At 46.1% G+C, this 53318-nt stretch carries 51 protein-coding genes, 6 tRNA genes, 2 pseudogenes and 1 other annotated feature; of the genes and pseudogenes, 30 read left to right on the plus strand and 29 right to left on the minus strand.

The genetic code is table 11. The annotated features are described in order from the left end of the window. Positions 1 to 254 precede the first annotated feature (254 nt). Positions 255 to 380: a sequence feature (His leader region), on the plus strand. Between the two features lie 28 nt (positions 381 to 408). The 10 genes from hisG to hisIE all read left to right on the plus strand — a co-directional run bounded on the left by hisG (position 409) and on the right by hisIE (position 9382). Then, the gene (gene hisG, locus FHQ30_RS01895) at positions 409 to 1308 is read left to right on the plus strand and encodes an ATP phosphoribosyltransferase (RefSeq protein WP_139608818.1); all 900 of its coding nucleotides are present in this window, start codon (positions 409 to 411) and stop codon (positions 1306 to 1308) included. A gap of 71 nt (positions 1309 to 1379) precedes the next feature. Further along, the gene (gene hisD / locus FHQ30_RS01900; protein ID WP_139611052.1) at positions 1380 to 2660 is read left to right on the plus strand and encodes a histidinol dehydrogenase; all 1281 of its coding nucleotides are present in this window, start codon (positions 1380 to 1382) and stop codon (positions 2658 to 2660) included. A gap of 13 nt (positions 2661 to 2673) precedes the next feature. Beyond that, complete coding sequence (gene hisC / locus FHQ30_RS01905) at positions 2674 to 3735, plus strand: histidinol-phosphate transaminase (RefSeq protein ID WP_139611094.1); 1062 nt, start codon at positions 2674 to 2676, stop codon at positions 3733 to 3735. 13 nt (positions 3736 to 3748) lie between these two features. Beyond that, positions 3749 to 4852 carry a bifunctional histidinol-phosphatase/imidazoleglycerol-phosphate dehydratase HisB gene (gene hisB, locus FHQ30_RS01910; RefSeq protein ID WP_139611053.1) on the plus strand — a complete coding sequence of 368 codons (1104 nt, stop codon included), beginning with the start codon at positions 3749 to 3751 and terminating at the stop codon, positions 4850 to 4852. Between the two features lie 72 nt (positions 4853 to 4924). Then, positions 4925 to 5461 carry a hypothetical protein gene (locus FHQ30_RS01915; RefSeq protein ID WP_132967964.1) on the plus strand — a complete coding sequence of 179 codons (537 nt, stop codon included), beginning with the start codon at positions 4925 to 4927 and terminating at the stop codon, positions 5459 to 5461. A gap of 208 nt (positions 5462 to 5669) precedes the next feature. Then, positions 5670 to 6260 (plus strand): imidazole glycerol phosphate synthase subunit HisH, encoded by a 591-nt coding sequence (gene hisH / locus FHQ30_RS01920; protein WP_139611054.1) that lies wholly within the window; start codon positions 5670 to 5672, stop codon positions 6258 to 6260. 115 nt (positions 6261 to 6375) lie between these two features. Continuing rightward, positions 6376 to 7221, plus strand: a complete 846-nt coding sequence (locus FHQ30_RS01925; RefSeq protein WP_139611055.1) for a BRO-N domain-containing protein — start codon at positions 6376 to 6378, stop codon at positions 7219 to 7221. 14 nt (positions 7222 to 7235) lie between these two features. Further along, a complete protein-coding gene (hisA, locus tag FHQ30_RS01930; protein ID WP_139611056.1) occupies positions 7236 to 7985 on the plus strand; it encodes a 1-(5-phosphoribosyl)-5-[(5-phosphoribosylamino)methylideneamino]imidazole-4-carboxamide isomerase in 750 nt (249 codons plus the stop codon). Continuing rightward, complete coding sequence (gene hisF / locus FHQ30_RS01935) at positions 7967 to 8740, plus strand: imidazole glycerol phosphate synthase subunit HisF (protein WP_139611057.1); 774 nt, start codon at positions 7967 to 7969, stop codon at positions 8738 to 8740. The genes hisA and hisF overlap by 19 nt, the downstream gene beginning before the upstream one ends. Before the next feature lie 24 nt (positions 8741 to 8764). Continuing rightward, the gene (gene hisIE, locus FHQ30_RS01940; RefSeq protein WP_176552623.1) at positions 8765 to 9382 is read left to right on the plus strand and encodes a bifunctional phosphoribosyl-AMP cyclohydrolase/phosphoribosyl-ATP diphosphatase HisIE; all 618 of its coding nucleotides are present in this window, start codon (positions 8765 to 8767) and stop codon (positions 9380 to 9382) included. A gap of 44 nt (positions 9383 to 9426) precedes the next feature. Here the strand turns inward: hisIE and FHQ30_RS01945 are convergent, their stop codons facing one another. The 5 genes from FHQ30_RS01945 to FHQ30_RS01965 form a co-directional block, all read right to left on the minus strand. Then, positions 9427 to 10218 (minus strand): glycosyltransferase family 32 protein, encoded by a 792-nt coding sequence (locus FHQ30_RS01945; protein ID WP_139611058.1) that lies wholly within the window; start codon positions 10216 to 10218, stop codon positions 9427 to 9429. Between the two features lie 91 nt (positions 10219 to 10309). After that, positions 10310 to 10385 (minus strand) — tRNA-Val (locus tag FHQ30_RS01950). A 64-nt stretch (positions 10386 to 10449) separates the two neighbouring features. Continuing rightward, a tRNA-Val gene (locus tag FHQ30_RS01955) sits at positions 10450 to 10525 on the minus strand. Between the two features lie 45 nt (positions 10526 to 10570). After that, positions 10571 to 10646 (minus strand) — tRNA-Val (locus tag FHQ30_RS01960). A gap of 43 nt (positions 10647 to 10689) precedes the next feature. Beyond that, positions 10690 to 10765 (minus strand) — tRNA-Val (locus FHQ30_RS01965). A 177-nt stretch (positions 10766 to 10942) separates the two neighbouring features. Here FHQ30_RS01965 and gltX point away from each other — a divergent pair. Then, positions 10943 to 12388, plus strand: a complete 1446-nt coding sequence (gene gltX / locus FHQ30_RS01970) for a glutamate--tRNA ligase (protein WP_139611059.1) — start codon at positions 10943 to 10945, stop codon at positions 12386 to 12388. Between the two features lie 127 nt (positions 12389 to 12515). Next, a tRNA-Ala gene (locus FHQ30_RS01975) sits at positions 12516 to 12591 on the plus strand. 65 nt (positions 12592 to 12656) lie between these two features. Here FHQ30_RS01975 and yczE read toward each other — a convergent pair. Further along, positions 12657 to 13316 carry a membrane protein YczE gene (gene yczE / locus FHQ30_RS01980; RefSeq protein WP_139611060.1) on the minus strand — a complete coding sequence of 220 codons (660 nt, stop codon included), beginning with the start codon at positions 13314 to 13316 and terminating at the stop codon, positions 12657 to 12659. Between the two features lie 194 nt (positions 13317 to 13510). On the opposite strand from yczE, the gene FHQ30_RS01985 reads away from it, so the two are divergent. From FHQ30_RS01985 to tadA, 17 genes are all read left to right on the plus strand, one after another. Next, positions 13511 to 15058 carry a YjjI family glycine radical enzyme gene (locus tag FHQ30_RS01985; protein WP_139611061.1) on the plus strand — a complete coding sequence of 516 codons (1548 nt, stop codon included), beginning with the start codon at positions 13511 to 13513 and terminating at the stop codon, positions 15056 to 15058. A 37-nt stretch (positions 15059 to 15095) separates the two neighbouring features. Then, entirely contained in the window at positions 15096 to 15881 is a 786-nt protein-coding gene (locus FHQ30_RS01990) for a 4Fe-4S cluster-binding domain-containing protein (RefSeq protein ID WP_139611096.1), read from the plus strand. Positions 15882 to 16099: 218 nt separating this feature from the next. Next, positions 16100 to 17371 (plus strand): NupC/NupG family nucleoside CNT transporter, encoded by a 1272-nt coding sequence (locus FHQ30_RS01995; protein WP_139611062.1) that lies wholly within the window; start codon positions 16100 to 16102, stop codon positions 17369 to 17371. A gap of 84 nt (positions 17372 to 17455) precedes the next feature. Continuing rightward, entirely contained in the window at positions 17456 to 18247 is a 792-nt protein-coding gene (deoC, locus tag FHQ30_RS02000; RefSeq protein WP_139611063.1) for a deoxyribose-phosphate aldolase, read from the plus strand. A 45-nt stretch (positions 18248 to 18292) separates the two neighbouring features. Further along, entirely contained in the window at positions 18293 to 19525 is a 1233-nt protein-coding gene (deoB, locus tag FHQ30_RS02005; protein ID WP_139611064.1) for a phosphopentomutase, read from the plus strand. A 40-nt stretch (positions 19526 to 19565) separates the two neighbouring features. Further along, positions 19566 to 20285 (plus strand): purine-nucleoside phosphorylase, encoded by a 720-nt coding sequence (deoD, locus tag FHQ30_RS02010; RefSeq protein ID WP_132967952.1) that lies wholly within the window; start codon positions 19566 to 19568, stop codon positions 20283 to 20285. 224 nt (positions 20286 to 20509) lie between these two features. Then, positions 20510 to 20788, plus strand: coding sequence for a type II toxin-antitoxin system RelE/ParE family toxin (locus tag FHQ30_RS02015; RefSeq protein ID WP_139611065.1), 279 nt, complete (start codon positions 20510 to 20512; stop codon positions 20786 to 20788). Positions 20789 to 20835: 47 nt separating this feature from the next. Next, positions 20836 to 21141 (plus strand): HigA family addiction module antitoxin, encoded by a 306-nt coding sequence (locus FHQ30_RS02020; protein WP_139611066.1) that lies wholly within the window; start codon positions 20836 to 20838, stop codon positions 21139 to 21141. An 80-nt stretch (positions 21142 to 21221) separates the two neighbouring features. Then, the gene (gene djlA, locus FHQ30_RS02025; RefSeq protein ID WP_139608802.1) at positions 21222 to 22079 is read left to right on the plus strand and encodes a co-chaperone DjlA; all 858 of its coding nucleotides are present in this window, start codon (positions 21222 to 21224) and stop codon (positions 22077 to 22079) included. A 73-nt stretch (positions 22080 to 22152) separates the two neighbouring features. Continuing rightward, positions 22153 to 23103 carry a tRNA dihydrouridine(16) synthase DusC gene (gene dusC / locus FHQ30_RS02030; RefSeq protein WP_139611097.1) on the plus strand — a complete coding sequence of 317 codons (951 nt, stop codon included), beginning with the start codon at positions 22153 to 22155 and terminating at the stop codon, positions 23101 to 23103. Between the two features lie 9 nt (positions 23104 to 23112). Then, a complete protein-coding gene (gene yjjG, locus FHQ30_RS02035) occupies positions 23113 to 23793 on the plus strand; it encodes a pyrimidine 5'-nucleotidase (protein WP_139611067.1) in 681 nt (226 codons plus the stop codon). Beyond that, the gene (locus tag FHQ30_RS02040; protein WP_139611068.1) at positions 23790 to 24188 is read left to right on the plus strand and encodes a pyrimidine dimer DNA glycosylase/endonuclease V; all 399 of its coding nucleotides are present in this window, start codon (positions 23790 to 23792) and stop codon (positions 24186 to 24188) included. The genes yjjG and FHQ30_RS02040 overlap by 4 nt, the downstream gene beginning before the upstream one ends. A 1-nt stretch (position 24189) precedes the next feature. Continuing rightward, the gene (gene yjjX / locus FHQ30_RS02045) at positions 24190 to 24720 is read left to right on the plus strand and encodes an inosine/xanthosine triphosphatase (RefSeq protein ID WP_139611069.1); all 531 of its coding nucleotides are present in this window, start codon (positions 24190 to 24192) and stop codon (positions 24718 to 24720) included. Positions 24721 to 25004: 284 nt separating this feature from the next. Then, complete coding sequence (gene pnp / locus FHQ30_RS02050) at positions 25005 to 27134, plus strand: polyribonucleotide nucleotidyltransferase (protein WP_139611070.1); 2130 nt, start codon at positions 25005 to 25007, stop codon at positions 27132 to 27134. Positions 27135 to 27207: 73 nt separating this feature from the next. After that, on the plus strand, positions 27208 to 28116 hold the full coding sequence (nlpI, locus tag FHQ30_RS02055) for a lipoprotein NlpI (RefSeq protein ID WP_267963805.1): 909 nt from the start codon (positions 27208 to 27210) through the stop codon (positions 28114 to 28116). A gap of 254 nt (positions 28117 to 28370) precedes the next feature. After that, positions 28371 to 30239, plus strand: coding sequence for a DEAD/DEAH box helicase (locus FHQ30_RS02060; protein ID WP_132968153.1), 1869 nt, complete (start codon positions 28371 to 28373; stop codon positions 30237 to 30239). 121 nt (positions 30240 to 30360) lie between these two features. Further along, positions 30361 to 30861, plus strand: coding sequence for a tRNA adenosine(34) deaminase TadA (tadA, locus tag FHQ30_RS02065; protein ID WP_139611071.1), 501 nt, complete (start codon positions 30361 to 30363; stop codon positions 30859 to 30861). A 20-nt stretch (positions 30862 to 30881) separates the two neighbouring features. Here the strand turns inward: tadA and FHQ30_RS02070 are convergent, their stop codons facing one another. The 23 genes and pseudogenes from FHQ30_RS02070 to orn all read right to left on the minus strand — a co-directional run bounded on the left by FHQ30_RS02070 (position 30882) and on the right by orn (position 51990). After that, the gene (locus FHQ30_RS02070; RefSeq protein ID WP_139611072.1) at positions 30882 to 31265 is read right to left on the minus strand and encodes a PTS sugar transporter subunit IIA; all 384 of its coding nucleotides are present in this window, start codon (positions 31263 to 31265) and stop codon (positions 30882 to 30884) included. A 17-nt stretch (positions 31266 to 31282) separates the two neighbouring features. Further along, a complete protein-coding gene (locus FHQ30_RS02075) occupies positions 31283 to 33073 on the minus strand; it encodes a glycoside hydrolase family 35 protein (RefSeq protein WP_139611073.1) in 1791 nt (596 codons plus the stop codon). A 158-nt stretch (positions 33074 to 33231) separates the two neighbouring features. Next, positions 33232 to 34074: a PTS system mannose/fructose/sorbose family transporter subunit IID gene (locus tag FHQ30_RS02080; RefSeq protein WP_139611074.1), complete on the minus strand. Its 843-nt coding sequence runs from the start codon at positions 34072 to 34074 to the stop codon at positions 33232 to 33234. Further along, complete coding sequence (locus FHQ30_RS02085; RefSeq protein ID WP_139611075.1) at positions 34061 to 34954, minus strand: PTS mannose/fructose/sorbose/N-acetylgalactosamine transporter subunit IIC; 894 nt, start codon at positions 34952 to 34954, stop codon at positions 34061 to 34063. The genes FHQ30_RS02080 and FHQ30_RS02085 overlap by 14 nt, the downstream gene beginning before the upstream one ends. Before the next feature lie 12 nt (positions 34955 to 34966). Further along, on the minus strand, positions 34967 to 35440 hold the full coding sequence (locus FHQ30_RS02090; protein ID WP_139611076.1) for a PTS sugar transporter subunit IIB: 474 nt from the start codon (positions 35438 to 35440) through the stop codon (positions 34967 to 34969). Between the two features lie 18 nt (positions 35441 to 35458). Further along, positions 35459 to 36406 (minus strand): tagatose 1,6-diphosphate aldolase, encoded by a 948-nt coding sequence (locus tag FHQ30_RS02095; RefSeq protein WP_139611077.1) that lies wholly within the window; start codon positions 36404 to 36406, stop codon positions 35459 to 35461. A gap of 13 nt (positions 36407 to 36419) precedes the next feature. After that, positions 36420 to 36857, minus strand: a complete 438-nt coding sequence (gene agaF / locus FHQ30_RS02100) for a PTS galactosamine/N-acetylgalactosamine transporter subunit IIA (RefSeq protein WP_139611078.1) — start codon at positions 36855 to 36857, stop codon at positions 36420 to 36422. 58 nt (positions 36858 to 36915) lie between these two features. Beyond that, positions 36916 to 37764, minus strand: coding sequence for a PTS N-acetylgalactosamine transporter subunit IID (gene agaE / locus FHQ30_RS02105; protein ID WP_139611079.1), 849 nt, complete (start codon positions 37762 to 37764; stop codon positions 36916 to 36918). Further along, on the minus strand, positions 37754 to 38527 hold the full coding sequence (agaW, locus tag FHQ30_RS02110; RefSeq protein ID WP_132968144.1) for a PTS N-acetylgalactosamine transporter subunit IIC: 774 nt from the start codon (positions 38525 to 38527) through the stop codon (positions 37754 to 37756). The genes agaE and agaW overlap by 11 nt, the downstream gene beginning before the upstream one ends. 11 nt (positions 38528 to 38538) lie before the next feature. Next, positions 38539 to 39015 carry a PTS N-acetylgalactosamine transporter subunit IIB gene (gene agaV, locus FHQ30_RS02115; RefSeq protein WP_139611080.1) on the minus strand — a complete coding sequence of 159 codons (477 nt, stop codon included), beginning with the start codon at positions 39013 to 39015 and terminating at the stop codon, positions 38539 to 38541. A 26-nt stretch (positions 39016 to 39041) separates the two neighbouring features. Beyond that, on the minus strand, positions 39042 to 40202 hold the full coding sequence (locus tag FHQ30_RS02120) for an SIS domain-containing protein (protein WP_139611081.1): 1161 nt from the start codon (positions 40200 to 40202) through the stop codon (positions 39042 to 39044). Positions 40203 to 40291: 89 nt separating this feature from the next. Further along, the gene (gene agaR, locus FHQ30_RS02125; protein ID WP_139611082.1) at positions 40292 to 41065 is read right to left on the minus strand and encodes a transcriptional repressor AgaR; all 774 of its coding nucleotides are present in this window, start codon (positions 41063 to 41065) and stop codon (positions 40292 to 40294) included. A gap of 218 nt (positions 41066 to 41283) precedes the next feature. Continuing rightward, positions 41284 to 42597, minus strand: coding sequence for a ribosome rescue GTPase HflX (gene hflX, locus FHQ30_RS02130; protein ID WP_139611099.1), 1314 nt, complete (start codon positions 42595 to 42597; stop codon positions 41284 to 41286). Positions 42598 to 42667: 70 nt separating this feature from the next. Continuing rightward, positions 42668 to 42943 (minus strand): RNA chaperone Hfq, encoded by a 276-nt coding sequence (gene hfq / locus FHQ30_RS02135; protein ID WP_139611083.1) that lies wholly within the window; start codon positions 42941 to 42943, stop codon positions 42668 to 42670. 148 nt (positions 42944 to 43091) lie between these two features. Next, a complete protein-coding gene (miaA, locus tag FHQ30_RS02140) occupies positions 43092 to 44003 on the minus strand; it encodes a tRNA (adenosine(37)-N6)-dimethylallyltransferase MiaA (protein ID WP_139611100.1) in 912 nt (303 codons plus the stop codon). A gap of 49 nt (positions 44004 to 44052) precedes the next feature. After that, the gene (mutL, locus tag FHQ30_RS02145) at positions 44053 to 45933 is read right to left on the minus strand and encodes a DNA mismatch repair endonuclease MutL (RefSeq protein WP_139611084.1); all 1881 of its coding nucleotides are present in this window, start codon (positions 45931 to 45933) and stop codon (positions 44053 to 44055) included. Positions 45934 to 46179: 246 nt separating this feature from the next. After that, a pseudogene (locus FHQ30_RS13405) lies at positions 46180 to 46848 on the minus strand (N-acetylmuramoyl-L-alanine amidase); the annotation flags it as partial. A gap of 156 nt (positions 46849 to 47004) precedes the next feature. After that, positions 47005 to 47364: pseudogene (locus tag FHQ30_RS13410) on the minus strand (AMIN domain-containing protein); the annotation flags it as partial. A 54-nt stretch (positions 47365 to 47418) separates the two neighbouring features. Continuing rightward, entirely contained in the window at positions 47419 to 47916 is a 498-nt protein-coding gene (gene tsaE / locus FHQ30_RS02155) for a tRNA (adenosine(37)-N6)-threonylcarbamoyltransferase complex ATPase subunit type 1 TsaE (protein WP_139611086.1), read from the minus strand. Positions 47917 to 48059: 143 nt separating this feature from the next. Further along, positions 48060 to 48135: transfer RNA gene (locus FHQ30_RS02160), tRNA-Gly, on the minus strand. A gap of 231 nt (positions 48136 to 48366) precedes the next feature. Further along, complete coding sequence (locus tag FHQ30_RS02165; protein WP_139611087.1) at positions 48367 to 49581, minus strand: aromatic amino acid transporter; 1215 nt, start codon at positions 49579 to 49581, stop codon at positions 48367 to 48369. 98 nt (positions 49582 to 49679) lie between these two features. Next, positions 49680 to 51098 (minus strand): tryptophanase, encoded by a 1419-nt coding sequence (gene tnaA, locus FHQ30_RS02170; protein WP_139611088.1) that lies wholly within the window; start codon positions 51096 to 51098, stop codon positions 49680 to 49682. A gap of 343 nt (positions 51099 to 51441) precedes the next feature. Next, the gene (orn, locus tag FHQ30_RS02175) at positions 51442 to 51990 is read right to left on the minus strand and encodes an oligoribonuclease (protein WP_139611089.1); all 549 of its coding nucleotides are present in this window, start codon (positions 51988 to 51990) and stop codon (positions 51442 to 51444) included. Positions 51991 to 52062: 72 nt separating this feature from the next. Here orn and rsgA point away from each other — a divergent pair, with 72 nt between their 5' ends. Beyond that, on the plus strand, positions 52063 to 53121 hold the full coding sequence (rsgA, locus tag FHQ30_RS02180; RefSeq protein ID WP_139611090.1) for a small ribosomal subunit biogenesis GTPase RsgA: 1059 nt from the start codon (positions 52063 to 52065) through the stop codon (positions 53119 to 53121). Positions 53122 to 53318: the final 197 nt, after the last annotated feature.

Here is a 53318-nt window from a genome sequence, read left to right on the forward strand (position 1 = left end):
ATAAAGTATCGGATTGAAGAAATAATTTATTTTGTGATACGCATTCCTAAAATAATTTTTTCTTTTTAATTTTTAACCTGAACCTCATAATAAATGGAGTTCTTTTTTCAGTTGTGTAAGTTTGCAGTACGCCAGATACAACGCAAATCTAACGTATTTTTGAAAATAATACTTGCATAATAAAAAAGGATTCAGTATGTTAAACGCAACTGATTGTTAAGGAACTCCACAATGAATTTTAGTCGTACTGCAACTCACCATCATCACACCTGATATTTCTTTCAGGCTCGTGGTGTTGCTTGGAAGATAAGCCTCTTCCGAGTCATGTACGATAAAGCAATGACAACCCCTCGGAAGGATACTTTCGAGGGGTTTTGTTTTTTAGGTTTGAATTTTAAGGAAATTATTATGTTAGATAAAAAAAGACTGCGGATTGCGATGCAAAAATCCGGACGTTTAAGCAAAGAATCACAAGAATTGCTGAAACAGTGCGGAGTGAAAATCAACTGGAACGAGCAACGCCTGATCGCCTATTCAGAAAATATGCCGATTGATATTTTGCGGGTGCGGGATGACGACATTCCGGGGTTAGTCTTCGACGGTGTAGTCGATCTGGGCATTATCGGCGAAAACGTGTTGGAAGAGGAAGAGTTAGGGCGTCTGTCCGCCGGGGATAAGGTGCAATATAAAATGCTGAAACGCCTAGAGTTTGGTGGCTGTCGCTTATCTTTAGCTGTGCCGCGTGATGTTGCTTATACTAGCGTGCAGGATCTCACCGATGCCCGTATCGCTACTTCATACCCGAACTTGCTGAAACGTTATATGCAAGAAGAGGGGGTGCCGTTCAAAAACTGTTTATTGACCGGTTCGGTGGAAGTCGCCCCAACCGCCGGTTTAGCCACGGCAATTTGCGATCTGGTCTCTTCCGGCGCCACGTTGGAAGCCAACGGTTTGCGTGAAGTGGAGATTATTTATCAGTCCAAAGCTTGCTTAATCCAACGTGCTGCCGAATTGAGCGAAGAAAAACAAGCGTTGGTGGATAAGCTACTGACCCGTATCCAGGGGGTGCAGCAAGCTAGCGAAAGCAAATATATTATGCTGCATGCGCCGAAAGATAAACTGGATGCCATTACCGCACTTTTACCCGGCGTGGAACACCCGACGATTCTACCGTTGGCGCACGATGACAGCAAAGTAGCCATGCACGTGGTCAGCCAAGAAAACCTGTTCTGGGAGACCATGGAAGAGTTGAAAGCCGTTGGTGCCAGCTCAATTTTGGTGATGCCGATTGAGAAGATGATGGGTTAAGTTCTATTGTATCAATAACTTGCTACCGATTGCGACGTGAGTCGCTGTCGGAAATAACGGAGAAAAAGAATATGCAAACCATCATTTGGAACAACTTAACAACAGCTGAACAAACCACCGCACTTGAACGCCCTGCAATCACTAATTCGCAGTCTATCGAACAAACGGTGTCAGAAATTCAAAAAAATGTAAAAAACAACGGCGACAGTGCCTTACTTGAGCTGACCGAAAAATTTGACAAAGTGCGGTTGGACAGCTTGACGGTTTCAAACGAACACATTTTGCAAGCGACAAGACGTGTGCCGGAAGCGTTAAAACAGGCAATTCAAAATGCGTACCGCAATATTGAAGCCTTTCACCAAGCACAAAAACCCAATGTGATTGAAGTGGAAACCCAAGCCGGGGTGAAATGCGAAGTGTTGACCCGCCCGATTAATAAAGTCGGTTTATATATCCCCGGCGGTTCTGCACCACTGTTTTCGACCGTATTAATGTTGGCCATTCCGGCAAAAATTGCCGGTTGTCAAAAAGTGGTGCTGTGCACTCCACCGCCGATTGCCGATGAAATTCTGTATACTGCCAATCTGTGCGGGGTGGAAACCATCTATGCGGTGGGCGGGGCGCAAGCGGTGTTTGCCATGGCGTTCGGCACCGAAACCGTTGTAAAAGTGGATAAAATTTTTGGACCGGGCAATGCTTTTGTCACCGAAGCCAAACGCCAAGTCACCCAACTGGGGACGGCAATTGATATGCAGGCAGGTCCTTCCGAAGTGTTGGTGATTGCCGATGAATTGGCCGATGCGGATTTTGTGGCAAGTGATCTATTATCACAAGCGGAACACGGTGCAGACAGCCAAGTGATTTTGCTCACCCCTAGCAAAACGTTGGCGGAGCAGACCGCACTTGCGATTGAACAGCAGCTTGCCAGCCTGCCGCGTGCCGAAACCGCCCGCAAAGCCCTGAGCCACAGCCGCACCATTATTGCTGAGGATTTACAGCAGTGCGTTGAAATCAGCAACGCCTACGCCCCGGAGCATTTAATCGTACAAGTGGAAAACGCCCGTGCTTTATTGCCACAGCTCGACAACGCAGGCTCGATTTTCTTGGGGGCATATTCTCCTGAAAGCATGGGCGACTACGCCAGCGGCACCAACCATGTGTTGCCGACCTACGGCTACTCGCGCACCAGCTCAAGCCTTGGTTTGGCGGATTTCAGCAAGCGCATGACGGTGCAAGAACTCACCCCGCAAGGTTTTAAAGAACTGGCACGCACAGTCGAATTGATGGCAGCCGCAGAACAGCTAGATGCGCATAAACAGGCGGTCAGTATCCGCTTGGCGAAGATGGGATAAAGAGGAAAATATGATGACCATTTCACAACTTTCACGCAAAAATATTCAAGCCTTAACGCCGTATCAATCGGCGCGCCGCTTGGGGGGCAAGGGTGATGTGTGGCTGAATGCCAATGAATATGCAACTTCGCCGGATCTCAACCTGCAAAAGCGCACGTTTAACCGTTATCCCGAAGCGCAACCGCAACAATTGCTGGAGCGTTATGCCGCTTATGCCGGATTAAAAGCGGAGAATGTGCTGGTCAGCCGTGGCGGTGATGAAAGCATTGAGCTGATTATCCGTGCCTTTTGCGAAGCGGACGACAAAGTGCTGTATTGTCCGCCGACCTACGGCATGTATGCGGTCAGCGCCGAAACCTGTGGCATTCAAACCAAAACCGTAGCGCTGACGGCGGATTTTCAATTGAATTTAGCTGAAATTGAACAAAATCTTGAGCAAGTCAAAGTGATTTTCGTCTGTAGCCCGAATAATCCGACCGGTAATGTAGTCAAGCGTGAGGACTTGTTAACACTATTGGAGATGACCCGTGATCGTGCGATTGTGGTGGTCGATGAAGCCTATATCGAATTTTGTCCGCAGGCGACGATGGCAAACGAATTGGCGAATTACCCGCACTTGGCGCTTATCCGCACCCTGTCGAAAGCCTTTGCCCTCGCCGGATTGCGTTGCGGTTTCACCTTGGCAAATCCGGAATTGATCAACATACTGCAAAAAGTGATTGCACCGTACCCGATCCCGGTACCGGTCTCCGATTTGGCCTGCCAGGCGCTCGATCAAAACGGTTTGGTAGAGATGCAGCAACGGGTTGCCGAAGTGATTGAATACCGCACTTGGCTGATTAACCAACTGCAACCGCTGCCTATCGTGGCGCAAATTTTCGCTAGTGAAGCAAACTATATTCTGGTCAAATTCCAAAACGGAACAAACGTGTTTAAAACCTTATGGGATCAGGGTATTATTTTACGTGATCAAAACAAGGCTCTCGGCTTAAGCAACTGCATCCGGATTACCATTGGCGCAGGACAAGAAAACCGCCGCGTGGTTGACGCGATTCGGGCGATTTCCGCAAAATAATAAGGACAACATCATGACACAAACCACGCCACAAAAAATCCTGTTTATCGACCGTGACGGCACGTTGATCGATGAACCGAAAACCGATTTTCAGATTGATACGCTGGAAAAATTGAAATTTGAACCGAACGTGATTCCGGCACTGTTGAAATTGCGTGATAGAGGTTTCCGTTTTGTGATGGTCAGTAATCAAGACGGTCTTGGCACCGAGTCACTGCCGCAGAAAAATTTTGATCTGCCGCATAATGCGATGATGGAACTGTTTCGTTCGCAAGGTATTGAATTTGATGATGTCTTGATCTGTCCACATCGCCCGGAAGACAACTGCACCTGCCGTAAGCCGAAACTGGGATTGTTGAAAAAATATATCAATAAAGGGCTGTTCGACCCGAAACACAGCTATGTGATCGGCGATCGTTCAACCGATATCCAACTGGCGGATAATTTGGGCATTACCGGCTTGCAATACCACCCTGAAAATTTGAATTGGGATTTGATTGTTGAAAAAATTCTGGCAAAACGGATTCGCAAACCGGGCTTTAAACCACGCCACGCCGCCGTAACCCGCACCACCAAAGAAACCGATATTCGGGTGGAAGTGTGGCTGGACGAGCAAGGCATGAACGAGATCAAAACCGGGCTAGGCTTTTTTGATCATATGCTCGATCAAATCGCCACTCACGGCGGTTTTCGCATGAACGTGACGGTGGACGGCGATCTGCATATCGACGATCACCACACTATCGAAGATACCGCACTTGCCCTTGGCGAAGCGTTGAAACAAGCCTTAGGCAATAAACGTGGCATTGCCCGCTTCGGCTTTGTGCTGCCGATGGATGAATGTAAAGCCGAATGTGCGCTGGATCTCTCCGGTCGCCCGTATCTGAAATTCAAAGCCAAATTCAGCCGTGACAAAGTGGGCGATTTCAGCACCGAAATGGCGGAACACTTCTTTATGTCGCTCTCTTATGCTTTGGCGTGCACTTTGCATTTAAATGTCAAAGGCAAAAACGCCCACCATCAGGTTGAAGCGCTGTTCAAATGTTTCGGCAGAACCTTACGCCAAGCGATTCGAATTGAAAGCGACCAGCTGCCGAGTTCGAAAGGGGTGTTGTAGTGGTGAAATGTGCATTGAGGCCCACTGATAATATTTTCAAATAAACTAATAGTGATAATAATGGAGAGAAATATGAAAAAAATCGGATTAACTTTTTTAATATTGCTTTTAACTGGTTGTGTAAACACGGAATTATCGACTAAAGATAAAGTCTATAATCCTGAAAATGAGGCTCGCATTCGTTTATATGGGCAAAATGGTAGGCCGACTATTATGGCAATATCCATTGACGGCAAAAAAGAAACTGTCAATGTGGGTGGTAGTTTAGGACAAGCCTTTTCATCTTTCATTGGAACAAAAGGTAATGAAAGTATCGGTATGCCAGAAAGTGAGCTGAGTAAAGATCCAAGCAAATTATCAGGCATTATTTCAGGAGCATTCTTTAAAGAATTTGTTATTCCGGCCGGTAGCGAGGTAACGGTAAATAATTCGATTATGGGGAATCAGCATAAGCACCATGATCCTATTTTTAATCATACCGTGATTGTTACTTTTAAAGGCTGCACAGGAAAAAAAGTGATTTTTACTCCAGAGGCTGGTAAAGATTATGAAGTTGCTCCGATTGGCTTAACTACGGGGTGTAGTGTAACGGTGTATGAAATCAAGTAATTGATTAAAATCGTAATTAAAGCTTATATTCAAATTGTACTTTGAGAAATTAAGATGAAGCGGTCTGCGCTTTTATATTTGCACTATTTAGCTTTTGCTGACTTAATCTAGGCACAATACACCGGAAAATCATACTGTTATTGGTGTGAATCAGCGAAGTGAAATATATTTGGAATTAAAATAAGGGCACAAAAGATAAGGGAAAACTATGGATATTGTGATTATCGACACCGGCTGTGCCAATCTGTCCTCGGTAAAATTCGCCTTTGATCGTTTGGGCTATCAGGTGAAAATCAGCCGAGATTTAGCAGAAATCAAAGCAGCCGATAAACTGCTGTTGCCCGGTGTCGGCACCGCACTGGCGGCGATGAAAAATCTACAAGAGCGTCAGCTGATCGATACCATTCGCGGCGCTACCCAGCCGATGTTGGGAATCTGCTTGGGTATGCAGTTGATGACCGAATTTTCCAGCGAAGGCAATTTAGCCACGTTAGGATTAATGCACGGACGTACGGAATTGATTCCGAATCTGGGGTTGCCACTGCCGCATATGGGCTGGAATCAAGTGCAGTATCAAGTGGATCACCCACTGTTTGCCGAGATCGAACAAAACAGCCATTTTTATTTTGTCCACAGCTATGCCGTACTGCCGAACGAAAACACCATTGCCACTTGCGACTACGGCGTAGCGTTTTCAGCGGCGCTAGGTCACAACAATTTCTACGGTGTGCAATTCCACCCGGAACGCTCCGGCAAGGCGGGGGCACAGTTGTTACGCAATTTTGTGGAAAATATCTAAAGTGCGGTTAGATCCTCGCATTTTGCGATCACTGTTCCAAAAACACTCATTGGCAGTTTTTCACTCACAAAACACTGTATATAATTACAGTTAAATTAAGTGGAGGGAAAACCTGATGAGTGAGATTAAATTGTTTGAAAATAGCCAGATTCGTTCGGTTTGGGACGAAGAAAAACAAGAATGGTTTTTTAGTGTGGTGGATATTGTTCTGGCATTAACAGAAAGTAATAATCCCCGTCGATACTGGAGTGATTTAAAACGAAAATTACAGGTTGAAGAAGGGGCAAATGAGTTGTACGAAAAAATCGTACAACTGAAATTTCAATCTACTGATGGAAAAATGTATAAGAGTGATGCTACTGATACACAAGGTATTTTCCGTATTATCCAGTCTATTCCATCACCAAAAGCCGAGCCGTTTAAAATGTGGTTGGCGGAAGTGGCAAAGGAGCGGATTGATGAAATTATTGATCCTGAACTGACGATTGATCGTGCGTTGGAAACTTATGCGAAGAAGGGCTACTCCCGTGAATGGATTAACCAACGTTTGCAGGCGATTCAGGTGCGCAAAGAATTGACCGACGCTTGGCAGGATCACGGGGTGGAACAAGGGCGTGAATTTGCAATTTTAACCAATGAAATTACTCAAGCTTGGAGCGGAATGACCACGCGCGAATATAAATCGTTCAAAGGGTTAAAAAAAGAGAGTTTACGCGACAATATGTCCACCACCGAACTGGTTTTAAATATGCTGGCGGAAGCCGCAACGAAAGATATTACTCAAATTAGTCACCCGCGGGGCTTTGATGAAAATCGAGAAGTGGCAAAACGTGGCGGTAATGTCGCCAAGGTGGCGCGCGAAAGTTTAGAACAAGAGACTGGGAAATCCGTGGTCACTCAACAAAAAGCGATTGATTTTTCAGAGCTTATTAGCAATGTTGCCAAAATTAACAAAAAATAGGAAAGATAGCCACAATGAAAAAATCCATTATTATCCCGGCACTTGATCTGATTGACGGTCAAGTGGTGCGCTTACATCAGGGAGATTACGGCAAGCAGACTAACTATTCGTCTAATCCGACCGCACTTTTTGCCGATTATGTGGCGCAAGGGGCGGAGCAGTTGCATTTGGTGGATTTGACCGGGGCGAAAGATCCGGCGAAACGTCAAACAAAATTAATCGGAGAAATCATTCAAGCGACAAATTGCCCGGTACAAGTGGGCGGCGGCATTCGCACTGAACAAGATGTGGCGGATTTATTGGCGGTGGGTGCAAATCGAATTGTGATTGGCTCAACTGCGGTGAAAGAACGTGCGATGGTCAAAGGCTGGTTTGAAAAGTACGGTGCGCAGAAGTTCGTGCTGGCGTTAGACGTGAACATTGCTGCCAACGGCGAAAAAATTATTGCCATCAGCGGTTGGCTGGAAGCCAGCGGCGTGTCGCTGGAGGAATTGATCGAAGATTATCAATCCGTTGGTTTACAACATGTGTTATGCACCGATATTTCGCGTGACGGCACCTTGGCAGGTTCGAACGTGGATCTATACTGTGAAATCTGTGCCAAATACCCGACAATTCAATTCCAATCCTCCGGCGGTATCGGCTCGCTTGCGGATGTGGCGGCGTTGAAAGGCACAGGCGTGGCAGGGGTGATTATCGGGCGTGCATTATTAGAAGGCAAATTTAATGTAGCGGAGGCGATTGAATGCTGGCAAAACGGATAATCCCTTGTTTAGACGTGCGTGACGGGCAGGTGGTGAAAGGCGTGCAATTCCGCAACCACGAAATTATCGGCGACATCGTGCCGTTGGCGAAACGCTATGCCGATGAAAGTGCCGATGAGCTGGTATTTTACGATATTACCGCTTCAAGTGATGGTCGCACGGTAGATAAAAGCTGGGTTGAACGGGTGGCGCAAGTGATCGACATTCCGTTTTGTGTTGCCGGTGGGATTAAAACTATCGACGATGCGGAAAAACTGTTTGCCTTCGGCGCGGATAAAATTTCGATCAATTCACCGGCGTTGGCAGAGCCGGAGTTGATTTCCCGCTTGGCGGATCGTTTCGGGGTGCAGGCGATTGTGGTCGGGATTGACAGTTGGTTCGAACAAAGTAGTGGCAAATATTGGGTCAATCAATATACCGGTGACGAAACCCGCACCCGTCAAACCCACTGGCAATTGTTGGATTGGGTGCAAGAGGTGCAACAGCGTGGCGCCGGTGAAATCGTGCTGAATATGATGAACCAAGACGGCGTGCGCCAAGGCTATGATTTAACCCAGCTCAGGGCGGTGCGTGCAGTGTGCAGCGTGCCGTTGATTGCTTCCGGCGGTGCGGGCGAAATGGTGCATTTTCGTGATGCGTTTGTGCAAGCCAATGTGGACGGTGCACTGGCGGCAAGCGTGTTCCATAAACAAATTATCAATATCGGCGAACTGAAAACCTACCTTGCGGGGCAAGGGGTGGAAGTGCGGTGCTAAGATTTTTCTAAAATAGGATAAAAAATGTTAGATATTCAAACAATTAATTGGCAAAAAGTGGATAATCTATTACCCGTTATCGTACAAAACGCCACCACTTGCGAAGTGCTGATGCTGGGTTATATGAATCAAGCAGCATTGGAAAAAACCTTGGCTGAAGGTAAAGTCACTTTTTTCTCGCGTACCAAGCAACGCTTGTGGACCAAAGGCGAAACCTCAGGCAATTTCCTCAACGTGGTGGATATGAGCTTGGATTGTGATAATGATACCTTATTGATTTTAGCCGATCCGATTGGTGAAACTTGCCACACCGGGGCGGAAAGCTGTTTCCACCAGTTTGTCAATAAAGAGCAGCCGGATTGGATTTTCTTCAGCAAGTTGGAGCGGTTGATCGCCGAGCGCAAAGGCGCTGATCCGGACAGTTCTTACACCGCACACCTGTATTCGCGCGGCACTAAACGTATTGCACAAAAAGTCGGTGAGGAAGGAGTTGAAACCGCACTTGCTGCTACAGTGAAAGATCGTGATGAAACCATTTGCGAAGCGGCGGACTTGGCTTATCACTTGACCGTCTTATTACAAGATGCCGATCTGTCTTGGGCAGATGTGATTGGCAAGTTGAAACAGCGGCATTCAAAATAAGAGCACATAACGAAAAAAGTCTGATTCGATGTCAGACTTTTTTATTATTTCAACAAATCTTCTTTTTTGGCGTACGTCCATTTACCGCGTTTTTTATCAATATACTGAAAATATTCGTTGGTAAAACTACCTTGAATAGCGGTCAATTTTTCCGGACGGACACTCATTTTTTTATCACCGATAGCCGTATTAAACGGCACAGGCCCGGTCAGATGATAAACGCCGTGGTCAACCCGACGTTGTTCAATATTATCTACGATCAGATCTAAGGTATCTTTCAGAATCAGATTGCCCTTGGCACAAGCAATAAAGTAGTTATTATAACGTCCCTTATTATATACCAACACTTCATTGTCTTCTGCACTGATCATTTTGGATAGGGGCCACACTAGTTGTCCATCAATATCCATATAAATGCCGCCTTCTTTATACAAAACCAACAAACGCCAAAAATCGGCTTGTGCTGCACCGTCCGTTAGTTTGCTGTAAGCGGCAAACATCCGCTCATCGGCATTTGCACGGATAAATTCAATCCGTTCTTCGGTGCTGACATAACGGTAATCATAACTGAGTGACATCAAGCGGTTAAACAAGTAATTCAGATAAACCGGAAGGCTAACCTTGTTGGTGTAATTTGTCTGCCAAATTGTTTTATTGATTTTGGTTATTTGTTGAGATTTTCGTTTTGCCGGGCTAAATTCGGGAATTGTAAAACGCTTTTTAGGAAAGATGAAATGAAACGGATAACACAGGGTTTTGCATATATTGCCCAATAAGCGGCTACAACGGTTTGCGAGTAAAATGGCGGTTGGATAGTTAATTTTATTATATTCCATTGTTTCACCTGATAATCTTTGCTGAATGTGTAAATACAGACGCAATATAGCACAATCGGAATGAATTAAATAGAAACTTGAAAGAGAAAAGTGGTGGGCGATACCGGTCTCGAACCAGTGACCCCCTCCTTGTAAGGGAGGTGCTCTCCCAACTGAGCTAATCGCCCGACAATAATCATTAGTGAGGAATTACCAAATGATTAAGTGCGGTTTTGATTTTAAATAATTAAGTGGTGGGCGATACCGGTCTCGAACCAGTGACCCCCTCCTTGTAAGGGAGGTGCTCTCCCAACTGAGCTAATCGCCCACTTAAGATTGCTTTAAAATCAAAGGGATAAGTTTGTGCGGAAAGTGGTGGGCGATACCGGTCTCGAACCAGTGACCCCCTCCTTGTAAGGGAGGTGCTCTCCCAACTGAGCTAATCGCCCGCTAGGTCAAACTTATAACAACAAACAGACACTTACAAAAAAGTGGTGGGCGATACCGGTCTCGAACCAGTGACCCCCTCCTTGTAAGGGAGGTGCTCTCCCAACTGAGCTAATCGCCCATTTGTTGTGAGCGAGCATTATAATGGGTGCAGCTTTGCAGTCAACGGTTTTTTATTTTTTTCGGGCTAATTGGCGCAAAAATAAACATCTAAGATTAATTTTATCTATCAATAGCCGTCAGTCATAGTACAATATCCAGTATTTTATTTTTATTCTCGAATTTACAAGGTCAAGCAATGGATATTCAACCCCTGTTCAATTTTAATCCTGGCGTGAAAGTCAGAACCCGTTTTGCCCCTAGTCCGACCGGTTTTTTGCATGTTGGTGGTGCACGTACCGCACTTTACTCTTGGCTGTATGCCCGCCACAATCAAGGCGAATTTGTATTGCGGATTGAAGACACCGATTTGGAACGCTCCACCCAAGCCGCAACCGATGCGATTTTGGAAGCTATGGAATGGCTGGATATGCACTGGGAACACGGTCCTTATTATCAAACCAAACGCTTTGATCGTTACAATCAAGTGATCGACCAAATGCTGGAACAAGGCTTGGCATACCGTTGCTATTGCAGCAAAGCGCGGTTAGAGACTTTGCGTGAACAGCAAGAGCAAAATAAAGAGAAGCCGCGTTATGACCGCCACTGCCTGCATGATCATACGCATCAGGCAAGCGAACCGCACGTGGTACGTTTTAAAAATCCGACTGAAGGCTCGGTGATTTTTGAGGATGCAATCCGTGGCAGAATCGAAATCAGCAACCAAGAGCTGGACGATTTGATTATCCGCCGCACTGATGGCTCGCCAACCTATAATTTTTGTGTGGTGGTGGACGATTGGGATATGGGGATTACTCACGTTGTGCGCGGTGAAGATCACATCAACAATACGCCACGTCAAATCAATATCTTAAAAGCGCTGGGTGCCCCGGTGCCGGTGTATGCGCACGTTTCAATGATTTTAGGCGAAGACGGGCAAAAACTGTCCAAACGCCACGGTGCAGTCAGTGTGATGGAATATCGTGATGACGGCTATCTGCCGGAAGCGCTAAACAATTACCTAGTGCGTTTGGGCTGGGGGCACGGTGATCAGGAAGTGTTTAGTCGTGAGGAGATGGTCGAGTTATTTAACTTGACCTCGGTCAGCCGTTCCGCCAGCTCGTTTAACCACGATAAATTATTATGGTTGAACCACCACTATATCCGCGAATTACCGGCGGAAAAAGTCGCAGGCTATCTGGCATGGCATATGCAAGATCAGCAGATCGACACCAGCAATGGTCCGAGTTTGGCAAGCGTGGTGCAAATGCTGGGCGAACGTTGTAAAACCTTAAAAGAGATGGCCGCCGCAAGCCGTTATTTCTTTGAGGATTTTTCGCAATTTGAAGAAAGTGCGGTCAAAAAACATTTTAAAGCCGCTGCAATCGAACCGCTTAGCGTGGTGTTGCAAAAGCTGACCGCACTTGATGATTGGAATGCACAGGATATTCATCAAGCGATCGAGCAAACCGCAGCAGAATTAAACATCGGCATGGGCAAAGTGGGTATGCCGCTGCGGGTTGCCGTGACCGGCAGCGGGCAATCGCCATCGCTGGACGTGACATTGGTCGGCATCGGTAGAGAACGCAGCTTGGTGCGAATTGAAAAAGCACTGGAGTTTATCCAAAACAAGTTATCAGCATAAACAACTGATTTAATTTTCGCCATTCGATGCCAAAATCGCAAAGAATTGCAGAAATCAGATTGACAGATCAAAGTGCGGTTATTAATATAGCCGCACTTTAATGACTCATCATTAAAACCATTCTTATGGGGATATAGCTCAGTTGGGAGAGCGCTTGCATGGCATGCAAGAGGTCGTCGGTTCGATCCCGTCTATCTCCACCAAACCAATTTTTCCACAATCCATCACTCTACTATAAGCTCAAAATATAAACAAAGATCAACAGACCCTATTTGCTGTCATAAGCCGTGAAGCAGTATAAGGTTAATTGAATAACCCAGCCGATAGAAAATGCGAACAGTAGCGTGGCGAAGCCCAGTGTGCCGCCAAGTAAAAAGCCGATCAGGGCGACGCTGCTTTCCATGAGGGTGCGTACCAAACCGACTTTGAGTTTAAAGCGTTGGCATAGTCCGACCATTAAGCCGTCGCGTGGGCCGGCACCCATATGGCAGGTGAGGTAAAACGCCGAGCCGATGCCCATCAATAAAATGCCGATCAAAGCATAGCCGATCTGTCCAAGTGCGGTTGCAGGCGAGGCGACCATTTTAGCGGTGACGCCAAGCGCAATTGCGATCAGGATAATATTCAACACCGTGCCTAAACCGATTTTTAAATGCAGCGGAAACCAGCATAACATCACCAGACAACTGACGATAAAAGAAGCAACGCCGACACTCACCTCGGTTTGCAGGGCGATGCCCTGTGATAAAATTGTCCAAGGAGCCGAGCCGAGATTTGAAACCAATAAAAATCCTTCCCCGATGCCGACCAAGATCAGCGAAATGCACAGCGGCACGAAGCTCCGGCTTTTGAACTCCCATAACCGACTGGCGCTCCATTTGGTTTTTGGGAGAACGGCGAACTGTTTTTTAAAGGTATTAACGGTCATAGATTTCCGAGAGTGAGCAATATCCACGCCATTTTAATCGTGTTCTGCTCAATTGCTAAATCATTTTTTAGTATCAGTGAGCTAAATTGAGAAATATCCCGGTTAGTTGATGGTGATCACAGTTTTAATCTTGCGGGCGAAAGGTGAATTCTATACCATTTGTTTTTTAGAGTAGAGGATATTGAGGAGCAGTTATGTTAGCAACATTACAGGATATTCTGGACACGGTTAAAGCCGAAAATTTGACCTATCAACAAAAATTAATGACATTAGGCAATATTGCCGAGCGTCTGTTTGATCCGAGAGAACTGTTGGGTTATAGCGATGAAGAGTGGCAATATCTTCAAAATCAAATGATTTGTGATTTGAATGAAGGCTATGCGGTTTATCGTCCGCGTTACATTTTGCCGGATTATTCGGTCTATGTTAAAAAAGGTTGTCGCTTTCTTGATCTGCCGGTACCGAAAACCCTTGATGAAGTGTTGGACGGATTGCTGATTATTTACTCCCATGTTCCGTCGATTACCACGTTTCCGGTTTATATCGGACGGTTAGACAGCCTGCTGGAGCCGTTTATTTGTGACGAAGCGCAAGACTATATCAAAATTAAACGCTTTTTAAATCATATTGATAAAACCGTGCCGGACTCGTTTTGTCACGCCAATATCGGTCCTTATGAAACCAGTGCCGGACGATTGATCCTACAGGCGGTGATCGAGCTGGAAAACACGACGCCGAATATGACGATTCGTTATGATAAAACTAAAACCTCGCGCGAATTTGCTGAGTTGGCGGCAAAAGCCTGTTTATTGGTTTCCAAGCCGTCGTTTGCCAATGATGCTTATTATTGCGCCGATTTGGGCGAGGAATATGGCGTTGCCAGTTGTTATAATGCCTTGCCGGAATGCGGTGGGGCTTATACGTTGACTCGTTTGCGTTTGGGCACGATAGCCAGAGCTTGCAGTTCGGTCACGGAAATGGTGGAACAACTGTTGCCGAAAGTGGCGAAATTGGCACTTTCTACCATGGATAAGCGGCATCAATTTATTGTCGAACAGAGCAATTTTTTCAAGACCAGCTTTTTGGAGCAAGAAGGCTTTATTAAGCGCACCAATTTTACCGGCATGTTTGCGATTGTCGGTTTGGCTGATGCCACTAACCATCTGTTGCGGCAAGAGGGTTTGAACGAAACCTTTGGGCAGAGTGCGCGAGGTGAGGAAATTGCCACTGCAATCATGCAAAAATTAAAAAGCGTGAATGACAGCCATATCGGGGTTTACGCCGAAAGAACCGACAACCACTATTTGTTGCATGCCCAAGTTGGCGCCAGTATTGATGCGGAAGATAAATTGAATACGCCAGCACATCGGGTCAAAGTCGGACAAGAGCCGACCTTATTAGCACACTTAAAACAATCCGCGCCGTATCATCAATATTTTCCATCCGGTACTGGCGACTTGTTTGCCTTTGATCAAACCTATGTTGATCACCTTGATGCCGTGGTGGATATCATCGACGGCGCCTTTGCTCTGAATTATCGCTATATCACCACCTATCTGAAAAATACCGATTTGATTCGAGTTACCGGCTATCTGGTGAAGAAAAGCGAAGTGGAGCGTTTCCGTCAAGGCGAGGCAGTATTGCGCGATACGACTTGGTTTGGTGCGGGAACCGATGACTGCGCACAGGTGTTTGACCGCCAACTGCGTGATCAGGGCAATGTCAATGGCAATGCCGCATAACGGTTTGTTGTCAGATAATGATTCAAAGTGCGGTTTGCTGACCGCACTTTCCACTATTACGCTACCACTGCACCGCATTATTCCCTTTTCCAACGTTGAAGGTGCCGGCAATCGCATCAGTATTTTTCTGCAAGGCTGCAAATTGAACTGTTTGTATTGCCACAATCCAGAAACCATACCAAGATACAGCGCTGACAGTAAACGGGTTAGTCTGCGTTATCTCTATGATCAAGTTCAAGATTCAATGCCGTTTATTCGTGGCGTGACGATTTCGGGCGGCGAGCCGACCATTCACCATCGTAAATTAGTGCCGCTGTTTCAGGCGTTGCGCCAACTGGGTTTAAGCTGTTATTTGGATTCGAGTGGTTTTTTTGAGTTTGAACCGATGCAAGAGTTGATTGCGCTGACCGACAAATTTTTATTTGATCTGAAAGGCAGTGGCTTGGGCTTGCAAGCACTTTGTTTCGAGCGTAAAAATCAGAGCGGAAAAGTACCGGACAATTTGATCACGACACAGCGAATGAAGTCGGCAAATTTGACCCGCAATCTTGACAATTTGCGCCGCCTGTTAGCGCTGGGAAAAATTGAAGAAGTCCGCTTGGTGGTGATGCTCGATTTTGTTGACAGTTATGAGCTGATCGAACAGACAGCAACGTTGCTCAAAGGGCATCCAGAAGTGATTTTTAAGCTGATTCGCGTGCACGCCAAAGGCACGCGCGATCCGGATGGTATTGCGACTTATATCCCGGACATCGGCTATATGAATCAGCTGGAACAATATGCCAGAAAGTGCGGTATCAATAGGGTGATAACGGTTTGTTAAATCAACATTTTGCTGTGTTTTTAATCAAGAAATTAGAATATTTTTCAGATTAGTTGATTTTGATCTCATTATGGAAATTATTTTCAGATTTTTTTAGAAAAAGGCGTATAGTTGCACCAATCAATAGGCTATCAAATCGACTATCTTTAATAGAAATTGATATATTTTAAGCGGTATTTTTTATAACAAAAATTTTAAAGACTATTTTAGAGGTAATTATGGACTCATTAATGAGCATATTAGGCATCATTGTGCTGTTGGGCATTGCATTCCTATTATCAAACAATCGCAAAGCGATTAACCTTCGTACGGTGTTGGGAGCATTAGCGATTCAAGTGGGAATTGGCGCTCTTATCCTTTATGTACCGGCAGGGCGCGATGCACTTTTAGCTGCTGCGGAAGGTGTGCAAAAAGTGATCAATTATGGCAATGATGGAATTGGCTTTTTGTTCGGTGGTTTGGTCAGCGACAAAATGTTCGAAGTCTTTGGCGGCGGTGGTTTCGTGTTTGCGTTGCGGGTATTGCCAGCCATCATTTTCTTCGCATCGTTGATTTCAGTGTTGTATTACATCGGTGTAATGCAGTGGGTGATCAAAATTATCGGTGGTTTCCTGCAACTAGTGTTGAAAACCTCCAAAACCGAATCGATGTCGGCAGCTGCCAATATTTTCGTTGGGCAAACTGAAGCGCCGTTGATTGTGAAACCGTATATCGCCAAAATGACCGAATCAGAGCTGTTTGCGATTATGTGTGGTGGTTTGGCGTCGGTTGCCGGGGCGGTCATGATCGGTTATGCCCAAATGGGCGTACCGTTGCCGTATTTAATCGCAGCTTCGTTTATGGCGGCACCGGGCGGCTTGTTGTTTGCTAAAATTTTGATTCCACAAACTGAACATCCGCATGATGATTTGGATCACGATGCGGTGGAAGAAAAACCGTCTAATGTGTTAGATGCCGCTGCTGCGGGGGCGTCTTCCGGTATGCAGTTGGCACTGAATGTAGGCGCAATGTTGTTGGCATTTATCGCCTTGATCGCCTTGTTGAACGGGATTATTGGTGGCATCGGCAGTTGGTTTAACTATCCGGAGCTGTCACTGCAAATTATTTTAGGCTGGGTGTTCCAACCGTTGGCGTATGTTATCGGGGTGCCATGGAGTGAAGCACAAGTCGCCGGTTCAATGATTGGGCAAAAACTGGTCATCAATGAATTTGTGGCTTACATGGATTTTGTCAAATACCTGGGAGCAGAAGCGCCGATGGTGCTGACTGAAAAAACTAAAGCTATCATTACTTTTGCTTTGTGTGGTTTTGCCAACTTCAGCTCTATTGCAATCTTGATTGGTGGTTTGGGTACTATGGCGCCAAACCGTCGTTCCGATGTTGCTCGGTTAGGGATTAAAGCGGTTATTGCCGGTTCTTTATCGAACCTGATGAGTGCTGCAATTGCCGGCTTGTTTATCGGTTTGACCGGCGCAGTATTAGTCGGATAATTCGTCAAAAAACTACGAAGATTTAAACACCACGCCAGGCGTGGTGTTTGTCATTGGTATTTGATGTAACAAGGTAGTGTGAAAATGAATACATTAGAAAATAGAGAGGCTTCAGCCAAACTGGCATTAAGTTTGATGGATTTGACCAGCTTAAATGATAATGACAGCGATGCAGTCATTATCGAATTGTGCCAGCAGGCAAAAACAGATTTTGGTTCGCCAGCGGCGATTTGTGTGTACCCACGCTTTATTCCGATTGCGCGCAAAACCTTGCGCCAACTTGGCTTGAACCAGGTGAAAATTGCCACCGTAACAAACTTTCCACATGGCAATGACGACATCGAAATTGCGGTCAGTGAAACCAAAGCAGCCATTGCTTACGGTGCAGATGAAGTCGATGTGGTGTTTCCCTACCGCACTTTGATCAGCGGTGATCAAAAGTGCGGTTTTGATTTGGTCAGTCGTTGTAAACAAGCTTGTGCCGAGCATGGTGTGTTGTTGAAAGTGATCATCGAAAGCGGCGAATTACAGCAAGCGGAGTTGATCCGTTTGGCATCGGAAATTTCGATTCGTGCCGGTGCTGATTTTATCAAAACCTCGACCGGTAAAGTAAAAGTCAATGCGACCTTGGAATCCGCAGCGGTTATGTTACAAACCATTGTGGATTTGCAAGTGCAAGATCGGGTCGGTTTTAAAGCGGCCGGTGGCGTACGCACCGCACAAGATGCGCAGCAGTATCTGCAATTAGCCGCAGATATTCTCAGTGCTGACTGGATCAACCCGACACACTTCCGCTTTGGCGCCTCTGGGTTGCTGAACGATTTGTTGGGAACTTTAACTGGTAAAAGCCAGTCTAAAACAACGAGTGGATATTAGTGATATCAATAGTTATAACAATAGTCATAACAATAGGAAAATAAAATGAAAAGAGTCTTTATTTTAATGATGGATTCCTTTGGAATCGGGGCTGCCGCCGATGCAGATAAATTTGGAGATGTTGGGTCTGATACCTTAGGGCATATTGCTGAGCAATGTGCAGCAGGCAAAGCGGATAACGCCGAGCGCAGTGGTGCGTTAAAACTGCCTAACTTGACTAAATTGGGTTTGGCATTGGCAGCAAAAGAATCAACCGGGCGTGTGCCGGCAGGAATGGATGGCGATGCAGACGTGATCGGCGGCTATGCTTTTGCCAAAGAGATCTCATCCGGCAAAGATACGCCATCAGGTCACTGGGAAATCGCCGGGGTGCCGGTGTTGTTTGATTGGGGCTATTTTAAAGATCATCAAAACAGCTTCCCACAAGAACTGTTAGACCGAATCGTAGCAAAGAGCGGTATTCCGGGCTATTTGGGTAACTGCCACTCCTCCGGTACCGTTGTGCTGGATGATTTAGGCGAAGAGCACATGAAAACCGGCAAACCGATTTTCTATACTTCTGCCGATTCCGTATTCCAAATTGCCTGCCATGAAGAGACTTACGGTTTGGAGAAATTGTATGAGTTGTGCCATATCGTGCGTGAAGAGTTGGAAGGCTACAATATTGGTCGTGTCATTGCCCGTCCGTTTGTGGGTGACAAAGCCGGTAATTTCAAACGTACCGGTAACCGCCATGATTATTCGGTGCAACCACCATCAGCTACGGTATTGCAAAAACTGGTCGACGAAAAACAAGGCGAAGTGGTTTCGATCGGCAAAATCGCTGATATTTATGCCCACACCGGCATTACGAGCAAAGTGAAAGCAACCGGACTGGAAGAGATTTACGACAAAACGATTGTTGAGATCAAAGCCGCCGGAGACAACACCATTGTATTCCCGAACTTTGTCAATTTTGATTCGGACTATGGTCATCGCCGTGATGTAGCAGGCTATGCCCAAGCGTTGGAATATTTTGATTCGCGTCTGCCGGAAGTATTGAAACTGGTGGAAGAGGGCGATTTGCTGATTATTACCGCCGATCATGGCTGTGATCCGACTTGGACAGGCACTGACCACACCCGTGAGCATGTGCCGGTGTTGCTGTACGGCAGCGAGGTTCCGAAAGGCTTCTTGGGCAAACGTGAAACTTTTGCCGACATCGGACAAACCATTGCTAATTATTTTGACCTGTCGCCAATGGATTACGGCACATCAATGATTAACTTTAACAAATAATTGAATTAAAAATAACTGATTAAAAAAGAGGACTAAAATTATGCCAACTCCACATATTAATGCTGTTGACGGCGCTTTTGCCGATGTTGTTTTAATGCCGGGCGACCCGCTGCGCGCCAAATATATTGCCGAAACCTTTTTAGATGACGCCAAAGAAGTGACCAATGTGCGTAATATGCTGGGTTACACCGGCACTTATAAAGGGCGCAAAATTTCGGTTATGGGACACGGCATGGGAATTCCGTCTTGCTCGATCTATGCCAAAGAGCTGATCACCGAATACGGTGTCAACAAAATCATCCGTGTCGGCTCTTGCGGCGCGGTGCGGATGGATGTCAAATTGCGTGATGTGGTGATCGGCGCCGGTGCTTGTACCGACTCAAAAGTCAACCGTATTCGCTTTAAAGATCATGATTTTGCGGCAATTGCCGACTTTGATATGACACAGGCAGCGGTGCAAGCGGCGAAACAAAAAGGGGTGAACGTGCGGGTCGGTAACATCTTCTCAGCCGATCTGTTTTACACGCCGGATGTGGCGATGTTCGATGTGATGGAAAAATACGGCATTTTGGGCGTAGAAATGGAAGCCGCCGGTATTTACGGTGTCGCCGCTGAATTCGGCGCCAAAGCACTGTGTATCTGCACCGTCTCCGACCATATCCGCACCCACGAACAAACCAGCGCTGAAGAACGTCAATTGACCTTCAACGACATGATCGAAATCGCCTTGGAATCCGTGCTGATCGGCGATCAAGCGTAAATTTAGCAAAAGTGCGGTTTTCTCGATCAACTGATGATCAACTCACTGAAGCAGCCGGAAGGCTGCTTTTTTTGTCACTTATTTTTGCAACGTGCGATCTAAATTCCATATTTTTCTACCAATGCAGGACTCAGTTTCTGGCTAAGCATAATGTGAGTCATTGTACCTTCATTTTCTTGATAATAACGCAATGCGTTATTATAATATTAACGAACTAGGCTACGATGATTACACATTTTGCTTGTAAAAAAACAAAAGCATTTTTTCACGGTAAGCGTTTTGCAAAATTTATTCCTTTTGAAAGAATTGCCATCAGAAAGCTACAGCAGCTGCATTCTGCAACCGATCTGGCGTTTCTTAGGCTTCCTCCCGGTAATAAATTAGAAGCCTTAAGGGGAGATCGAGAAGGGCAATACAGTATTCGGATTAATGATCAATGGCGAATCTGTTTTATTTGGCAGCATGGACATGCTCACCATGTGGAAATAGTTGATTATCATTAATAACTTGTTTTATAAACAAAAATAATTGATTGTAAGGAGACAGCATAATGCCACAACGCGAAGTCCCGCTAGCGCACCCCGGGGAAATTTTAATGCAAGAGTGGTTGACTCCAATGGGAATCAGCCAATATGCGTTAGCCAAAGCAATTGGAGTACCGCCACGGCGGATTAATGAAATTGTACAAGGCAAACGCGCAATAACACCCGACACAGCCTTACGTTTGGCGGCTTATTTCGGTTGTGAAGCACAAAGTTGGCTGAATTTACAAAATCACTATGATACCGAATTGGCACGGCAACGAATTGAACCGACGTTAAGCAATATTCAGCCATATCACCTATTTTCACGATAAAAGCCCTGAGCAATAATCATTTCTAAGCGTTGCCGATTCAGGTAAAATAACCGCACTTTGTTTGACGACTGGAAAGAAAGATGAATTTTATCGGAAAAATTATCGGTTTTATTCTCGGTTACCGTTACGGCGGTTTCTGGGGGGCGATTTTTGGTGCGGTGTTGGGGCATTTCGTGGATAAAAAAATCTATGAAATGGGCAGTGTCAGTTCCTCATTTTTTAGTAAAACCTTGACCCGGCAGCAGCTTTTTTTGCAAACCACCTTTGCGGTGATGGGGCATCTGAGTAAAGCCAAAGGGCGGGTGACACAAGAGGATATCCAGCTGGCGCAAGCGTTTATGAGCCGTTTGAATCTGGATTCTGCGGCACAGCGCATGGCGCAAGACGCTTTTAGTCGTGGTAAAGACGCTGATTTTCCGATCCGCCAAGTGATTCGTGAATTTCGAGTCGCTTGCGGCCGTCGCCCGGATTTGCTGCGGATGTTTTTGGATATTCAAATCCAAACCGCACTTGCGGATAACCATTTGGATCAAAACGAAAAATCGCTGTTGTCGGTGATTGCCCAAGAGTTGGGGTTGTCGCAAATGCAGTTTGAACAAATGATGGCGATGATTTACGCCTCGCAACAATTCGCTTCCGGCGCACAATATCAGCAACAAGGCGGACAGTATCAGCAGCAGGGCGGTTATCAAGGCGGACAGTCTTACCGCACTTCCGCTGCGGATAATCTGCAAGCGGCATATCAGGTGCTGGGTGTGGCTGCAACCGATGATCAGCTGAGCGTAAAACGGGCTTATCGCAAACTGATGAACGAGTATCATCCGGATAAACTGGTTGCCAAAGGCTTGCCGCCGGAGATGATGGAGATGGCAAAAGAGAAAGCACAAAAAATTCAAGCTGCCTACGATCTGATCTGTAAAAGCAAAGGTTGGAAGTGATGAGGCAAAAGCGAGGGGTTTTGTTTTATTTAGCAGCGATTTATGTGGTAAGTACCGATAAAAGAGCGCTATGATGCGGGTTATTTTAGCGCCAATGCAAGGCGTGCTGGATCCGTTCTTGCGCCACCTATTAACTCAAGTCAACGATTATGATCTGTGCCTGTCGGAATTTGTGCGGGTGGTTGATCAATTGTTGCCGAAAAAAGCGTTTTACCGTCTTTGCCCGGAATTACAGCATGGCGGTTATACGCAAGCCGGTACACCGGTGCGGGTGCAGTTGTTGGGGCAGTTCCCTGATTGGCTGGCGGAAAATGCACAAAGAGCGGTCGAGCTCGGATCGCACGGGGTTGATTTGAACTGCGGCTGTCCGTCGAAAACCGTAAATAACAGCCAAGGCGGCGCTTCGTTGCTGAAACAGCCTGAGCTGATTTATCAAGCCACAAAAGCGATTCGCAGTGCATTGGACAAACAGCATCAGGTTAGCGTCAAAGTGCGGTTGGGTTGGGACAGCGACACGGCGGCGTTTGAAATTGCCGATGCGGTGCAGCAGGGGGGCGCGGATGAAATCACGATTCACGGACGGACCAAAACGGACGGCTACCGTGCTGAACGCATCAACTGGCGCAAAATCGGCGAAATTCGTCAACGTTTAACGATTCCGGTGATTGCCAACGGTGAAATCCGGAACTGGCAGGACGGACAAAATTGTCTGACACTGACCGGCTGTGAGGCGCTGATGATCGGACGCGGCGCACTGAATATCCCCAATCTCAGCCGTGTGGTGAAATTTAATCAATCGAAACTGGCTTGGCAGCAGGTGCTGTTGCTGTTGCAGCAATACGTTAATTTGGAAAACCCTGATGACCGAGGCTTTTATCACGTTGCCCGCATCAAGCAGTGGCTGCGTTATCTGGAAAAAGCGTATCCACAAGCCGAGCAGCTGTTTCACATCATTAAAACCGAATGCGGTTATCAAGGTTTAAAGGCAGAAGTGGAGCGCCAGACCGCACTTTCTCTTGTATAGGAAATAAAGTTGAAATATCAATGGATCTTTTTTGATGCCGACGAAACGCTGTTCTCATTTGATTCGTTTCGTGGCTTACAACAAATGTTTGCGCAATATGATGTTGAATTTACTCAACAGCATTTTGCCGACTATCAAACGGTGAATCAACCGCTATGGCAGGCCTATCATCAAGGCAAAATCAGCGCCGATGAATTACAAACCACGCGTTTTAACCAATGGGCGCAACATCTCAGCCGCCAGCCGAGCGAACTCAATCAGGCTTATTTGATTGCGATGGCCGATATTTGCCAACCGTTGGATGGCGTCGAAGCAATGTTGCAAACCCTGTCTGAAAAAGTGCGGTTCGGCATTATTACCAATGGTTTTAATGCGATGCAGGATCTACGGTTGCAAAAAACCGGGTTGAAACCGCACTTTGAGTTTGTGGTGGTGTCGGAAAATATCGGTTTACCGAAGCCGCATCACGGCATTTTTCAACACGCCTTAAACCTAGCGAAAGTCGATGATAAAAGTGCGGTCTTGATGGTGGGCGATACGCTGGAAACCGATATTCTCGGCGGACAAAACAGTGGTTTGGATACTTGCTGGCTCAGCCACGGCAAAGTGAATGATACCAATATTCAACCGACCTACCAAATTGCCAATATGGAGCAACTAGTCCAAATTGCACAAGGAGGACAAGGATGACTCGAATCAATGTCGTCCCGGTCAGCGAGTTGTGCGATCAACATCTGCTGGCAGAACACCGTGAACTAACACGAATTCCCAATGCGGTCGCTAAAGGCAAATATAATTTGGATGGACAGCCCGATGATTATAAGTTGGGCACCGGGCACGTTAAATTTTTTATGAATAAACTGACCTTCCTACACAAGCGTTATCAAGCGCTACATCAGGAGTGTCTGGCGCGTGGTTTTAATGTCACCAACCGCTGGGCGCAAGATCTGCCTTCAACGCCGGAGCTATGGTTAGATTATGTGCCGACCGACAATGCTTTATGGCTTAACCGGGCTAGAATTGCAGAACGTATGCCGGTAAAAGCCCGTTTTACACCACATAAAATGCCAGAAAGAGTAGCGTAATATGCAGATTGTGATTGCCTCGACCAATCCGGTGAAAGTCAATGCGGTCAAAACCGCCTTCTGCCAACTGTTTCCAGACCGCACTTTGCGTTTTGAGGCGATGCCGTCCCAGTCCGGCGTGGCGGAACAGCCGATGAGTATGGCGGAAACCAAGCAAGGCGCTGTTAATCGGGTGCAATTCTGTCAGCAACAGTTACCCAATGCAGATTTTTATCTGGCGATTGAAGCCGGAATCGAACGTTTTGATTATGGTGCGGCGACCTGCGCTTATGTTGTGATCAGCGATAAAGTGCGGTTTGCCGTCGGGCGCAGTGCCGAACTGCCGATTCCTAATGTGATTTTTCAACAATTAAATTCGGACACCGAGCTAGGCAGCATTATGGATCGCGTGTTTCAAACCGAAAATATCAAACAAAAAGGCGGTGCAATGAGCCTGCTGACTAACGGCAATGCCAGTCGTGAAAGCGTGTATGTGCAGGCGGTGATTTTGGCGATGGCGCCGTTTTTACATCAAAAATTGTTTTGTGCTTAACGGGATAGTTTCGTGGTTTGCGCTTGGCTGAATAAAGAGAATCTTTGCCGATTCGGATAAAGTATTAGCATTCTTATAAAAAATATCTGTATAATAAGCAGGCTTATACTCTTTGTCAGCGTGCGGCTATCAAAAATGATCTCTTTTACGTTATTAAAACGGTTGTGTGAAAACCATTTTTTATCCCCATTCTTTTCTACTCTAAACCCGATTGCAGATTATTTTTGCTAGTCGCAATAAAGAGATGAGCATCATTTAATGAATTATTTTAAAAGGAAAATCTCGTGACTCCAATTGTTAAACAATTTAAATACGGTCAGCATACCGTAACTCTGGAAACCGGTGCGATGGCGCGTCAGGCAACAGCTGCCGTGATGGCGAGCATGGACGATACTTCGGTTTTTGTGACTGTGGTAGCGAAAAAAGAAGTGAAAGCCGGACAGGATTTCTTCCCGTTAACGGTTAACTATCAAGAACGTACCTATGCCGCAGGGCGTATTCCGGGGGGCTTTTTCCGCCGTGAAGGTCGTCCTTCTGAAGGCGAAACCTTAATCGCACGTTTAATCGACCGTCCGATTCGCCCGCTGTTTCCGGAAGGGTTCTATAATGAAATTCAAATCGTCGCCACCGTGGTTTCGGTCAATCCGCAAATTTGCCCGGATATCGTGGCGATGATCGGTGCTTCAGCAGCGTTGGCATTGTCCGGCGTACCGTTCAACGGTCCAATCGGTGCTGCGCGTGTCGGATTTATCAATGATCAATTCGTGCTGAACCCAACCATGGCGGAACAAAAGCACAGCCGTTTGGATTTAGTGGTTGCCGGAACGGATAAAGCGGTTCTGATGGTGGAATCCGAAGCGGATATTTTAAGCGAAGAGCAAATGTTGGCGGCGGTGGTGTTTGGTCACGAACAACAACAAGTTGTAGTCGACAATATCAAACAATTGGTGAAAGAAGCCGGCAAACCACGTTGGGAGTGGCAAGCGCCAGCGGTCAATACCGCACTGGTGAACCAAGTGAAAGCGTTGGCGGAAAGCCGTTTGGGCGAAGCCTATCGTATCACGGAAAAACAAGCTCGCTATGCGCAAGTTGATGCGATTAAAGCCGAAGTCACAGTGGCATTGTTGGCAAGCAACGAAGATGAAAGCGTCAATGAGAATGTGATTGCCGATATTTTAGGCGCATTGGAAAGTGATGTGGTACGCAGCCGCATTCTAGCCGGCGAACCACGGATTGACGGACGTAGCGTCGATACGGTGCGTGCCTTGGATATTTGCACCGGCGTGTTGCCGCGTACTCATGGTTCAGCAATCTTCACCCGTGGTGAAACCCAAGCGTTGGCGGTTGCTACTTTGGGAACTGAGCGTGATGCGCAAATTATTGATGATATTACCGGTGAGCGCACCGATCATTTCTTGTTCCACTACAACTTCCCTCCGTATTCCGTGGGCGAAACCGGCATGATCGGTTCACCAAAACGGCGTGAAATCGGTCATGGTCGTTTGGCAAAACGTGGCGTATTGGCTGTGATGCCTAGCATTGAAGAGTTCCCGTATGTGGTGCGTGTGGTTTCTGAAATCACTGAATCGAACGGTTCTTCTTCGATGGCATCGGTTTGTGGTGCATCTTTGGCGTTGATGGACGCCGGCGTGCCGATTAAATCAGCCGTTGCCGGGATCGCGATGGGCTTGGTGAAATCCGACGATAAATTCGTAGTCTTGTCCGATATTTTGGGTGATGAAGATCACTTGGGCGATATGGATTTCAAAGTTGCCGGTACCAAACAAGGCGTGACCGCACTTCAGATGGATATCAAAATCGAAGGGATCACCGCTGAAATCATGCAGATTGCATTGAACCAAGCTAAAGGTGCCAGAATGCATATTTTGGGTGTGATGGAGCAGGCGATTGAAGCGCCGCGTGGCGATATTTCTGATTTTGCACCGCGGATTCACACCATGAAAATTGATCCGAAGAAAATCAAAGACGTGATCGGTAAAGGCGGTGCAGTGATTCGCTCATTGACCGAAGAAACCGGCACCTCAATTGATATTGCCGATGACGGTACCGTCAAAATTGCTGCGACCGATAACTCTGCCGCCAAAGCTGTGATGCTACGCATCGAAGACATCGTTGCTGATGTGGAAGTGAACCGTGTTTACACCGGTAAAGTCACGCGTATCGCTGATTTTGGTGCATTCGTCGCTATTGTGGGTAACAAAGAAGGTCTGGTGCATATTTCCCAAATCGCTGCGGAACGTGTGGAAAAAGTGACGGATTATCTGCAAGTCGGGCAAGAAGTTGCGGTGAAAGTGGTTGAAATCGATCGCCAAGGTCGTATTCGTTTGACCATGCGTGACATCAACCAGGGACAAGCCGACGAAGCAGTGATTGCCGAGCCGGACGCCGAGTAATAAAATATTCAAGCTGCTAAATTTACGATAAGATAAGCAAAGCAGCTTGAATTTTTATCCAAGGGTTATGAACATGAAAATCGCCAATAATATGATGAATTACACAAAATCACTTTGTGTGCTGGCATTTTTATTGCTGGCGGCGGCATGTTCAATGCGTCCGACTATTCCGCTGATTTCCGACAAAAATGTGACCTTGGCTGAACAAAATCCATTGCTGCATTTCGATCAAGAAGTGATGATTGCACGGATCAGCCAGGTATTACTGGTCGGAAATTTGGCAAAAAATGAGCGAGCGTCGTTACATTTTGAGCGTGGAGTACTATATGACAGCTTGGGATTATGGGGATTAGCCCGTTATGACTTTACCCAAGCCTTGATGCTGCAACCTAAGTTAGCGGCGGTTTATAATTATTTAGGGCTTTACCTCTTGTTGGACGGTGACTATGACGGCTCTTTAGATGCGTTTAATGCGGTGCTGCATCTGGATCCGAATTATGAATATGCTTATTTAAATCGCGCACTAAACTTCTATTACGTCGGTCGTCACGGGCTAGCGCAACGCGACTTTTTAACCTTTTATGAGGCGGATCCGAGTGATCCTTACCGCACTTTGTGGTTATATTTGAATGAATTGAAATATAAGCCTTATGAAGCAAAACAAAATTTGGCACAACGGGCGAAAGGATTGTCCAATGAATTTTGGGGCACCAATATCGTTCATTACTATTTAGGTGAATTGTCTTACGCAGAATTACAGAAGAAAATTGATAATTTTGCCGTGCCGTATTCGCCGCAATATGCCGAAATTTTAACTGAAACCTATTTTTATCTTGCAAAACAACAACTCAATCTGGGGAAGGTTGACGAAGCGACAGCTTTGTTTAAGTTGGCTATGGCCAATCAAGTATTTAACTTTGTTGAGTATCGTTTTGCCCTGTTCGAACTTTCACATTTACGCTTGAATAATGTGCAAGAGTGAGATCGAACATTAGCGGTTGTATTTGATACGAACTAAGTTAATAAACCGTCTTGATTGGGATTGTTTTATCACCGATTTCGTTGCCGCCGGATTGCATCAATTATTCGGCAAAATGGTATTAAGGTGAATCATTTCTCAGCGGTGCGAATCTGCCCCAGTGCAGGATGTCGTACCGGACGCATTCTATCACGCAACAATTTATCACTATCTGCGGTCTTAACATGATAAGCCGCTTTTCTACTATTGAGTAAAAAATGACAGAACAAACTACTTTAACCTTTAACGATTTGGGCTTGCCTGAGTCATTGATTTCCGCTGTAACGGCTATGGGATTTGTAAATCCGTCACCGATTCAGCAAATTTGTATACCGCACTTGCTAAACGGCCGTGATGTGCTGGGCATGGCGCAAACCGGTAGCGGCAAAACCGCTGCGTTTTCATTACCGCTGTTGGCTCAGATCAATGCCGATATTCGTACGCCGCAAATGTTGGTGATGGCGCCAACTCGCGAATTGGCGATTCAGGTAGCCGATGCCTGCGAACAATTTAGTAAAAACATCAAAGGCTTGAATATCGTCACCCTGTACGGCGGACAACGTTATGATATTCAGCTGCGTGCCTTGCGCCAAGGTTCACAAGTGGTGGTGGGTACGCCGGGACGGATTTTGGATCACATTCGTCGTGGCACCCTGAACTTGTCCGAATTGCGCTTTATGGTGCTGGATGAAGCGGATGAAATGCTGCGTATGGGCTTTATCGACGATGTCGAAGAGGTGATGAGCAAACTACCGGAACAGCACCAAACCGCACTTTTCTCTGCCACGATGCCGGAACCGATTCGCCGCATTACCCGTCGTTTTATGCGTGACCCGCAAGAAGTGAAAATTCAGGCATCGCAACAAACGCTGCCGGATATCACCCAAAGCTGTTGGTATGTCAACGGGGTGCGTAAAAACGAAGCGTTGTTGCGCTTCTTGGAAGTGGAAGATTTTGATGCAGCGATTATTTTCGTGCGCACCAAAACCGCAACTTTGGATATTGCCGAACTGTTGGAAAAACACGGTCATAGCGCAGCAGCATTGAACGGCGACATGACCCAACAACTGCGCGAGCAAACCCTAGATCGTCTGCGTAACGGACGGCTGAATATTTTGATTGCGACCGATGTGGCGGCGCGCGGTTTGGATGTTGAGCGCATCAGTCTGGTGGTCAACTACGATATTCCGTTGGATGCAGAGTCTTACGTACACCGCATTGGGCGTACCGGTCGTGCCGGACGTGCCGGACGTGCGTTGTTATTTGTTGAACCGCGTGAAAGACGTCTGCTGCGTAATGTTGAACACTTGATGAAAAAGCAGATCGATGAAGTCGAATTGCCGAATCACAAAACGTTGGAAGCTTGCCGTCGTGAGAAATTTAAGCAACAAATTTCTACCCAGCTGGAGCACCATGACCTAGAAAAATACCGCAGTTTGCTGGAAGATATGTTTACCGCCGATCAAGATCATGAAGATTTGGCTGCTGCGATGATGATGTTGCTGCAAGGTAAACAAAAACTGATTCTGCCACCGGATCCGGTGATTAAAGCCCGTCGTGAGCGTCAAGAAAATCCACGTTCGAGTGACAGACGTGGACGTGGTGATGCGCGCGGTGATGATCGTGGCCGTCCGGCACGCGAACAAACCCCGATGGATTTATACCGTATCGAGGTCGGGCGTGCCGATGGGGTAGAAGTGAAACATATTGTCGGCGCAATCGCTAACGAGGGCGACATTGACAGCCGTTATATCGGACACATCAAACTGCACGATGACTACTCGACAATCGAATTGCCGAAAGATATGCCGAAAGAGTTGTTACAACATTTTGGTAAAACTCGAGTGCTGAATAAACCAATGCAGATGCGCTTTGTCGAAGAGGTGAAAGGCGATGGCGGTTTCGGTGGTCGTGGTGAACGCAAAGGTGGTTTTGCTCGTGGCAAAAGAGAAGGTGGTTTCCGTGACGGCGGACGCAGTGATTTCCGTGGTGGACGTGGCAATGATCGTTTCCAAGAGCGCAACGATCGCAGCGGCAAGCCAAGTTTCGACCGCAAACCACGTCGTACCGGGCGTAGAGAAGGGTAATTCCTCTTATTTTTAACCGAGATTTTTGATAAGTAGAGTAGGGGCGGATAGTTAATCCGCCTCTACTTTTACTATAGAAATCTCATATTTGTCTTTTGTTAGTAGTCCAATTGAGATCTCCATGACCGCACTTGAACAAGATCAATATTTTATGCAGCGTGCGCTAGCGCTTGCCGATTATGCCGAATCGCTGGGCGAAATTCCGGTGGGTGCGGTGTTGGTTGATGAGCTCGGGCAAATTATCGGCGAAGGCTGGAATGCTTCCATTTCAAAACACGATCCCACTGCGCATGCTGAAATCGAAGCGATTCGACAAGCGGCAAGTGCGCTGCAAAATTATCGTCTGCTCAATACTACGCTGTATGTGACGCTAGAACCTTGCACGATGTGTGCCGGGGCGATTTTGCACAGTCGAATCAAACGCTTGGTATTTGGCGCCAGTGATCACAAAACCGGCGCAGTCGGTTCACGCTTTCATTTTTTTAATGATTATAAAATGAACCATTTTCTTGAAGTGACCAGCGGTGTATTACAACAGCAATGCAGCGAAAAACTGAGTAATTTTTTTCAGCGCCGTCGAGCCGAAAAGAAAGCACAAAAGTGTGCTGTTGTGCAGGAATAGGCGACACCGCTGGATAGGTGTTACTCATCATCTTCTTGTTGTAGCTGCCGTAATTGCACGGCTACATCATAAATTTGTTGACGGGCAGTTTCGATCAGCTCGTCACAATTGTTCTCACTCACGAGGCTGATTACCATCGGTAAATTCATACCGCTATACAGTGAAGTGCGGTCGAGGTAGTGCATCGCAACATTACAGGGCGTACCGCCCATGATGTCGCACAACACCACCGTTTTACCGCTAGTGTGGCTTAAAGCCAGTTCGAATTTTTGTTTGAAGTCGTCGCTACCTTCATGTGGATAAAGACAGACGCTCTGGGCGTTTTCGATTTTGCCGAGAATCATTTCAGCGGTTTCCAGTAAGATTTTAGCGAATTCACCGTGGCTGATTAAAATAATATTCATGTTTTCTCCCATAGTTATTATAAATTTTGGCTGGTTAAGGTTTTATAAATCGGTTTATCGCTGAATCGAAGTGCGGTCGGGCGTACGCCTTCAGTTTCAAATACGATAATACTGTTGTCGCCTTGCTGTAAATATGGCGCCGGTAGATAGAGATAGCAGGTTGGTCCCTCTGACCAATAACGTCCCAGATTTTTTCCATTGACGATGATTACACCTTTGCCAAGTGTGCTGGTGTCAATAAAGCTATCTTGCGGTGGTTGTTCAAGGGTTAAAGTAAATCGATAGAAAGACGGATTGGCGGCGTTGACGGAGCCGCTAAAATCAATCTGGTGTAGTTTTGTAAAATCTAATGCGTATTGTTGCCAACCGCTGTGAAAATGTAGATCCAGTACCACACCACCGCTGATGCCTTTGTGCTGGGTTGGTGCAAGAAGTTTGCCGCCATAATTGACCCGCCCCATATTCTCCACCAGTAAATCCAATTGCAACTGTGGTTGTGGGGTATGCAATATAATATCATTACCGATTTCGTGCTGATATTGGGTAGCGATTTTTTGTTGTTCGTTAAACACTTGAATGCGATCGCGTCCTTGATAAATCCGCAGTTTCAGATCTTGGCTGTAACTGTCGGCATAAGTGCGGTAGAGTATGTAGCCATAGTAGTGTCCCAGCTGTTCCATATTTTGGGTGTGATTGCTGTCGTAACGGTGGCTGATGTGATGCAAGGTGCTGAACAGACAGACCTCCTGTTGCAGCTCAAGTTCCGGATAGGCGGTGAAGGTCGGTAAAATCGGATCACAAATAGGGCTGGCATCAGGGTATTGTTGCAACACTTGTTGTAACAGATAAAATTTTTCTGATGGTTCACCCCATTCACGGATTGGGGCGTCATAATCATAGGAGGTTACTTGCGGTAAGTCGGTGTCGCCGCGTGCGGAGCAACCGTTCCAAAAACCGAAATTTGTGCCGCCTTGCAACATATAAAAATTGATACTCGCGCGGTCGAGCAGGGCTTTGCTACAAGCAGCAAGATCTTGGGCGTCGCGCGTAATCATCGGCTCTTTCCAACGATTAAACCACCCATCCCAAAACTCCATGCACATCAATGGAAAAGTGCGGTTGTGATGGCTGAAATAGCGCTGTAACTGGTCTAAATTTTCATCGCTGCGTGAACCGAAATTACCGGTCGGCAAAATATTATCTTCAATCAATGCGCCAGCTTCCAACGCATTTTGCCATGCGCCGTCTGAAGTGAATAGTGGCACATCGACCCCGTTGTCTAGCATGATTTGTTTGATCGCACGCAAGTAGTCTTTGTCGTTGCCGAATGAACCATATTCGTTTTCGATTTGCATCATAATGATGTTACCGCCGTGTGTGATCTGGTAGGGCGTAACTAATGGCAATAGGTGATGGAGATAGGCGTTGACTGGGGCTAAGAATTCAGGGGTGTTGCTGCGTGGGCGTAAATTTGGAATGTTCAGCAGCCATGCAGGTAAACCGCCAAATTCCCATTCGGCGCAAATATACGGCGAGGGGCGCAAAATCACATAGAGATCAAGCTGTTGTGTCGTTTGGATAAAACGGACTAAATCGGCGTTGTCGTCAAAATAGAATTGATCGGGCTGTGGTTGATGTAGGTTCCATGGCATATAGGTTTCAACGCTGTTACACCCCATCGCTTTCAAATTATACAAAGTACGGTACCAATAATCGGGAACGATACGGAAATAGTGCACTGCGCCGGAGATAATTTTAAACGGCTTGCCGTGCAGTAGAAAATCGTGTTCGCCAATTTGAAAGGGCATACTTTACTCCTTAAAATTCAGAATCGATGATCACACCGTCCATATCAAAAATAATCGCTTCTAACATATTACCCTCGTGGTTTTAACTTCAATTAACAAAGGTTGTGGTAAAGACAAAGCACACATTGCTGCGTGCTTTGTCTTCAAAGTGCGGTTGATTAGCCTTTTGCCAGTATGCCGAGCCAAGAGAATAGAATACACAAGGCAATGATGATCATAATGGCTTTATTGGACGACATTTTCGGTCGTCCCAACAGCCAGTAGATAAAGCCGACTACTAATGCGGGTACTAATCTTGGTAAAATAAGATCTAAGTTAGCTTGTGCAGACACGACTTTTTCACCGATGGTCGCCACATACGGAACGGAAACATTTACCATGGTGGCACACATCACCCCGACGACGAACACCCCCAATACCGTAGCGGCGTTAGTTAAAGCATTCAGTTTATGTCCTAAGGTGGTGACAAGATTAACTCCTTCGCGGTAGGCGATTTTCAGTTGTACCCAGCGGAATACCATGGTAGCGATGGCGACCATTACCCATAACCCCACCCCAAGCGGATTACCGCCGATTGCCATCGTAGCGGCAATTGCCCCCATAATGGCAGGCACTAGCGAACCGAAGATCGCATCACCAATGGCGGCGAATGGTCCCATTAAACCGGATTTGATTCCGGCAACCGCCTCAATCGATTTCTCGCCTTCTTTTTCTTCCAATGCCAAGTCGATTCCTTTCACAATTGTGTTGAAGAATGGGCTGGTATTGAAAAATTGGTTGTGCATCACCATCATTTTTTTCAATTCCGGCGAATTATCGCCATACATTTTACGCAGTTGCGGCAACATAATCCAAAGATAGCCGGAACCCTGCATCCGCTCGTAGTTCCAACCAAGTTGGTTGAAAAATAGGCTGCGAGTGTTGATTTGACGAAAATCAGCATCAGTCAATTTATAATTTTTCGGATTGCCGACAGTGTTATTGGAATTAGAGTTCGTCATCTTCGATTTCTCCTGTAGCGGATGTGGATTTTTTGGCTGAAGTGCTGCTGTCGTTGTCATTAACACTGCGTTGGTAAACCATTACGGCGAAAGCAAAGCCGATAGCTGCCATTGCCAGCATTGGCAGGCTGTTGTAAGAGCGACCAAGTGAGCTTGGCAGCAAGCCGTCTAAGGCGTTGCCGATTGCAGCCACATTGCCGAACAGTGTAATGAGGATCGCGGTTAATGCAAAACTGAGAATCAGGTAAGCAATATGGCGTTTTGTCGGCAGATAGCGTAATAAAATCGCAAAACCCAGTGCCGGTAGCACGCCACCGGCGAGTGTTAAACCGTCAGCGATAATTTTTAAAATACCAGACTGCATCGCAGAAACTAATGCTTCAACCAATGGACCGCCAAATACTAATGCCAAGAAAATCGGCAGGGCGCGTGACAATCCCCATGCGATGGCACCGCATAGATAATTGATATTGATAGCGCTATAGGCATGGTCATTAATATTCTTATCGATTCTGTGCGCGAAGAACACATTTGACATTCGTGCCAGAATATCGGTGTAGACCATTAATGCAGCAATCGGTACGGCAAGGGAGGTGAGTGCCAGTTGTGGATCCATGCCGACGGCAATCGAAAATGCGGTGGCGATAACCGTACCGGAGTTGGCATCGATCCGTGAGGCGCCACCAAACGTGCCGACACCCAGCACAGTCAGTTGCATTGAGCCGCCGATTAACAGACCGGTTGTCATGTCGCCCATAATTAGCCCGGTTACCAAGCCGGCAAATACCGGCGATCCGGCACTGGAGACAATGGTCAGTTCATCTAAGATTTGATAAAAGGCATAGACGGTAATTAATAGAATTTGCCACCATTCAATCATGATTAGTACCCCTTATAAAAGTTTCATTAAGTCAATTTTTTCTTCATTGGGCACCATTTGTGCGGTCAGAAAAATACCTTTTGCAGAAAGTTGTTGGAATACGTGAATATCGTTATCGGTGATATTGACGGATTTTTTTATGGAACGGGTATGCTCGGTCTGCGACATGTTGCCGACATTGATTTCTGTTAGGGTTACCCCATGTTCGACAAGTCCGAGTAATGTTTGAGGATTGCGGGTGATCAGTAATACGCGTTGTGAATCGTAGCGTCCGTCATTGATATTTTTTGCGGCTTTTTCAATGGTCAGTACACTTAAATTGACACCGGCAGGGCAGGCTAAACGCAGCCCTGCTTTGTCGATATCGTTGTTTGCGGCGACTTCATCCACCACCATAATACGTGAAATATTAAGATAAGAAGTCCAGAGATTAGCTACTTGACCGTGAATCAGACGTCCATCAATTCGGGTATGAATAATCGCCATGTTTTTTCTCCTTGTTATTTAGAATGAAATCGGGGTGGCGTTTTGCTGCAACACTTCATCCAATTCTTGAATATTTTGCATGCCTTGGGTTTTCAACCACTCGATTGAGGCGGCTTTGCCTTGCGCTTTGTAGATTTTGGCACCGTCTGCCCAAGTGGCACGACCGCATAGCACGCCGTTGTAATGGGAGCCGGCTTGTTTGGCGAAAACCAGTGTTTGTTGGAACAATTCAGCGGAGACCCCGGCGCTGAGGAAGATAAACGGCAGTGGTGAGACCGCACTTTGCTCGGCAAAATAAGCAGCGGCTTCAGCTTGGCTGTAAAGCACTTCGTCTTTGGCATAGCCTTCGACATATTTCATATTGACCGGCACTTCGACTTTGAACACATCCACGCCATATTTTGGATCGGCATAGCTGCGCATCGCTTCGATGACTTTGCGCGGCTTCAGTTTGGCATACTCTTTTTCATCTTCGGTATTGGCATCATAGGTTAAAATTTCTAAGAACAGCGGCATTTCTTCGGCTTTGCATTCAGAGGCGATACGCTCGACAAAGGCCTTTTTGCGATCATTAATGCAATCTGGCTCATCGACATCAACATACAGCAGCAACTTGACTGCATCGGCGCCCTTTTCTTTTAAACGCAGCACTGAAACGTCGTCAATTAAGTCTGGGAAGCGCCCAACGGTGGTTTTGTCGTAGCCGGTTTTTTCATATGCCATCATTAAGCCGGATTCACTGTCTCTGGCAGCAGCGGCTGACCAGCCGAATTCGGGATCTAATAAGATAGAGGAGGCATACGGGGTTAAAATCTGGGAAACTAAGGTTTTGAATTCACTGATTTGTTGTGGGGTGATGTCGTCGCCTAACATCCGTTTCAAGGCGCCGCGCTGATCAATCGCCAGTGCGCTGATGATGCCTTGTTGGTTACAAATTTTTTTTAAGCGTTCGATTCTTGTTGACATAATAGCGATCCTTTTAAATTCCATCTTCTTGCTGTACAGAGCGTTGTTTACTTTGGCTTAATTCGTTACTGAGTTTGGTGATTCCTTGTTTGCCACTACTCAGTGCTAATTCCACTAAGTCGGCAAATGCCAATTCATCTTTTTCCATGCTGCATTCAATCAGCATTTGCAGATTGCTGCCAGTGATCACTTCAGCAATCGGTAATTCTTGTGCAATTAGTGATGCGGTTCTGAAAGGCGAGCCACCAAGGATATCGCAGCAAAACAGTACGCCGCGCGTATGATTCAATTGTTCAAGTGCGGTCAGAATCTCTTGTTTCAGTTGGGCTGGGCTTTTACTCTCTGGAAAATCAATAAAAGCGATATTATCCTGTTCCCCGATAATTTGATTGACGGCATATTGGATGCCGGAAGCAAAACGACCGTGTCCCAGCACAATAATACTAATCATGTAAAACTCCTTAAAACAGACTGGGGGAAATCCCCCAGTCAAAGTCGATATTATTTTGTTACAGCAAACCGGCAAAGCGTCCGATAATACCCATGGCCACAGTCAGAATAATCAGGCGTAGCGGTGACCAGCCTCGTTTGACCAGATAGTACATTAGCAAGGTATAGACCAGTGGCAGGAATGCCGGCATCAATTTGTCGATCACATCAGCTTGCACTTTCACCACGGCATCACCAGCGGTAATTTCCAAAGTGGTGTTAAAGCGAATGTAGGTTGCCACCAAAGCACCGATAACCGTCATCCCGACAATCGAAGCGGCATGTCCGACTTTCTTGGTGTTGGCTTTAATCACCGGAATGGCAGCGACCCCCATGCGGTAGGAGTAGTGCGCCAAGCCGAAACGTAAACCAAAGTGTACGATATTGAACACCACGAAGAAGAAAACTGCACCCATGATTGAGCCTTGTAATGCCAAGCTGGCACCGATACCACCACAAATTGGTAGTAAGGTCAGCCAGAACATGGCATCACCGATGCCGCCCAACGGCGCACCAACTGCGATTTTGGTACTTTGGATACTGTTGACGTTCTGTTTGGAACGTTCCATTGCCAAAATAATCCCCATGACGAAGGTGACCAAGAATGGGTGGGTATTGAAGAAGCCCAGATTTCCTTTCATGGATTTACTTAAGTCCGCTTTATTGGTGTGGATTTTTTTCAGTGACGGCGCCAGGCCGTATAACCAGCCCGCTGCTTGCATTCTTTCATAGTTGAACGAGGCTTGCAGCAACAGTGAACGCCATGCCATGACATTGATATCGTGTTTTGTCAGTTCGGCACCGATGCTTTGATCTTCATAGACATCGTCATTTTGTGTCGCTGTTTGAGTATTCAGTTTAGATTCCATCTTCAAACTCCTGTTTTTTAACTTCAACGGTTTCAGTGCCTTTACGCATATAGTCGATAATTGCCATTGCAGTCGCAGCGGCGGCGATTGCCAAGACCGGCAATTGCAACCAAGCGGCAGCGACGAATCCTAAAATAAAGTAAGGGATATACACGTTTTTCATCATGATTTTCATCAAGACAGCAAACCCGATAGCAGGCATAATGCCACCGGCAACGCCCAGGCCGTCGATCACTTCTTTCGGCAACATTTCGATAATTTTACCGGCGTGTTCTGCACCGAAGTAAACCGGCAGGAAAGCGCAGAAGAAGTAGAACGTTCCCAATACCAATAAGCCGAAGTAGTTGACGTAATCGATGCCTTTCAGGTTGGCCTCTTCTGCCATTTTGTCAACACGCGACATCACAGCAGACATGACCGAGAACAGGAACGTGATCCCCATTTGTACGGCGATGGCAAACGGCACCGCCACCCCGACGGCAACCTTTGGATCGGTTTTGGTGGTAATCGCAAAGGTTGCGCCGACCACAGTCCCGATAATCACGTTTGGTGGTTGGGCGCCGGCGAGTGGCGCTAAGCCCATCCATACTAATTCTAATGTACCACCAACCAAGATACCGGTTTGTAAATCGCCAAGGACTAAGCCGACGATTGGACCGAGTACTACCGGACGGTGGAAGTGAGTTAAGCCGTTATAGAGGTCAAGCCCCGCTATAAAAGCAATAATGCCGAGGAGAATTGATTGTAGCAATCCAATTTCCATGGTGTGCCTCCTTATTTGAGTAGTTTAAATAGATCTATTGATTCTTCAGTTGGAACACCTTGGATATAGCATTCCACCCCAAGCTGCTGAAGCTTTTTAAACGCTGCGGTATCTTGTGGATCGACCGATACCGTTTTGTAAATCTGTTGTTTACCTTCGGCAAAGTGCATATTGCCGACATTGATTTTTTTCACTGGCACACCGCCCTCGACCAATTTTAGAAAGTCGGAAGGACTGCGGCAAACCAACAGAATTTTTTGTCGGTCTGCGGCACGGTGAATATTGTCAATCACTTTTTGTAATGGCCAAAAGCGCACATCGATTCCATCGGCTAGCACCATTTCCATCAAATTCTGCTGCATTTCATCTTCGGCAACTTCATCGTTAGCCACCAGCACCAAATTTGCGCCGGCAAAACCGACCCATTGCACGCCAACTTGACCGTGAATCAGTCTTTCATCGATACGACTTAATACAATATTAGGCATAATTTCTCCTGAGCTGCAAAGAGCGGTTAAGGTTGATAAGGGTGAATGATAACGCCTTGCACCACCCGATTCACTTCGCCGCTAGGGCAAGGATTATCAGTGGTGTGACCGCTTAACAAAGAGCGGTAGAACGAAAACATCTGGGCAAAAACCACATAAGGGAATGCCAAAGCAAGATCGGTTTCATCGGCTAATCCGTCTAAACAAAATTGTAGATGCTGTGGCAGTGCCGGCTCCGGCTTACTGGTCAAAATCAGCAATTCTTTGACTTTTTGATCGCGCAAAATTTCTTGGCAAAGATCAATATCATACTGCCGGGTATATGGATTATTGGATAAATAAACAATCACGATGGTCTGATCGTTGATGATAGATTTAGGCCCGTGGCGGAAACCCAGTGGTGTGTCGTACATCGCAACCACTTCGCCGGCGGTCAGCTCCAGTAACTTAAGGGCGGATTCTTGCGCTAAGCCCTTGAAACCACCACTGCCGAGATAAACAATCCGTTCAACCTCTTGTGCTGCAATGGTTTTAATCCGTTTGTGCTGCTGTTGGATAAATTGGGTTGTGGTGGCGATTACTTGCTTAACTAACGCGGCGGCAAAGTGCGGTTGCAAGAAAATAATTGCAGTGGCTAGCGTCATTGACGAGAAGCTGGAAGTCATCGCAAAGCCATTGTCATTGGTTTGCGGTGGCAACGCTAACGCATAGACATTTTCGCAGCGATGATAATCTTGGTATAGTTTACCGTTTTGGTTGCAGGTGATAATTAAATGGTAGCTGTGTTTCACCACTTGGTTGACCAACTGCACTGCTGCAGCGCTCTCCGGGCTGTTACCGGAGCGTGCAAATGAAATCAGTAATGTGGGTTGCTCTTCATCCAGATATTGATAAGGATTGGAGACTAAATCAGTGGTGGCGATAGCCACGGCGTGATGTTTGGTCAATTGGTGAAAAAATGGCACTAACACTTCACCAGAAAAGGCGGAAGTACCGGCGCCGGTCAAAATGATGCGTAAGGCTTTTTTCTCAAAGAGTGGTGCGAGAAAATGGTCAATAGCTTGGCGTTGGTTATCGATCAGCGCCATTGTTTGTTGCCAACAATCCGGTTGCTGGCAGATCTCTTTTGCAGTCCAAAACGCTTGAGCTTGTTCAAGTAATTCTGTTTTCAGACCCAAATATTCCATGATAACTCCTTAATTGATTAGACATAAGTCGATGTCGTGTCTGGTAAGGGGCCAGCCATGGTGTTGAGAAAAGTATTTACTGGTTAGCGCTATTTTGTATCAGCTAAGATAACCTCGACGCCTTGATCCTGAAAAGCCTGTAAATATTCTTGCGGAATGCCGCTGTCGGTAATCAGCATATCAATTCCGCTGAACTCGCGAATCACATGAAAGCTGCGTTTACCAAATTTACTGGAATCGGTCACTACGATGATTTGTGTCGAAATATCACACATCAGACGATTCAAATTCGCTTCCTGCTCGTTATGTGTGGTGATGCCGACTTTTAAATCATAGCCGTCTACGCCTAAAAATACTTTGTCAAAAAAATAGTTTTCTAAACTTTTCTCTGCGGAAATTCCGGAAAAAGAGAGTGCATTTTTTCTTAAGATCCCACCGGGCATACGAACCTGAACGCCATCGGCACTCACCAGTTCCATCGCCACATCCAAACCGCTGGTCATCACGACCACTTCATTTAGATGCTGCATATTTGCTGCAATTTCTTTGGTGGTGGTTCCGGAATCCAGAATAATCGATTGCCCGTTTTGAATCTGTTTCACCGCAGCTTGTCCGATTAAACTTTTGACATCAGCATGCTGGCTGCGTTTCTCTTTTATGGATAATTCATGCATGATACGGTTATTAGGCAAAGCAAAGCCGTGTGAACGTAGTAGATAGCCCTGTTTTTCCAAATAACTCAAATCACTGCGAATAGTAACGCTGGATACTGAGCAGAGCTGCGCGAGTGCTTCCACTCGAATGCTGCCCTGAGTATTCACAATTTGTACAATTTGTGAGCGTCTTTCCACAGTACTAGTCATTTTCAACCCCTTACGAAAGAATCGAATATATTTTCGTTTTCTTTCGATTTAATTTTGAATGGCTTCATTTATGAAGTAAAGCGCTTTTTTATAAAAAGTGTGCCTAATCACAGATTTGGTTAAAATTTAGCTTGTTTTTGTGATAGCGATAACGTTTTTATTGTGATTTTTAACTGGACGTGAGTGTAACGAATTTGAAAAATGAAAGCAAAAGAAAATTATTTAATATAGTTTATTAAATCGGGGAAGTGAGCGGTAAGTTGCTGCCATTTATTGCTATCAACTTGTAATGTAACGAAAAATTCACCATTTTCAGTGATGTTTTCACTTTGAATATAGTGATTTTGATAAAATAGGTGTCTTACTTTTCCTTCCGTTATCGGTAATAGCAATTGTAAACGTAAGATTTGGTTTTCAAGTCTTTGCCGAACCGCTTCCAATAGCAGCTCGATTCCTTCACCATGTTGGGCAGAAAGGTAGACCGCACTTGGTTTGTTTTGATCGTCATATTCGATATGCGGTAGCACATTTTCACACTGATCAATTTTATTGAACACCAGCAGCACCGGCACGTTTTCGGCACCGATCTCTTCCAATACCAAGTTCACCGCTTCAATGTTCTCTTGGCGTCGTTCATCGGAGGCGTCGATTACATGTAGCAGTAACGTCGCTTCGGTGGTTTCTTGCAGAGTGGATTTAAAGGCTTCAACCAAATCATGCGGCAAATGGCGAATAAAACCGACGGTATCAGCAAGAATAGTAGTGCCGACATTGTCGATATTCAGCTTGCGCAGTGTCGGATCGAGTGTAGCAAACAGTTGATCCGCAGCATAAACCTCGGCGGTGGTCAGGGTATTGAATAACGTAGATTTGCCGGCGTTAGTGTAACCAACCAGTGAAAGTGTCGGAATTTCGGCTTTTTGTCGAGTTCTACGATTGAGATTGCGCTGCTGAGTGACCTTCGCCAGTTTCGCCTGCAATTGGCTTAACCGCACTTTGATCAAGCGACGGTCAGTTTCCAATTGGGTTTCACCGGGACCACGTAAACCAATGCCGCCCTTTTGCCGTTCCAAATGGGTCCAGCCACGGATTAAACGGGTAGAAATGTGCTTCAGTTGCGCCAGTTCAACCTGTAATTTGCCTTCATGGGAACGGGCTCGTTGGGCGAAAATATCTAAAATCAACGTGGTACGGTCAATTACCCGACAGCCGCATAAACGTTCTAAATTACGGTTTTGTGCGGCACTGAGGATATGGTTGACCAACACGATGTCGGCATTATGCAGTTTGACCGCTTCTGCCACTTCTTCTGCTTTGCCCTCGCCGAGATAGTATTTGGCTTGTGGCGCAGAGCGAGAAGTAGTGAGTACCTCGACCACATCGACTTGGGCAGACGCCGCCAATTGACGACACTCTTCGATGTTGTCCAGATCTTTTTGCTGTGAGAAAAAAACATGCACCAAAATGGCGCGTTCGTTTTCCAGCAACTGCTCCCGAACACCCTTGGCTGCACCGATGGTACAATCAAAAATAGCGCTCTGTTTGTTGTCACTGAGAGCGCTGTTGTTATCATTATCGATCAAATGGTTTGTCCATCAACGGCTATTGGTTGTCGTCGTTTTCGACTTTATTGTCATTCGCCGTTGCAGACGATTGCGAATTATTGTGGTGCGAAATCGAACGAGCCGGCACGACGGTAGAAATCGCATGTTTGTAAACCATTTGACTGACGGTATTTTTTAACAAGATAACAAATTGATCAAATGATTCGATTTGTCCCTGTAATTTGATACCGTTGACCAGATAAATCGACACGGGAATACGCTCACGGCGTAGTGAATTCAAGTAAGGATCTTGTAGGGATTGTCCTTTTGCCATCGTTGGATTCCTCATATTTGTAGTTATAGTGAATTTTTATAATGGTGTACCAAGCGTAATAGGTTGAACAGGAAATGACGGCTTGGTGTCTTGTCTGTCTCCTGCTTTCAATATAACAATTTTATTTGACAATGTCATCAGGCAGGCGCTAACGGGATGATGTTTCTTGCAAAATCCGGATGATTTTTTGTTTTGCCTGTAAAATATTCAGGCTATCCAGCCAGTGAATTTCAGATTTCCAACCGCGCAGCCACGTAATTTGCCGTTTTGCCAGTTGACGGGTAGCGCAGATTCCACGATAAATCATCTCTTTTTGATCGTAATCACCGCGTAAATACTCCCACATTTGGCGATAGCCGACACAGCGGATCGAGGGTAAATCCAAATGGAGATCCTGTCGCTGGTACAACTTTTGTACTTCTTGCTCAAACCCTTGCGCAATCATGTTATGGAACCGCTGTTCGATACGTTGGTGCAATACCGCCCTGTCTTGCGGAGCGATGGCAAATTGCAAAATCCGATAAGGCAATTTTTCGCCGGCAGTTTCGGTCAACTCGGTCATGCTTTTGCCGCTGATATAATACACTTCCAACGCACGGTTAATCCGCTGCGGATCATTGGGATGAATGCGTGCCGCCGCAACCGGATCGATTTGTTGCAGTTGTTGGTGCAAATATGCCCAACCTTGTTGTTTGGCAATTTGTTCAATCTCAGACCGCACTTTGTCATCCGCCGCTGGCAATGGCGATAATCCTTCGAGTAAGGCTTTGTAATACAACATCGTGCCACCGACCAACAGCGGTATTTTGCCTTGCTGAGTAATTTGCTGCATTTCGTGCAAGGCGTCGTGACGAAAATCGGCAGCGGAATAACTTTCTGCCGGATCTTTAATATCAATCAAGCGGTGTGGTGCTCGTGCCAGCTCTTGTGGCGTAGGTTTGGCGGTGCCGATATCCATGCCACGATAAATCAAGGCGGAATCGACACTGATCACTTCCAGTGGCAGTTGTTGGCGCAATTGAATCGCCAGATCGGTTTTACCGGAAGCGGTCGGACCCATTAAAAAAATCGCCGTCGGTTTTGGATGATCGGTGGCGGAGATTTGGCTGTCATTCACTCGGATTTTCCTCGGTTAAATAAGGTTGCAGATCGAGGGGCAGCAGCAAATGTTTAATCTGTTCCGTTTGATCGGTTGCCAGTTGTTCGACAGTAGCAAACTCATTGGCGGCATCAGCCAGTGACTGCATCGGCGTTAAATCGAGACTGTCCACTAAGGTTTTGAGAAAATCCTCAAAACGGTCAAGCGGCTGATTCAGCAGGCTCACTAAGCAGGCTTGCAAGTTTTGTCGCCGTAACAATGCCGGAACCGCACTAAGGGTCAGGCGGCTTTTTTCTGCATTGCCGTATTGGGTAATTTCAAAACCACAGCGGGCAAAGTGCGGTTTTTGCTGTTGCCAGTGTCGGGCCTGTTCAGGGCTTAGGTGAATCACCAATGGAATCAGCAGCGGTTGAGTTTGAATTTCGTTTTGTGTCAGTGCCAGCTGAAGTTTTGCCTGTTGTAATGCTTTGACTGAAACAAAGTATAGTTGTTGCTGCTGCTGTAATAGAATCAATTGCTCCGCATTTAATAACGTCAGCAAACGCAAATGTGGCGTTTCCGGCTTATCAACGACGGGATTATAACGTGTTTCAGTGGTTGGCTTTTCGTTGTGTAATAAGGCTTGGTAAGCTGTTCCATGTGCTTTGGTATAAGGCGTTTTATGGAGCTCAAAAGGCGGAATAGCTGCTTTTTGCTGCTCACGAGGAGTATATATGGCTGTCGGTTCAGCGACCGCACTTTTTTGTTTTTCAATTTGCTGTTTTTCAATTCGCAGTTTTTCAATATTAGCGTTTCTATTATTTTGCGTTTCGGCGGCAAAAATATTTTCTCCAGCCGCCGCTCGAGTGGTGCCGGCAGTTGGGTTGCTGGTGTGTTCGCCAAAATCCAATTCAGTTGCTGATGCGAGCGCATGTGATACGCCTTGATGAATAAAATCGTGTACCAGACGGTTTTGGTGAAACCGCACTTCGTGTTTTGCCGGGTGCACATTGACATCCACTTGCGACGGATCCAAATCGATAAACAGCACAAACGCCGGATAGCTTTCGCTGGGGATATGTTCACCGTAAGCAAGGCGTACCGCGTGGTTGATGGTTTTATCACGCATCATACGGCCGTTGACATAGCTGTAATTCAGGTCATTTTGCGGGCGTAACAAACCACTGTCTGCCACCCAGCCATAAAGATGTAGATCATTATGACGCCAATCAATTTGCAAGGCGTGGTTGACAAAATCCTGCCCACAAATTGCGGCTAGGCGTTTAATTTTTTGTTGTGGATCGGTTGCTTTGCGATAGTGACGCACCACTTTGCCGTTGTGGCTCAGGATAAATGCAGTTTGCGGTTTGACCAACGCAATTCGGCGGATTACTTCGTCGATATGGTTAAATTCGGTTTTTTCGGTACGAAGAAATTTGCGGCGTGCCGGCGTATTAAAAAATAGGTTCGCCACATTGACAGTAGTGCCAACTGGGTGGGCGGCAGGTTGTATCGTTGTTTCCATCTCCCGACCTTGTGCAAAAACCTGCCATGCTTCCGCTTGTTGCGGCGGGCGAGAGGTCAAGGTCAGGCGTGAGACGGAACTGATACTGGCAAGGGCTTCGCCGCGAAAACCTAAACTTAAAATGGCCTCCAGATCTTCTAACGTACTGATCTTACTGGTGGCGTGACGAGATAGTGCTAATCCCAGTTCTGCTTTGGGAATGCCGAAACCATTGTCACGAATACGGATCAGCCCGGCGCCGCCATTTTCAATTTCGATGTGAATCTCGTCAGCACCGGCGTCTAAACTGTTTTCAACCAGCTCTTTCACCACCGAAGCCGGACGTTCTACCACTTCGCCGGCGGCGATCTGATTGGTCAGTTGTGGCGAGAGAATTTGAATCGGCATGGCTATCTCACTCTTTTTGGTTTAGTCGCGCAGTTTAATTTTCTGCCCGACACGCACATTATCATTGTTTAAGTTATTCAAACGGCGTAATTCACGCAGCTTGATATTATATTTGATCGAAATGGCACCCAAGGTTTCGTTGTTTTTCACGGTGTGGTAAGCCGGCGTGTTGTTGCTGACCGCACTTTTGCTGTTGCTGGCGGTACTGCTGCCTTTGCTGCTGACCGCTTCGCCACTGCTGTTGTAATAGTCGATCAAACCGAGATAGATGGCGTTGGCGATCTGGCGGCGATAAGCCGGCGTGGCTAATTTATTCTCTTCTTCATGGTTAGATAAAAAACCGGTTTCGACCAACACCGAAGGAATATCCGGTGACCGTAGCACGCCGAGGCTCGCATGTTGTGGTACATTTTTACTCAATTTGGCAAAACGTCCGAAACGTTTCAAAATGGATTGACCCAGTTGGTAACCAGCCCGTTGTGAATGCCCGAATTGCAGATCCAATACGGTTTGGTTCAAGTATTTCTCGTCATGAGAAGCCAGCACATTACCAGCGCCGCCGAGCAGTTCTGATTGCTTTTCGTGATCTTCCAACCAGCGTCCCATTTCGCTGCTGGCGCGCTGGTTTGACAACACCCAAACCGAAGCACCGCGCAGTGAGGAAGAACTGTTGGAGTCGGCATGGATCGAAATTAAATAATTCGCTTTGTTTTTACGTGCAATTTCAGAACGGTCAGGCACTGAAATGTAATAGTCGCCAGTGCGGGTCAACACACTTCTAAAACGGGCATCTTTATCGAGTAGCGCTTTTAACTCTTTCGCAATCTGTAAAGTGACATTTTTTTCACGCAGCCCTAGACCGGTGCCAATAGCGCCCGGATCTTTCCCGCCGTGTCCGGCATCAATTGCGATGATAAAGACTCCACTGCGTGAAGCAGAATTGCGGACGGGCTTATTGTTATTGCTGCTGGTATCCTTGTTTGTTGCTTTAGTGCTTGTCGATTTGGCAGTCGCTTCATTAGGTGACGCAGTTGCGGTTTTGCCGACTGGATTATCCAGTGACAGGATGATTTTTTTACCGTTATTTTGAAATTTGAAATTGCTTTTTTGGCTAAGCTCTAAAACCACCCGCAGGGTCGACGAGCGTGGTGGATTGCTGGTGCGCAAATTGGTGGCAACACTGCCACTGATTTTTTTCGGCAGCAGATTGGCATGACTTTGGCTGTTGGCAAAATCGATGACTAAACGTTCCGGATTTTGCAGTGTGAAATAGCTGTATTTGGTTGCCAACGAGAAAGAAAATTCGATCTTGGTACTTTTAGCCGCATTTTTGACCTCAATTGAGGTCAACGTGCCGGCATTGGCGGCAAAACTGATTAAACCCAATAATAATGTTAAAAGGTAGGTTAAAAATAAAGCGGTTTTTTTCATTCTATGATCTTTCGTCAGGTCGTTTTATATTCAAGCCGTCTATTTTCCGTAGTTTTACGGCAGTTGGCAAATAATTTGTTGCGCAATAGCGCTGTGTGCAGTCAGAGATAATTCTCGTCCTTGTGCCAGATAACTCAGACGCAGGCTGAGATCGGCTGCTGGGATCATGCCGCTTCCTTTATCCGGCCATTCCAACAACAGCAGCGAGCCGGATTGGAAGTAATCTCGAATGCCCATAAACTCTAGTTCCTCAGGATCCGCCAAACGATAAAGATCGAAATGGTAGATGGCTGCTGTTGCCAAATGATACTCTTCCACTAAGGTATAGGTCGGGCTTTTTACATTGCCGCTGTGCCCCATTGCCTGAATCATACCACGGCTGAAGGTGGTTTTCCCTGCCCCCAGATCACCATATAGATAGACAACAAAACCGTTGTTTTGTTCTAGTGCGCTAGATTGTGTCAGTAGATGGCTTAAATGCGCGGCAAACTCAAGTAATTGCGCTTCATTATCGAATTGGGTGGTGTAAGTTGGGTTGTGCAATAACGGCATAGCAGATAATGGATATTATATAAGTGGTGAATCGGAATGTTAATCATAGAGGAATTTGAGTGGCAATGCACGATCAAAACCGCACTTTTGCTGTAAGTAGTGTTTAAAATAGATAGTATAGAAAAAAGAGTTATTTGAAAATTTGGAGCGGGAAACGAGACTCGAACTCGCGACCCCAACCTTGGCAAGGTTGTGCTCTACCAACTGAGCTATTCCCGCATTTAAGATAGGTACTGACGTTATCAGTGGGGTGCATTATACAAAAAAATAATTTGCCTGCAAGCCTAAATTTAAAAAAAATTTTTGATTGATGGAAATTAAGACATTTTACTTGAAAAACCGTGAGCGATAGCAAAATGCCTTATTAGGGGTTGTTGATGTTTGATAATCCAAAACGATTATAGGGTCTATAGCTTAAATTATAAACAAAGATCAACAGACCCTAGGGCATTATCCGAGGTAATTCGGTAATTTGCCAAGCATCGCCAAAATATGGAACATCGCGACCAACAGCCCGAATAACATTACTAAATAGATAGTGACCTTGCCACCTTTTACCTTAAAGCCGCTGTCTTCAGGATGCAATTGACGCGATTTTCTGGCGAGCAGTGCCGGTGTCATGCAAGTCCAAATGGTTGCGACAGCACCGGCATAGCCGATGACCATCACAAATCCGAACGGAAACAGTAATGACATGACCAATGGCGGCAGAAAGGTCAGTAGCCAAGTTTTGCTTCGCCCTTTGCGGCTGTTGTCGAATTGGAAAAAATCTGCCAAGAAATCGAATAGTCCCAGACCGACACCGATAAATGAGGAGAGAATTGCCGCCATCGAGAATCCATGGATTGCGTGGCTGACTTGCTGCGAGTCGATGACCGCACTTAGGGCGTTTAACAAAGCATCGACGTTGCCGCCTTGTGCGATCACCGGCGCAAACTGATCGCGCGGTAAATTGCCAAAAATGCTGAGCAGCCAAAGCGCATAAAATCCAAGTGCGATCAGCGTGCCACCCAGAATTGCTTTTTGTGCTTTTCGCTCTTCACCATAATGAATTCGCATTGAGGCAACCGAGTGGTGGTAACCAAACGAGGTCAGTGCGATCGGCAGCAATACCATCAGATAACGGGCGTATTCGCTGTCGTGGCTGTTGCGGTCAAACAAGATATTGAGGTCAATATGCAGTGACATACCGGAAATGCTAAAAATGAAGCTGAGAATCATAAATGCGATTAACACAACCGAAATTCGGCTGACAGCTTTGGTGGAATACCACACAAAAGCTGAGAAGATGAACACGAATAAAACCGCAGCTATATTGGAGGAGATATCCAGTAGTTGTGCGATGATTAGACCCGAGGAGGTGGTGTAGGCATAAAGTAAAATACAGCCGACAAAATACACTGCTAAATTATTGATAAAATTAATCTCTTTACCTAATAAATCGCGGGTAGCGCTGTCAAAAGAGGCGCGGATATCATAGTGCTGAAAGGCTTCTAGCAGCAGCCAGCCGGATACTGTCATGACTAACATGGTCAGGGTAATTGCGATTAATGACCAAATTGTCCAAGCGCCGGCGCCAGCGCTGGGTAAGCCCAGCATGCCGGCACCGACACAAACGCTGGCAATAACACAAGAACCGCCGATTAAAGAAGGTTGTTTTTTCATGTGTAACACTCCATAAACGCAAGAATCGGGTGAAAGTGCGGTCTGATTGCTGCGCTGACCGCACTTTATCGAATAAAACAGGTTATCAATCAATCGGTTCAATCAACCTCTTTTAGGCGTGCGGTAAAGTGCCGCAAAATCGGTGGTTCATACACAAATTCTAACCCTTTAATATTATGGATATTTTCTTTTATTTTCTGAAAAGCTTCAATAATAAAATCCATATGCGTTTGGGTGTAGGTTGCACGAGGAATCGTCAGCCGTAGCAGCTCCGCCGGACAAGGGTGCTGCTTACCGGTTTGCGGATTGCGTCCCAGCAAAAGCGAGCCGATTTCTACGGCTCTTATGCCAGCGGTTTTATACAGTTCACATGCTAAAGCATGGGCGGGGAATTGCTCTGCCGGGATATGCGGTAACAATTTTCCGGCATCGACAAAAGCAGCGTGTCCACCGGCTTGCTGACAATAAATGCCGACGGCTTGTAAGCCGTCCACCAGATATTGCACTTGTTGGATTCGATAGGCGAGCCAGTCTTGGCGCATACCATCGACCAAGCCGACGGCAAGCCGCTCCATGGCGCCACCTTCCAAGCCGCCGTAAGTCGGAAACCCTTCTTGCAGCACGCACAAAGTGCGGCATTCGGTATAGACATCTAGCAGGCTGTCGTCTTTGAAACACAGCAAGCCGCCGATTTGTACCATCGCATCTTTTTTGGCAGACATTGCCAGAATATCGGCGTATTTATAAGCCTCGTAGGTGATCTGTTCTATGCTCCAATCGGCATAAGCGGCTTCACGCTGTTGAATAAAATAGGCGTTTTCAGCAAAACGGGCAGAGTCCATCACCACCGGAATTTGGTATTTCTGTGCAATTTCATAGGCACCTTTCAAGTTAGCGAGTGAAACCGGCTGTCCGCCGGCAGAGTTGCAAGTGATGGTGCTGACGATATAGGGAACCTTTTCGGCACCGATTTCGATAATCGCTTGCTCCAGTTTAGCAAGGTCAAAATTGCCTTTAAAATCTTCATAAACATCAGTATTAAATGCATTGGCACAATAAATGTTTTTCGCGACACAGCGATTGATCTGGGTATGACCTTGCGTGGTGTCGAAAAAATAATTTGAGAGAGCTACCATGCTATCCGGCTTACCGCCCTTTTCACGTTCTCTTTTACGGATCAACACCGGAATATAAAGCTGTTCAGCACCGCGTCCTTGATGGGTCGGAATCGTATGCTGATACCCAAAAATCTGTTTAACGGTGGCGGATAGCGTGTGGTAACTGCGACTGCCGCTGTAGGCTTCGTCGCCGCGCAGCATGGCTGCTTGCATATTTTGCGTGATAGCGCCAGTACCGCTATCGGTCAATAAATCAATAAAAATATCTTCGCTGTTCAATAAAAACGGGTTCATGCCGGCATTTAAAATCGCGCGTTCGCGGTATTCGCGACTGGTGGTTTTCACCGGTTCAATCACGCGGATACGAAACGGTTCAGGTAAATGTTTAAAATGATTCATAATAATGATCCTTTTTTAGAATAAAGTAAGCCCTTATTTGTTGAGTTAACAAATAAAGGATGTGCAATGGTGCCAAATCAAGCTTGGCATATGCTGGAGAGAAAAGGATATTTATCCGAATCGTGGTTATGGAAACGGGTAGGCAAGTTTGTGATCTTGATTAAACCAAGTCTTTAACGTGAAGGTTAAGATTTTCATATTTATTTCCCAAAATAAGTGGTGAAAATTACGAAAAATCAGTTATCGAGTATTCACAGAAAAGCGCTTTTGTCACGATGAAAATAACAGCAATGAGAACTGGCTCACAAAATAAAATTAGATTATTTTGTGAGCAAAAGAGAGATTATTCTAAATTGATAAAGTGCTGCCGATAGTACGCCAGTTCGGCGATGGATTCACGAATATCGTCCAGAGCCAGATGGGTATTTTGTTTTTTAAACCCGTCTAAAACGCTAGGTTTCCAACGTGCGGCAAGTTCTTTGAGTGTGCTGACATCTAAATAGCGGTAATGAAAATAATCTGCTAATTCAGGCATATAGTTAAATAAAAAACGTTTATCCTGCGCTACGCTGTTGCCGCAAATCGGTGAACAGTGCTTCGGCACCCATTTTTTTAAAAAGTCCAAGGTACGTAACTCGGCGGCACGTTCGGTCAGTTTGCTCTCTTTCACCCGTTGTACCAAACCGTTGGCAGTGTGGGTTTTGACACACCAGTCACTCATAGCGGCGAGCTGTTGCTCGGACTGATGGATTGCCAGTACCGGCCCTTCGGCGAGGATATTCAAATCCTTATCGGTGATAATGGTGGCGATTTCAATGATCCGCTCTTTTTCAGGATCTAAGCCGGTCATCTCCAAATCGATCCAAATCAGATTTTGTTTATCTAATTGCATAATATAAGGTATCCTAATGATTCAAATTCAGGCGCTATTCTAGCGTAAAAATAATCAGGGGTAATGAATTTTTTGAGTAAACAAAAGCTAACCAAAAACCAGAAACGCAGGATCCAATCCAACAAGCAGAAAACGTTGAATGATTACCAACAGCGTAAAAAAGAAAAACGAGATAGCGTGGAATGGCAAGATGAAATGCTGGGCGAGATTCAGCAAGGGCGGGTGATCTCACGTTATGCGCTGCATGCGGATATTGAAGGTCATAATCAAGAGGTTTTTCGCTGTAATCTACGTCGTACCGTCAGTAACTTAGTGGTTGGCGACTATGTGTTGTGGCGTGCCGGGCACCAGCAGCTGCAAGGCATTAGCGGCGTGGTGGAGGCGGTGCAGCCACGTAAAAATGTGCTGTCGCGCCCGGATTATTATGATGGCATTAAATTGATTGCCGCTAATATTGATAAAATTTTTATTGTGTCAGCCATGTTACCGCACTTTTCCAGCAATATCATTGACCGTTATTTGGTGGTTTGTGAAAGTTTGGGCATCGAACCGATTCTGGTGTTGAATAAAGTAGATTTATGCGAGAAAAATGAGCGACAAGAGGTTGAGCAACTTTTTGATATCTATCGTAATATTGGTTATCAAGTGTTGATGTTGTCAACACAGTCAGGTGAGAATATAGCACAATTTACTGAGTTGGTGAGTCAAGGATGTGCCATTTTTGTCGGGCAATCCGGTGTCGGAAAATCCAGTTTATTGAACTATTTGGAACCGCACTTAGGATTACCCATCGGCGCGGTGAGTGAAAATTCCGGTTTGGGACAACATACCACTACGGTTTCGCGTTTGATTCGTTTAAAGTGCGGTGGCGAGGTGATTGATTCCCCGGGCATTCGAGAATTTGGCGTATGGCACTTAGATAGCAATACCATCACCAATGGATATCGTGAGTTTCAGCCCTATTTGGGCGGTTGTAAATTTCGCGATTGTAAGCACTTGGACGATCCGGGCTGCATGCTGCAACAAGCTGTCAAGCAGGGGAAAATTCACCCGCTACGCTTCGAGAATTACCATCGTCTGATTGTAGCGTTGGACGAGAATAAAGCCGGGCGGCATTTTGTGGCAAACTAGGGATTGAGGGTGGTTTTTAGCTGGCAGAAAGGGCGTTAATATAGTGTTTAAATTCGTTTATAAAATGTGAAATCTGTTCGTTTTTTGAACTTGTTTTAATAAAAAATGTGCGATAACTCATATTTTTTCCAGTTATGGCTTGATTATTTAAGTGGAATATTGATACTAACCTCACTAATTATTTTAATCGGTAAAAT

Origin of the sequence: Testudinibacter sp. 'clade 2' (assembly GCF_006227735.1) — a bacterium.
Classification (GTDB): domain Bacteria; phylum Pseudomonadota; class Gammaproteobacteria; order Enterobacterales; family Pasteurellaceae; genus Chelonobacter.

Coding starts and splice junctions, on each gene's coding strand:
- hisG (WP_139608818.1), top strand. CDS start 409: ATGTTAGATAAAAAAAGACTGCGGATTGCGATGCAAAAATCCGGACGT.
- hisD (WP_139611052.1), top strand. CDS start 1,380: ATGCAAACCATCATTTGGAACAACTTAACAACAGCTGAACAAACCACC.
- hisC (WP_139611094.1), top strand. CDS start 2,674: ATGACCATTTCACAACTTTCACGCAAAAATATTCAAGCCTTAACGCCG.
- hisB (WP_139611053.1), top strand. CDS start 3,749: ATGACACAAACCACGCCACAAAAAATCCTGTTTATCGACCGTGACGGC.
- FHQ30_RS01915 (WP_132967964.1), top strand. CDS start 4,925: ATGAAAAAAATCGGATTAACTTTTTTAATATTGCTTTTAACTGGTTGT.
- hisH (WP_139611054.1), top strand. CDS start 5,670: ATGGATATTGTGATTATCGACACCGGCTGTGCCAATCTGTCCTCGGTA.
- FHQ30_RS01925 (WP_139611055.1), top strand. CDS start 6,376: ATGAGTGAGATTAAATTGTTTGAAAATAGCCAGATTCGTTCGGTTTGG.
- hisA (WP_139611056.1), top strand. CDS start 7,236: ATGAAAAAATCCATTATTATCCCGGCACTTGATCTGATTGACGGTCAA.
- hisF (WP_139611057.1), top strand. CDS start 7,967: ATGCTGGCAAAACGGATAATCCCTTGTTTAGACGTGCGTGACGGGCAG.
- hisIE (WP_176552623.1), top strand. CDS start 8,765: ATGTTAGATATTCAAACAATTAATTGGCAAAAAGTGGATAATCTATTA.
- FHQ30_RS01945 (WP_139611058.1), bottom strand. CDS start 10,218: ATGGAATATAATAAAATTAACTATCCAACCGCCATTTTACTCGCAAAC.
- gltX (WP_139611059.1), top strand. CDS start 10,943: ATGGATATTCAACCCCTGTTCAATTTTAATCCTGGCGTGAAAGTCAGA.
- yczE (WP_139611060.1), bottom strand. CDS start 13,316: ATGACCGTTAATACCTTTAAAAAACAGTTCGCCGTTCTCCCAAAAACC.
- FHQ30_RS01985 (WP_139611061.1), top strand. CDS start 13,511: ATGTTAGCAACATTACAGGATATTCTGGACACGGTTAAAGCCGAAAAT.
- FHQ30_RS01995 (WP_139611062.1), top strand. CDS start 16,100: ATGGACTCATTAATGAGCATATTAGGCATCATTGTGCTGTTGGGCATT.
- deoC (WP_139611063.1), top strand. CDS start 17,456: ATGAATACATTAGAAAATAGAGAGGCTTCAGCCAAACTGGCATTAAGT.
- deoB (WP_139611064.1), top strand. CDS start 18,293: ATGAAAAGAGTCTTTATTTTAATGATGGATTCCTTTGGAATCGGGGCT.
- deoD (WP_132967952.1), top strand. CDS start 19,566: ATGCCAACTCCACATATTAATGCTGTTGACGGCGCTTTTGCCGATGTT.
- FHQ30_RS02015 (WP_139611065.1), top strand. CDS start 20,510: ATGATTACACATTTTGCTTGTAAAAAAACAAAAGCATTTTTTCACGGT.
- FHQ30_RS02020 (WP_139611066.1), top strand. CDS start 20,836: ATGCCACAACGCGAAGTCCCGCTAGCGCACCCCGGGGAAATTTTAATG.
- djlA (WP_139608802.1), top strand. CDS start 21,222: ATGAATTTTATCGGAAAAATTATCGGTTTTATTCTCGGTTACCGTTAC.
- dusC (WP_139611097.1), top strand. CDS start 22,153: ATGCGGGTTATTTTAGCGCCAATGCAAGGCGTGCTGGATCCGTTCTTG.
- FHQ30_RS02040 (WP_139611068.1), top strand. CDS start 23,790: ATGACTCGAATCAATGTCGTCCCGGTCAGCGAGTTGTGCGATCAACAT.
- yjjX (WP_139611069.1), top strand. CDS start 24,190: ATGCAGATTGTGATTGCCTCGACCAATCCGGTGAAAGTCAATGCGGTC.
- nlpI (WP_267963805.1), top strand. CDS start 27,208: ATGAAAATCGCCAATAATATGATGAATTACACAAAATCACTTTGTGTG.
- FHQ30_RS02060 (WP_132968153.1), top strand. CDS start 28,371: ATGACAGAACAAACTACTTTAACCTTTAACGATTTGGGCTTGCCTGAG.
- tadA (WP_139611071.1), top strand. CDS start 30,361: ATGACCGCACTTGAACAAGATCAATATTTTATGCAGCGTGCGCTAGCG.
- FHQ30_RS02070 (WP_139611072.1), bottom strand. CDS start 31,265: ATGAATATTATTTTAATCAGCCACGGTGAATTCGCTAAAATCTTACTG.
- FHQ30_RS02075 (WP_139611073.1), bottom strand. CDS start 33,073: ATGCCCTTTCAAATTGGCGAACACGATTTTCTACTGCACGGCAAGCCG.
- FHQ30_RS02080 (WP_139611074.1), bottom strand. CDS start 34,074: ATGACGAACTCTAATTCCAATAACACTGTCGGCAATCCGAAAAATTAT.
- FHQ30_RS02085 (WP_139611075.1), bottom strand. CDS start 34,954: ATGATTGAATGGTGGCAAATTCTATTAATTACCGTCTATGCCTTTTAT.
- FHQ30_RS02090 (WP_139611076.1), bottom strand. CDS start 35,440: ATGGCGATTATTCATACCCGAATTGATGGACGTCTGATTCACGGTCAA.
- FHQ30_RS02095 (WP_139611077.1), bottom strand. CDS start 36,406: ATGTCAACAAGAATCGAACGCTTAAAAAAAATTTGTAACCAACAAGGC.
- agaF (WP_139611078.1), bottom strand. CDS start 36,857: ATGATTAGTATTATTGTGCTGGGACACGGTCGTTTTGCTTCCGGCATC.
- agaE (WP_139611079.1), bottom strand. CDS start 37,764: ATGGAATCTAAACTGAATACTCAAACAGCGACACAAAATGACGATGTC.
- agaW (WP_132968144.1), bottom strand. CDS start 38,527: ATGGAAATTGGATTGCTACAATCAATTCTCCTCGGCATTATTGCTTTT.
- agaV (WP_139611080.1), bottom strand. CDS start 39,015: ATGCCTAATATTGTATTAAGTCGTATCGATGAAAGACTGATTCACGGT.
- FHQ30_RS02120 (WP_139611081.1), bottom strand. CDS start 40,202: ATGGAATATTTGGGTCTGAAAACAGAATTACTTGAACAAGCTCAAGCG.
- agaR (WP_139611082.1), bottom strand. CDS start 41,065: ATGACTAGTACTGTGGAAAGACGCTCACAAATTGTACAAATTGTGAAT.
- hfq (WP_139611083.1), bottom strand. CDS start 42,943: ATGGCAAAAGGACAATCCCTACAAGATCCTTACTTGAATTCACTACGC.
- miaA (WP_139611100.1), bottom strand. CDS start 44,003: ATGGGTCCGACCGCTTCCGGTAAAACCGATCTGGCGATTCAATTGCGC.
- mutL (WP_139611084.1), bottom strand. CDS start 45,933: ATGCCGATTCAAATTCTCTCGCCACAACTGACCAATCAGATCGCCGCC.
- tsaE (WP_139611086.1), bottom strand. CDS start 47,916: ATGCCGTTATTGCACAACCCAACTTACACCACCCAATTCGATAATGAA.
- FHQ30_RS02165 (WP_139611087.1), bottom strand. CDS start 49,581: ATGAAAAAACAACCTTCTTTAATCGGCGGTTCTTGTGTTATTGCCAGC.
- tnaA (WP_139611088.1), bottom strand. CDS start 51,098: ATGAATCATTTTAAACATTTACCTGAACCGTTTCGTATCCGCGTGATT.
- orn (WP_139611089.1), bottom strand. CDS start 51,990: ATGCAATTAGATAAACAAAATCTGATTTGGATCGATTTGGAGATGACC.